Consider the following 46,255-nt stretch of genomic DNA (forward strand, 5'->3'; position numbering starts at 1 on the left):
GGGGTGTGGTAGATCGTCGAGTCCCACTTCCGGGCCTTCCAGCCGACGCTGAACGTTCCCTCGCGGGTCGGGGTGTTCTCGGAGCCGAAGCGCACGTCCATCGCCGAGACGACCTTGCCGTCGACCATCCATGCCAGGGTCCGGCTCTCCTTGCTGATGCACATCACCCGCCCCGTCATGCACCGCTGGTCCGGGGTGTCGAGCTCGTACGTGGTCGGCGGGCGCAGCTCACTCCCCGTCGGCTTCCTCGTCATGGCGACCAGTTGCTCCCACGTGGTCTCGTCGACCGTGCCGCTGGTCGCAAGGCTCCTCTGCTCCTGGAACCCCTTGACCGCGGCCGTGGTCATCGAGCCGTAGAAGGCGGTGGGGCTGCGCTTGAAGTGGTCGAGCTGCTTCAGCCGCGCCTGCAGCTCACGGACCTGCTCGTTCTCCGTCCCCTCTGCCATCAGCACCTTCCCCGGCGAGCCCGGGGACTCGGAAACCGTCGGGGAGGGGGACGTGGCGGGCTCGGAGGGCTTGCTGTCCGCGGAGGGAGACCCCGGGGCGCCCCCCGTCGGTGCCGAGGGCGGGGTGGCAATGCCGGTGGTCCCCGCGGCCTGGGCCGTACACCCGGCCGCGAAAGCCACGGCCACGGCCGCCATGAGTGCTCTTCTTATGACGGTCGTGCGGTACATGTATGCCCCCCGGTGATGGTGTGTGTACCTAATGGATGCTTCCCGCGGGTGCTTGGTTGCGAACTGCGGCGCATTCTGTGAGCAAGGTCCCAGCGAGCGGCTCTCCACCCGCAGCGTGGGCGCCACTACAGTCCGTCGCGAAGATGTCGTACCAGTCAGTAGCTTCAGCAGGTCGATGGAGGCACAGCAAATGGCGCGCGAGCCGGGCAATGGTCGATTCACTGAGAGCGGTCTCCCCATTGAGCCCGTGTACGGGCCGGATGTGCTCGGTGGCTGGGACCCGGCCGAGAAGCTGGGTGAGCCCGGTGCTTTTCCTTTCACGCGGGGTGTGTACCCGTCGATGTACACGGGGCGTCCCTGGACGATGCGTCAGTACGCCGGATTCGGTACTGCCGTTGAGTCCAATGCCCGCTACAAGCAGCTGATCGCGAACGGCACCATGGGGCTGTCCGTGGCGTTCGACCTGCCCACCCAGATGGGCCACGACAGCGACGCGCCGATCGCGAGCGGTGAGGTCGGCAAGGTCGGCGTGGCCATCGACTCGATCGACGACATGCGGGTGCTGTTCGGCGGGATCCCGCTGGACAAGGTCTCGACGTCGATGACGATCAACGCCCCGGCCGCGCTGCTGCTGCTGATGTACCAGCTGGTCGGCGAGGAGCAGGGGGTGCCTGCGGACCGGCTGACGGGCACCATCCAGAACGACGTGCTCAAGGAGTACATCGCGCGTGGCACATACATCTTCCCGCCGAAGCCCTCGCTGCGGCTGATCGCCGACATCTTCAAGTACTGCAAGGCCGAGATCCCGAAGTGGAACACCATCTCGATCTCCGGCTACCACATGGCCGAAGCCGGTGCCTCGCCCGCGCAGGAGATCGCCTTCACGCTCGCCGACGGCATCGAGTACGTCCGTACCGCCGTGGCGGCGGGGATGGACGTGGACGACTTCGCGCCCCGCCTCTCCTTCTTCTTCGTCTCGCGGACGACGATCCTCGAAGAGGTGGCCAAGTTCCGCGCGGCCCGGCGCATCTGGGCCCGTGTCATGCGGGACGAGTTCGGCGCGAAGAACCCCAAGTCGTGGATGCTGCGCTTCCACACCCAGACCGCGGGTGTGCAGCTGACCGCCCAGCAGCCCGAGGTCAACCTGGTACGCGTGGCCGTGCAGGGTCTGGCCGCGGTCCTCGGCGGCACCCAGTCGCTGCACACCAACTCCTTCGACGAGGCGATTGCGCTGCCGACCGACAAGTCGGCGCGTCTGGCCCTGCGCACCCAGCAGGTGCTGGCGTACGAGACGGACGTCACCGCGACCGTGGACCCGTTCGCCGGTTCGTACGTCGTGGAGAAGATGACGGACGACGTCGAGGCCGCCGCCGTCGAGCTGATGACCAAGGTCGAGGACATGGGAGGCGCGGTCAACGCCATCGAGCGCGGCTTCCAGAAGAGCGAGATCGAGCGCAGCGCGTACCGCATCGCACAGGAGACCGACAGCGGCGACCGCGTGGTCGTCGGCGTCAACCGCTTCCAGCTCGACGCCGAGGAGCCGTACGAACCGCTGCGCGTCGACCCGGCCATCGAGGCCCAGCAGGCGGAGCGCCTCGCCAAGCTGCGGGCCGAGCGGGACCAGGCGGCGGTGGACGCAGCCCTCGCCGCGCTGAAGAAGGCTGCGGAAGGCACGGACAACGTGCTGTACCCGATGAAGGACGCGCTGCGGTCGCGGGCCACCGTCGGCGAGGTGTGCAACGCGCTGCGCGAGGTGTGGGGGACGTACGTGCCGTCCGACGCGTTCTGACCCAGGCTCAGAAGATCAGAAGACATGTGCGTCCAGGCTGAGCCGTCTTACATGCAGGACACGAGAACGGAGTGTCGCACCCACGTGCGACACTCCGCTGCATGCTGGGTGTCACCGATCTTCCGACGTATCTCGTGGGCCTCGTCCTGATCATTCTGCTGCCGGGCCCGAACTCCTTGTACGTGCTCTCCGTCGCCGCCAGGCGCGGTGTGCGTACGGGCTATCGTGCGGCGGCCGGAGTCTGGTGCGGCGACGCGGTGCTGATGGTGCTCTCCGCCGCGGGAGTGGCCTCGCTGCTCCAGGCCAATACCCTGCTGTTCGGCATCGTGAAGTACGCGGGCGCCGGCTATCTCACCTGGCTCGCCATCGGCATGCTGCGCGCCGCCTGGTCGCTGTGGCGTTCGCGCCACGAGCGGAGCGCCGGGGCCGCAGCCGCTGAACCGGCCGCGCCCGGTGCCGAACGGCCGTTCCGCCGGGCCCTGGTGATCAGCCTGCTCAATCCGAAGGCGATCCTCTTCTTCATCTCGTTCTTCGTACAGTTCGTGGACCCCGGCTACGCCCATCCCGCGCTGTCCTTCGTGCTCCTCGGCGCGCTCGCCCAGGCGGCCAGCGTTCTCTACCTCTCGGCCCTGATCTTCGGCGGCACCCGACTGTCGGCCGCGTTCCGCCGCCGCAAGCGGCTTTCGGCGGGTGCGACGACCGCGGCGGGTGCGCTGTTCCTCGGCTTCGCGGCGAAGCTCTCCGTCAGCAGCGTGTGACCTGAGCACCAGCCCTGCTCAGGGACCGCTTCAGCAGCGGGGTGAGCGGCCGCTCCACCCAGCGGTGCAGCAGCCACGCCAGCAGCAGCATCAGCGCGATCGTGCCCACCAGGCTCGCGTACGAGGGCAGGCCGAGGTGGCGGTGCAGCAGCCCGACCGCCACCCAGCCCAGATGCTCGTGGACCAGGTAGAAGGGGTACGTCAGCGCGCCGGCGACCGTCAGCCACCGCCAGTTCACCCACGCCAGGCGGCCGGCGGCGATCAGCGCCACGGCGACGAAGCCCGCGGTGACGACGGCGACGATCACAGACGCGCTGCGGTACGAGAAGAACCGCGGGTCGGGGGCGTGCCACAGCGTGGCGACGGCGTAGTGCTGGCCGAGCAGCCAGCCGGCGCCGGTGACACCCCAGGCGAGTACGTCCCGCCGGTCGCGGTGGACCAGGTAGAGACCGATGCCGCCGACGAAGAACGGCGCGTACTCCGGCATCAGGACGAGGTCGAGCAGGTGGCTGTCCGCCGCGTCGGCGACCGCCGCGGCGAGCGTCCACACCGCGCAGAAGAGCAGGATCCGCTGCCGGCCACCGCCCGGCAGAACGACGAAGAGCGCGAAGAGGGCGTAGAAGCGCAGCTCCGCCCAGAGAGTCCAGCAGACACCGAGCACCCTCTCGGCGCCGAGTGGTTGCTGGAGCATGGTGAGGTTGAGCAGGAAATTTGAGGGCGACACCGTCCGGTACGCCACCCAGGGCAGCGCGAAAACGAGTGTCACCAGCGCGATCGCCGCCCAGTACGCGGGGAAGAGCCGGGCCACGCGTGACACGAAGAAGGCCCGCAGCGGCCGCCCCCAGGCGCTCATACAGATGACGAAGCCGCTGATCACGAAGAAGATCTGGACCCCGAGGCAGCCGTACGCGAACCAGGGGGAGGCGGTCGGGAACTGCAGGCCGGGCGAGGTGCCCCAGGCCTTGCTGATCTCTCCGCCCCGGCCGCCGAGGTGGTAGGCGGCGACCATCAGGGCGGCCAGCAGCCGCAGTCCGTCGAGGGCGCGTAGCCTGGGCGGGGGTCCGGCCCGTGCCACGCGGGCCGCCGGCCGCGGGAGCGGGTCCGCGTGGCGGGTGCCGGACGCGGCTGTGGGAGTCGAGGTCATCCGAGCGCGGCCCGCTTGAGGTGCCGGGCCCGGCGGACCACGCGCCGCACCGCCGGGCTGCGCGGGATGAACGCGAGCTGTGCGGGGACCGCGCCGGGCAGGCCGAGCGAGGTCAGCCGGCGCCGCTTGAAGTAACGCCAGGTGTGCGCGTCGAGATGGCGGGCGAGATAGTGCTCGGCAGCCGGCCTGAGCCCGGCCAGAATCTGCGGCTGCATGGCGAATCCGACGGCTGTGACCAGCCCGGTCAGAGATTCGCGCACCTGCTCCCCGGTCGGTGGCACCCAGCCGGAGAGGGCCGGCTCGTCGGAGAGGTCGGGCAGCAGCGCGTCCACGATGGTCAGCGGTACGCGGTTGCTGTTCTGGTACGGGGCGAGGCGGTCGAGCAGTGGTTCCGTACCCGTCCGGGCGACCGGGATGCCGTACAGCATGGCGGCCGTGAACAGCCCCGTGGAGAAGCAGCCGGCCACCAGGGCCGGGCGCAGCCGCTGGTAGAGCACCTCGGCGAGGACCGGGCTGTCGACCACGGTCAGTTCGGCACCGAGCCGCTCGGCCTCCTCCTCGACCAGGCGCGACCAACGGGCGGGCGCGCTGGGGTGGGGCTTGAAGACCAGGTGGTGGTGGCCGAGGGCGTGCGCGCCGCGGACCATCCGGACGTGCAGTTCCTCCTCTTCCTGCGGGGTGAGCAGGGAGAGGGCGGAGAGGTACTGCCCGAGGAGCAGGGCGGGGGGTTCCGCCGGGCCCGGCGCGGATGCCGCTTCGGTCCCGGCCAGCTCGGCGAGGACCTTGGTGAACGCGTCCGTGGGCACCAGCCGGGGCTCGACACCGAACTCGCTCAGCAGCAGGGGCCTCAGCCCCGGCACCAGGTCCAGGTGGAGGAGTCCGCGGACGCGGGTACCGATCAGCGGATCGAGCTTGTTACGGGTCGGGCCGTAGCTCATCAGGCCGTCGGCGTAGACCTCCACGGGCGCGCCCGGGAACAGCTGGACCACCGACAGCGCCGGGCTGACCTGCAACGACTCGACGATCAGCTCGACCCGGTCGTCACCCAGCTCCCACACCTGCCGCAACTGCCGCTCCCACAGCGGCGCGTCCTCCGGGCGCGGGGCCCAACTGCCCGGGTGGAAGGGGGCGATCGTCTCGTTCCACGACAGCACGCCGTCGAACCGGCCGCGCAGCAGCGCGAAGCCCGGCATCTCGTCGAGGCCGGGCGTCGTCTCGGGGGTGGCGGCGTTGTTGCTGACGAGCAGCAGCCGGCGGTCGGCGGGGCGGAAGCAGCCCGCGTCGATCGCCGCGGCGATCGTGGCCGTCCCGTACAGCGTGGAGGCCAGGAAGATCTGAGTGGTGCGGACGTGGCCCGGCATCAGGCGGCCACCCCCGCGGCGACCGGGCGCCGCCTGAGCCTTCGCAGCCGGGCGGCCCGGCGGACATCCATGGAATCGAGCGCGTCGTCCAGGACATTCTGCGGCATTCGCTTGAGAGCGGCCGCGCTCATGGAGCGCAGTTTTCGGGCCACGGCTGGTTCGAACCTTTCAGCGGATCCCACGTGGTGGGAAATGATCGCGCAGTACGTGCGCACGGCTTTCGGCAGGAGCGTTTCCGCATCCCGGTCCCGGGCGGTTTCCTCCAGGACCTGGTCGAATGCCCGGATGAAGTCGAGCTGACGCACATCGCCGATCTGTGTGAGTGAGGTCGCGACCCCCCGCCGGTAGAAGATCCCCGGCAGCCCCACGGCGGCGAATGTCTCGGCCTCCCGGTGCAGCCGCCAGATCCACGGCCGGTCCTCCGCGGTCCGCAGCCCGTCCGTGAAATGCAGCAGTCCGCGGTCGGCGAGCCGGCGGTGGTAGACCCCGGCCCAGGCGTACGGATAGTCGACCGACGTGGACCGGTCGGCGGGCAGGATCGCGTCGCGCGGCGAGGAGACCTCGCCCTGCAGACCGTGCGGGACGCGATGGACCGTACGGGCGCGAGCCGTGCACTGGACATGGTCGGTACGGACGAAGTCGCAGCCCAGCGCCTCGATGGCGGCGAGCACCCGGGCGTAGTGGCCGGGCGCCAGCCAGTCGTCGCCGTCCAGGAAGGTGAGGTACTCGCCGTGCGCCGCGTCGAGCCCGGTGTTGCGCGCGGTGGCCAGCCCGCCGTTCTGCTCATGTCTGAGCACGACCGCTCCCGGCAGCTCGCGGGCTGCGCGTTCGAGCAGCTCCGGCGTCCCGTCGGACGAACAGTCGTCGACGAGAATGAATTCGAAATCCTCTCGCGCATTCGCACGGAGGCTTCTGAGGGTGTCGGGAGCGTATGTCTGCACGTTGAAGAACGGCACGACGACGGAGAGCTTAACCACCCGGGTGACCTTAGGACTTGTCCCGGCATCCATTCTGGCCCGCACGCGGACAGTGGATGAACGAAGAATGGCGAGACCGTTAACCTGCCTCATTCCACGCCACATTCGCATTTCAGCGACAGGCTGTTAACCAGCTGTTGCGGACGAGTTGGGCCGTCAAGCGGAACGCCTGCATAGCGTCGGCGTCGTGCCAGTAAGTACCAAGAGGAACCTGCGGGTCGCCGTACTCGCGGATTCCGATACGCGATGGAAATGGGGCGCACTCACCGCGCACCGCCTCGCCCCCGAACTCCACCTCACCGGATTTCTGCTTCGCGGCCGGGCCACCCCCACCGCGCGCCAGCTCGGCGAAGTCGGTGTAAAAGCCGACCGGTTGAGCGAGGTGACCAGCGCGGAGTTCCTTCAGGAAATGAGGAACGAGCCGTACGACGTGGTCGTGCTCGCGCTCGTCGGCGGCGCCGTACAGGCGATGCTGCACGGCCTGCGCCGGCTCTGGCCGGCCGCCGCCGCCCGCCCCGTACTCGTCACCGGATACGTCGGAGTCGTATACGAAAAGCTCGCCGACGGGCTTCTGCTCCGCCACGGCGCCGACCTCGTCCTCGCCAACTCGCGTCACGACGCCGAGCGCTTCCGCACGGTGTACGAGGGGGTGGGCGCCGACGCCGCAAGCGTCGTCGAGACCGCCCTGCCGTTCCTCGGCGGCGCGCCGTACGAGGAGCGCCCCGACGGCGCGGAGACCGTCGTCTTCGCGGCCCAGCCGTCGGTGCCGGAGAGCCGCGCGGACCGCGGCTATCTGCTGCGCCGCGCCGTCCAGCACGCCAGGCTGCATTCGCGGCGGGAGGTCCTGGTCAAGCTGCGCAGCAAGCCGGGTGAGCACACCACGCATTTGGAGGAGCTGCCGTACCAGCGGCTCGCCGACCGGATCCAGGGCGGGCTGCCCGACAACTGCCGCCTGGTCTACGGGCACATGGGCGACGTCCTCGACCGCACCGACCTGCTGGTGACGGTGAGTTCGACGGCGGCGCTGGAATCCCTGCACCGGGGCATCCCCACCGCCGTGCTGACCGACCTCGGCGTGCGCGAGGCGCTCGGCAACCACCACTTCCTCGGTTCCGGCTGTCTCGCGTCCTGGGACCAGCTCGACGAGGGCCACCGTCCACAGGCCGACCCCGAGTGGCTCGCCCGTCATGGCGTCGCCGCCGACGGTCCCTGCGGCGACCTCTACGCGAGTGCCTTCGACGCGGCCCGCAAGCGCATCGCGGAGCTGACCGAACAGCCGCAACTCCCGTCGCCCGCCCCCTACTACACCCTGGCCACCGCGCCCGGATACCTCCCCGGCATCCTCGCCCGCCACCACCTCGGCCCCGACGGGGCCCCGCTGCCCGGTGCCGCGCCGGCAGCGTCACAAGCCTCCGGTGTACGCCGCTGGGTCCGCTCGGCGCTGCGTGACGCGGCCCGTGGCGCGTACCGGCACGGCGTCCAGCGCGTGGCCCCCGTCATCCGCCGGATGGGAGAACTGTGAGCACCACCGACGTACGCACGGTCCTCGCCGTGATCCCCGCCCGCGGCGGATCCAAGGGCGTCCCCGCCAAGAACCTCGCCCCCGTGGGCGGCGTCCCACTGGTGGCCCGCGCGGTGTACGCCTGCCGCGCGGCGCGCCTGGTCACCGCCGTCGCCGTCTCCACGGACGACGCCGCGATCGCGGCCGCCGCCCGGGACGCGGGGGCCGAAGTGGTACCTCGTCCCGGTGGCATCGCAGGCGACACCGCCACCAGCGAATCCGCCGTCCTGCACGCGATGGACGCGTACGAGGCGCTCCACGGGGTGCGGGTGGATGTCGTCCTGCTGGTGCAGTGCACAAGCCCGTTCCTGACCCCGGAGGACGTCGACGGAGTGGCGTCCGCAGTGACCGGGGGCGGAGCGGAAACGGCGGTGACGGCGGCGCCGTTCCACGGCTTCGTCTGGCGCGCGGGCGCCGCCGAGACGGGGGATCCCGTCACCACGGCTGCCGGTCGGGCATCCGCCGGCACGGACGCCGCACCCGGATCCGCACCGGACGCCTCCGGCACCGGCACCGCCCCTGCCGCCGAAGGCGGCTACGGCGTCAACCACGACCAGTCCTTCCGGCCGCGCCGGCAGGACCGGCCCCAGGACTTCCTGGAGACCGGCGCCGCGTACGCCATGGACGCGGCCGGGTTCCGCGAGGCACGTCACCGCTTCTTCGGCCGGACCGCCCTCGTACCGGCCGATCCGGCCCGCGTGCTGGAGATCGACGACCCGCACGACCTGGCGCGAGCCCGGGCGCTCGCGCCCCTCCTCGACACCCCGCCCCTCCTGGATCCCCCACGTCCCCCCGGCGGTGTCCCGCGTCCCCTCGACGACACCGCACACCACCGCTCCAACCCCTCAGGTCCCCTGCACACCCCACGCCCCCAGCGAAGGACAGCACCCTCCATGAGCACCTCCTCCCGCCTGCGCACGCTCGGTTCCCGCACCGCCGGCCCCGGCCACTCCGTCTACATCACGGGCGAGATCGGCATCAACCACAACGGCGACCTCGAGAACGCCTTCGCGCTCATCGACGCGGCCGCCGAAGCAGGCTGCGACGCGGTCAAGTTCCAGAAGCGGACGCCCGAGATCTGCACCCCCCGCGACCAGTGGGACATCGAGCGCGACACCCCCTGGGGCCGGATGACGTACATCGACTACCGCCACCGCGTCGAGTTCGGCGAGGACGAGTACCGCGCGATCGACGAGCACTGCGCCAAGCGCGGCATCGACTGGTTCGCGTCCCCGTGGGACACCGAGGCCGTCGCCTTCCTGGAGAAGTTCGACGTACCGGCGCACAAGGTCGCCTCCGCCTCGCTCACCGACGACGAGCTGCTGCGCGCCCTGCGCGCCACCGGCAAGACGGTCATCCTCTCCACCGGAATGTCCACGCCGAAGCAGATCCGGCACGCGGTGGAGGTGCTGGGCAGCGACAACATCCTGCTCTGCCACGCCACTTCGACCTACCCGGCGAAGGCCGAGGAGCTCAACCTCCGGGTGATCAACACCCTGCGAGAGGAGTACCCCAACGTCCCGATCGGCTACAGCGGCCACGAGACGGGTCTGCAGACCACGCTCGCCGCCGTCGCCCTCGGCGCGGTCTTCGTCGAGCGCCACATCACGCTCGACCGCGCGATGTGGGGATCGGACCAGGCGGCGTCCGTCGAGCCCGGCGGTCTGCAGCGCCTGGTGCGCGACATCCGCACGATCGAGACCGCGCTCGGTGACGGCGTCAAGAAGGTGTACGAGAGCGAGCTCGGCCCGATGAAGAAGCTGCGCCGGGTCGCCGGGACGGTCTCCGAGGGCGGCGACCGCATGCCCGCAGCGGTCTGACGGACGCCCCGGACCGGCCGGCCCCTGCCGACGACGAGGAGAACGCGGTGACCTCACCTGCCCCCACCCTGGCTCTCGTGGAGAGCCCGGTTCAGCTCCTCAACGTCCTGGAGTGGGCGTACGCGGGGGCTGCCGGGTGCCCGGGCCTGCTCAGCACGGTCCCGCCCCAGCCCACGCGCGGCACCCCGCGCCGCCCCGCCGGGGCCGGCCGGGCCGGGGGCGCCGCCGGGACCCGCGAGCCGGTCGGCGGGCCCGGGCCCGGGCTGCGGATCGTCGTGCTGCCGCCCGTCGACCCCATGTCGCGGGGGCAGCTGCGTCGGATGGCCGCGCTCGCCCTCGACGAGGGCTACCCCGTCGACTGGCAGGAGGCGCGCGGCGGCGCCGCCGCACCGCTGAAGGCGCTGGGCTCGCTGGCCGGCGCCTTGCGCAGGGCCCCGCGGATCGTCATCGGCGACCCGTTCTCCCGCTACGTGCAGCTGCTGCTGACACTCGCACGGGCCAGGGACATCGTGGTCGTCGACGACGGGACGGCCACCATGGAGTTCGTCGCCCAGCTGGCCCGCGGCGACCGCCTCGTGCGCTGGCACCGCAGCGGAGGGCGCGGACTGCGCGGGGCGCGCGACCTCGTGTACGCGCCGGTCGCCGCCTCTGCCCGCCGCCGGCTCACCCCGAAGGCGCGCCGCCGGGTCGAGGTGTTCACCGCCATGCCCGTCGACGCCCCGGACGGCATCACCATCCAGGTCAACGACTTCGCGTGGACGCGGTCCCGGTTCGGTCCGCCGCGGCTCACCAAGGGCACCGACCTGGTGGGAACGTCCCTGGTCGAGACGGGCGTGGTGGAACCCGCCCGCTATCTGGAGGCGGTACGGACGCTGGCGCGCACCCACGCCGCCACCCGCTACTTCGCGCACCGCAGGGAGAGCGCCGAGAAGCTTCGCAGGCTCAGTGCGGAGACGGGGCTGGAGATCGTCCGCCCCGACCTGCCGCTGGAGCTGATCGCCCGCCGTGGCCCGGTCGGCCGTACGATCCTGAGTTTCCCGTCCACGGTCGTCCACACCCTGCCGCACGCTCTCGCCGGTACCGGGGTGACCGTCGCCGTCTGTGACATCGACCCGGCGTGGCTTACCGAACGTGCGTCCCCGCGCGCGCAGAGTTTCCTCGCGGGAGTGACCGACACGGCCCGGGATGTCGAGCGGCTGGCCGCCGCGCCCGCGGGTTCCGTCTGAGGCCGGAAATAAGCGGGAGGTACGCTCAAAGGGCGGTGGAGCTTACCCACACGCTCAGTCGGTCATGCACCACGCGGCCTGCTTTCTTCGCCTAACGGGTTGAAGTTTTGTTGATCGCTGGCCAGTTGACCACTGAATGGGCCTACCCTTCAACAGGTGAACCAGTTGATGTACCGCGAGTCCGAAGCCGACCTGCCCGGTGAAGCGGCACTGCCCGGCACGCTCCCGGAAAGCCTGCGTGCCGAGCTGATCGCCTTCCGCCGTGACCTGCACATGCACCCGGAGCTGGGCAATCAGGAGTTCCGTACCACCGCGGCGATCAAGGCCCGGCTCGAACAGGCCGGCCTGAAGCCACGCGTCCTGGACGCCGGAACGGGCCTGATCTGCGACATCGGCACCTGGGACGGACTGCGGCCCATGCTGGCCATCCGCGCGGACATCGACGCACTCCCGATCCCCGACGCCAAGGTGGGCGTGCCCTACCGTTCCACCGTCCCGGACCGCGCCCACGCCTGCGGCCACGACGTGCACACCACCACCGTGCTCGGCGCCGGCCTGGTCCTGGCCGGGCTGGACCAGCAGGGACTCCTGCCCCGGCCCGTACGGCTGATCTTCCAGGCCGCCGAGGAGGTCCTTCCCGGCGGCGCCGCCGACGCCATCGCGTCCGGCGTCATGGAGGGTGTCGGCAAGATCATCGCGGTGCACTGCGACCCCAAGGTCGAGGTCGGCAAGGTCGGGCTCCGGCACGGTGCGATCACCTCCGCCTGCGACCGGCTCGAGGTCACCCTGAACGGCGCGGGGGGCCACACCGCGCGCCCCCACCTCACCACCGACCTGGTCACCGCCGCTGCCAAGGTGGTCTCCGAGGTCCCGGCGCTGCTGGGCCGCCGGGTGGACGCCCGTGCGGGCCTCTCGGTCACCTGGGGCCGGATCGAGGCCGGCCACGCGTGCAACGTCATCCCGATGCACGCCGAGCTGTCCGGCACGGTCCGCTGTCTGGATCTCCACGCCTGGCGCGACGCACCGGACCTGGTGCACGCGGCGATCGACGAGATCGCCACACTCCACCGGGCCAAGTCGGAGATCAACTACGTCCGGGGCGTCCCGCCCGTCGTCAACGACCCCGCGGTGTCCGATCTGCTGGGTGACGCGATGATCGCGCGCCGTGGACCGCATGCAATCGAGGACACCGAGCAGAGCCTGGGCGGCGAGGACTTCTCCTGGTACCTGGAGCTCGTTCCGGGCGCCATGGCCCGCCTCGGAGTGCGTACGCCGGGCGACCCGGTCCGACGGGACCTGCACCGCGGCGACTTCGACGCGGACGAGGGTGCTATCCAGGCCGGGGTGGAGCTCTTCACGGCGGCCGCGCTGCTCGACGGGGTACGCGGATAGTCGCGGTCGGTCGCGCACAGTCACAGGCGCCGTCCCGGACGGCGTGGCCTGTTCGCGACGATCCGGTAACGACTGATGAACAGGCCTTTAACTGACATCTACGCGCGTTACGATCGCCGCGAAACCAGCGCCGGCAGAGGCGCTTCGGTCAGGTTGAAGGAGCCTCCCAGTGCGCCGGGTATCCAAGATCAGCGCCGCGTGTGCCATCACCGCGGCTCTTGCGCTCACCGCCACCGCTTGTGGCGAGTCGTCCACCGAGTCCTCCGGCTCGGGTGACGAGAAGCAGCTCAAGATCGGCATGGCCTACGACGTCGGCGGCCGTGGCGACAACTCGTTCAACGACTCCGCGGCCCGCGGTCTGGACAAGGCCAAGGCCGAGTTCGACGCGGAGACCAAGGAGCTCACCGCCAAGACCGGTGAGACCCCGGCCGACCGTGAGACGCGCCTCGCGTCGCTCGCCGAGGGCGGCTACAACCCGGTCATCGCCGTCGGCTTCGCGTACAAGGACGCGGTCGACAAGGTCGCCGCCAAGTTCCCGGAGACCAACTTCGGTCTGGTCGACTCGGTGTCCGAGGCCAAGAACGTCGACAGCATCATCTTCACCGAGGAGCAGGGCTCCTACCTCGCCGGTGTCGCGGCCGCGCTGAAGTCGAAGGACGGCAAGATCGGCTTCATCGGCGGTGTCGACCTTCCGCTGATCAAGAAGTTCGCCGCGGGCTTCGAGCAGGGCGTGCTGGAGACCGACCCCAAGGCGTCCGTCCAGATCCAGTACCTGACCACCGGCTCCGACCTGTCCGGCTTCGGCAGCCCCGACAAGGGCAAGGCCGCCGCGAAGGGCATGCTCGACAAGGGCATCGACGTCATCTACGCGGCTGCCGGCGGTTCCGGCGCCGGTGTGATCGAGGCTGTGGCGGCCACCCCCGGCGCCTGGGCGATCGGCGTCGACTCCGACCAGGCCAAGGACCCCGCGCTGTCGAAGTACGCCGGCTCGATCCTGACCTCGGTCGTCAAGAACGTCGACACCGGTGTCTACGACCTGTCCAAGTCCGTCCACGACGGCAAGCCGCTGACCGGTGTGAACTCGTACTCCCTGGCCAAGGACGGCGTCAGCCTCACCACCACGGGCGGCCACCTCAAGGACATCCAGGCCAAGATCGACGAGGCCAAGAAGAAGATCGTCGACGGCGCCATCAAGGTGAAGACGACCACCTGAGCCGCCTGTTGACCGGGGCCCGTGGAAGTGGCTTCTGCCGCTTCCCGGGCCCCGCGTCACGTGCAGCCTCAGAGAGTTCAGTTTTTTTGGCGAAGCTACGCGCGTAGCGTGCCGCCGAACGCGGTAATTTTCGCCACCACCGCCCCCGCTCCCTCCGCCTCCTGCCTAGGAGAGTGCGCCATCAAAGCGTCAAGCAGTCCCCATGCCGTAGAGCTCCGCGGCATCACCAAGCGATTCCCCGGAGTCGTGGCCAACCACGACATCGACATCACCGTGCGCAGAGGCACCGTTCACGCGCTCGTGGGCGAGAACGGCGCCGGCAAGTCCACTCTGATGAAGATCCTTTACGGCATGCAGAAGCCGGACGAGGGCACCATCGCGGTGGACGGCGAACAGGTCTCCTTCCACAACCCCGGTGACGCGATCGCCCGTGGCATCGGCATGGTGCACCAGCACTTCATGCTCGCGGACAACCTCACCGTCCTCGAGAACGTGGTGCTCGGCTCGGAGAAGCTGTACGGCATCGGGGACAAGGCCCGCGTCAAGATCAAGGAGATCTCCGACGCGTACGGGCTCAGCATCCGGCCCGACGTCCTGGTGGAGGACCTGGGAGTGGCCGACCGCCAGCGCGTGGAGATCCTCAAGGTGCTCTACCGCGGTGCCCGCACGCTGATCCTCGACGAGCCGACCGCCGTCCTCGTCCCCCAAGAGGTCGACGCGCTCTTCGACAACCTCCGCGAGCTCAAGGCGGAGGGCCTGACCGTCATCTTCATCTCCCACAAGCTGGGCGAGGTGCTGTCGGTCGCCGACGAGATCACGGTGATCCGCCGCGGCACGACGGTGGGCAGCGCCGACCCGAAAACGGTCACCACCAAGCAGCTCGCCGAACTCATGGTCGGCAGCGAGCTTCCCTCGCCCGAGACCCGCGAGTCGACCGTCACCGACGTACCGATGCTTCAGGTCCAGGACCTCAAGCTGACGGCCACCGACCCCGACGGCGTCGTGCGCGCGGTGCTCGACGGCATCTCGTTCACCATCCACAAGGGCGAGGTGCTGGGCATCGCCGGTGTCGAGGGCAACGGCCAGTCGGAACTGGTCGAGGCCATCATGGGCATGCGGACCCTGGACAGTGGCGCTCTCACCCTGGACACCACCGACATCTCGCAGACGCCGACGCGCAAGCGCCGCGAAAGCGGCATGGGCGTCATTCCCGAGGACCGCCACCGGCACGGCCTGCTGCTCGAAGCGCCGCTGTGGGAGAACCGCATCCTCGGGCACGTCACCGAACCTCCCAACAGCAAGGGCGCGTTCCTGGATCTGAAGGGCGCGCGCGCCGACACCGAGCGGATCGTCCGCGAGTACGACGTCCGCACCCCCGGCATCGAGGTCACCGCGGCCTCGCTCTCCGGCGGCAACCAGCAGAAGCTGATCGTCGGCCGTGAGATGAGCCACAACCCCAAGCTGCTGATCGCGGCCCACCCGACCCGCGGTGTGGACGTCGGTGCGCAGGCGCAGATCTGGGACCAGATCCGTGAGGCGCGCCACGAAGGCCTGGCGGTGCTGCTGATCTCCGCGGACCTGGACGAACTGATCGGCCTCTCGGACAGTCTGCGCGTCATGTACCGCGGACGCCTGGTAGCCGACGCCGACCCGGCGACCATCACCCCGGAGGAGCTGGGCTCGGCCATGACCGGCGCGGCCACCGGCCATTTGGAGCACCCGCACGGCAACGGTGCCGGCGACCCCGCGAACGGGGGAGAGGACCGATGAAGAAGTTCGACAAGGAGCGGCTGCTCCTGGGGCTCGCGGCCCCCGTACTCGCGATCCTGGTCGCGTTCCTGGTGACAGCCCTGGTGCTGGCCGCCACGGGCAAGGAGCCGTTCCAGGCCTTCGGCATCATGTTCGACTACGGCATCAAGTCGGACAGCCAGGTCTACATCCTGAACAAGGCGACGACGTACTACCTGGCGGGTCTCGCGGTGGCCATCGGCTTCCGGATGAACCTGTTCAACATCGGAGTCGACGGCCAGTACCGCCTGGCGGCGTTCTTCGCCGCCGCGCTGGGTGGCGCTGTGACTCTGCCCGGCTTCCTGCAGATCCCGATGATCATCATTGCCGCGATGATCGTCGGCGCGATGTGGGCCGGTATCGCCGGTGTCCTGAAGGTCACCCGCGGCGTCAGCGAGGTCGTCTCGACGATCATGCTCAACGCGATCGCCACCGCGATCATCGGCTACCTGATCCAGGAGGGCCGTCTCGGACACCTGGACGAGGCCGGTACGGAGATCTCCACCAAGCCGCTCCCGGAGTCCGCGCACTTCTTCGAGTTCCCGACCACGCCGACGCCGATCTTCGGATTCATCGTCGTCGCGGTCGTCGCGGGCTTCGCCTACTGGTTCACCCTCTCCCGTACCCGGTTCGGCTTCGACCTGCGTACGGTCGGCCAGTCGGGCTCCGCGGCCGAGGCCAGCGGCGTGAACGTGAAGAAGATGGTCGTCACGTCCATGCTGATCTCCGGCGCCATGGCCGGTCTGATCGGTATGCCGACCCTTCTCAACGACACCTTCGAGTACGGCGGCGGATTCCCGCTCGGCATCGGATTCACCGGTATCGCCATCGCCCTGCTCGGCCGCAACCACCCGATCGGCATCGCGCTCGGCGCGATCCTCTGGGCGTTCCTGGAGCGCGGCAGCGGCAAGCTCGAGTTCGAGGGCTACGACAAGGAGATCGTCGGCGTCATCCAGGGCGTGATCGTCCTGTGCGTCGTCATCGCGTACGAAGTGGTGCGCCGCTACGGCCTCCAGCGCCAGCAGCGGCAGGTCGGCGAGAAGCTCGCCGCCCAGGCCCGTAACTCCGACCAGCAGGAGGTGTCGGCGTGACCGCCACGGCGACTTCCACCCCGCCGCCCGCCGCACCCAAGGCGGCCGGCAGCAAGGGCGGCCGGACCCGGCTGTCCTTCCCCGTCATCCTGCTGATCATCGCGGGTGCCCTCATCGCACTGTCCGCGGTGCGGGCCATCACGGGCGCCGAGGACCTCACCGGTGCCGGCCAGATCAGCGCGGCCCTCTCCATGGCCGTACCGATCGGCCTCGCCGGTCTCGGCGGACTCTGGTCCGAGCGGGCAGGTGTGGTCAACATCGGCCTCGAAGGCATGATGATCCTGGGCACGTTCTTCGGCGCCTGGGCCGGCTGGCAGACCAGCCCCTGGCTGGGTGTGCTCGCCGGTGTGCTGGGCGGTATGTTCGGCGGCCTCCTGCACGCGGTCGCCACCGTCACCTTCGGCGTCGACCACATCATCTCCGGTATCGCGGTCAACATCCTGGCGGTCGGTGTCACCACCTACTTCGCCAAGCTGTGGTTCAACTCCGGTGAGGCGGCCCAGCGCGGCGGCAGCCCCAAGCAGTCCCCGCCGGCCGAGGACATCACCTCGGTCACCGTGCCCGGTCTCTCGGACTGGCTGGCCTCCATCGAGAAGCACCACTGGTTCTTCGTGTCGGACCTGGCGGGCATCCTCGGCGGCCTGGTCACCAACCTGTCCCTGCTGACGATCGTCGCCGTGCTGCTCTTCTTCGCCACCTTCTGGGTGCTGTGGAAGACGTCCTTCGGTCTCCGGCTGCGCTCCTGTGGTGAGAACCCGATCGCCGCGGAGTCGCTGGGCGTCAACGTCTACACGTACAAGTACATCGCGGTGATCGTCTCCGGCGGTATGGCCGGCCTCGGCGGCGCCTTCCTCTCCCTGGTCACCTCGCACATCTACAACGAGGGCCAGACCGGTGGCCGCGGCTACATCGGCCTGGCGGCGATGATCTTCGGCAACTGGCGTCCCGGCGGACTCGCCATGGGCGCGGGTCTGTTCGGCTTCGCGGACGCACTGCAGCTGAGGGCGGGCGGCCAGTCCGTCCACGCGCTGCTCCTGCTGCTGGCGGTGCTGCTCGCGGGTCTCGCGCTGTGGAAGCTGTACCGCAAGAGCTACCTGGTGGCCGCCATCAGCGGAGTAATCGCCGCGGGTGTCCTGGTCTGGTACCTCGGTACGGACACGGTGCCCACGGAGTTCGTCAGCGCCACGCCGTACGTCGTCACGCTGCTCGTCCTCTCGCTGTCCGCCCAGCGGCTGCGGATGCCGAAGGCGGACGGTATGCGGTACCGGAAGGGCCAGGGGAAGTGACGCGGGCCGCGGCCGTCGACTGGGAAGCCCTCCGCAAGGCGGCCCGGGACGCGATGTCCCGTGCGTACGCGCCGTACTCGGGCTACCCGGTCGGCGTCGCCGCCCTCGTCGACGACGGCCGTACGGTGGTCGGCTGCAACGTCGAGAACGCCTCGTACGGCATCGGCCTGTGCGCCGAATGCGGACTGGTCTCCCAGCTCCATGCGACCGGCGGGGGCCGGCTGACCCACTTCACCTGCGTGGACGGCCAGGGCGAGATCCTGGTGCCGTGCGGGCGCTGCCGTCAGCTGCTGTACGAATTCGGCGGCGGAGAACTGCTGCTGGAGACGCCGGAGGGCATTCTTCCGCTCTCCGACATGCTTCCGCAGGCCTTCGGCCCGCACCACCTCTCGTAGATCCGCCTCAGTAACGCGGCCCTTCCGCTCCGGCGGAAGGGCCGCCCCGGAAGGAAGCCCAACCATGGACGTCATCTCCGTCATCCGCACCAAGCGGGACCGGGGCGAGCTGAGCCCCCAGCAGATCGACTGGGTCATCGACGCGTACACGCGCGGCGAGGTCGCCGACGAGCAGATGTCGGCGCTGGCGATGGCGATCCTGCTCAACGGAATGAACCGCGTCGAGATCGCCCGCTGGACCGCCGCGATGATCAACTCCGGGGAGCGGATGAACTTCTCGGCCCTCTCCCGCCCCACCGCCGACAAGCACTCCACCGGCGGCGTGGGGGACAAGATCACCCTCCCGCTGGCGCCGCTGGTCGCCGCCTGCGGCGCCGCCGTACCGCAGCTCAGCGGCCGGGGCCTCGGCCACACCGGCGGCACGCTGGACAAGCTGGAGTCCATCCCCGGCTGGCGCGCGCTGCTCTCCAACGCCGAGATGCTCGACGTACTGGAGTCCACCGGCGCGGTCATCTGCGCGGCGGGCGACGGCCTGGCCCCCGCGGACAAGAAGCTCTACGCCCTGCGCGACGTCACCGGCACCGTCGAAGCCATCCCGCTGATCGCCTCGTCCATCATGTCCAAGAAGATCGCCGAGGGGACCGGATCGCTCGTCCTGGACGTCAAGGTCGGCACCGGCGCCTTTATGAAGAACATCGAGGACGCCCGCGAACTCGCCGCCACCATGGTGGGCCTCGGCACGGACCACGGCGTGAAGACCGTCGCACTGCTCACCCACATGTCCACTCCGCTCGGCCTCACGGCGGGCAACGCCCTCGAAGTCCGGGAGTCCGTCGAGGTGCTGGCGGGCGGCGGGCCCGCCGACGTCGTCGAGCTGACCCTCGCCCTCGCCCGCGAAATGCTCGACGCGGCCGGCCTGAAGGACGCCGACCCCGCCAAGGCGCTCGCCGACGGCTCCGCCATGGATGTCTGGCGCCGGATGATCGCAGCCCAGGGCGGCGACCCGGACGCGACGCTGCCCGTCGCGCGCGAGCAGCACGTCGTCCACGCCTCGTCCAGCGGCGTGCTCACCACTCTCGACGCCTACGCCGTCGGCGTGGCGGCCTGGCGGCTCGGCGCGGGCCGGGCCCGCAAGGAGGACCGCGTACAGGCGGGCGCGGGCATCGAGCTGCACGTCAAGCCGGGTGCCACCGTCACGGCCGGCCAGCGTCTGATGACCCTGCACACGGACACCCCGGAGAAGTTCCAGTACGCCCTGGAAGCCCTGGACGGCGGCGTTCTCGTCGCGCCCGAGGGCACGGCCTTCACGCCGAACCCCGTTTTGCTGGAGCGCGTCTCCTGACACGCCGCGGGAAGCCCTCCGCTGCGCCGGAGGGCACCTCGCGGGCGGAACTCATCCCGTGCGATGAGTTCCGCCCGTCCCGCGGGTCTTCACTGATGTGGAGCCCACACCCCCGAGCGTCCTCGTCATCACCGGTCCCATCAGCCACGCCGATGTGCCGCGCCTGTGCGAGCAGCTGAGAGTGCTGCTCCACGACTCCGTGACGGCCGGTCCCGGCGGTGGGGCCGGCGGCGTCCCGGGCGGCAGCGTCCCGGCCCGGGTGGTGGACTGCGACGTCGGGGCGCTCACCGCGCCGGACCTCGCCGCGGTGGACGCCCTGGCCAGGCTGCAGCTCACCGCCCGGCGGACGGGCGGCCGGATCCGGCTCCTGCGGCCGAGCGGCAGGCTGCGGGCGCTGCTAGGACTGGTCGGGCTCGGCGTCGAGGTGCTCGGGGAGACCGAAGAGCGGGAACCACCGCTCGGTGTCCAGGAAGGCATTGAGCCCGACGATCTTCCCCCCTGAGATCTCGAGGACCTGGAGCGCCCACGGGTCGTGGCCGTCGCCCGGCTCGCTGATCCGGTACTGGCCGAAGGCCGGCAGGCCGTTCGCCACGGTCGGCACCAGCCGGGAACCCTTGCAGCCGATGCCCTGGTTGAGGTGCCAGGCACGGATGTCGGCGGGGCCGTGCAGCCACAGGTCGAACGGCGGCATGGACAGCGTGGCGTCCTCATGCAGCAGGGCCGTGAGCTGATCCATGTCGTATCCCTCGAAGGCGGCGACATAGCGCTCCAGCAGCTTCTGCTGGTCCGCGTCGAGCGGGTCGGCGGCGTCGCTCTCGCGGATCTCGTTCGCCGCGAGGGTGGCCCGGGCCCGCTGCAGTGCGCTGTTCACGGACGCGACCGAGGTGTCGAGCAGCTCGGCCACCTCGCTCGCCTTCCAGGCCAGCACTTCCCGCAGGATCAGCACCGCCCGCTGCTTCGACGGCAGGTGCTGCAGCGCCGCGACGAACGCGAGCCGGACCGACTCCTTCGCCACGGCCATGTCGGCCGGGTCCGCGGTGGCCGGCAGCACCCGGCCGTCCGGCACGGGCTCCAGCCAGGTGATCTCGGGCAGGGTGTTGAGGACGGCCGTGGCCTGGGTCTGCGGCGACGACAGGTCCATCGGACGGGCCCGGCGGTTCCCGGCGTTGAGCATGTCCAGGCAGACGTTGGTCGCGATGCGGTAGAGCCACGACCGCAGCGAGGAGCGGCCCTCGAAGCGGTCGTAACTCCGCCAGGCGCGGACGAGCGTGTCCTGGACGGCGTCCTCCGCCTCGAAGGCGGAGCCCAGCATCCGGTAGCAGTAGCCCGTCAACTCGACCCGGTGCTTCTCCAGGTTGGAGTCGAGGTCCGGTTTCGTTGCGAGATCACTCATGGAGATCCACCCCTGTAACCCGTCGGCACCAGCGATTCGGAACCTACACGAGGGGTCTGACAACGGCAGTCGGAACGGCCGCCGGACCGGTCTCCTGGGCGTCTCAGGTGCCGGGCTTGCGTCCGTACACGAAGACGTCGTCACCGTTCTTCAGCAGGTTCCAGTACGCCTTCGCGTCCGCCGGCCGCATGTTCACGCAGCCACCGGAGCCGGGCGGGTTCCACATGCTCTTGCTGGTGGCGTGGAAGGCCTGTCCGCCGTCGAAGAACTGCGAGTGCGGCATCCACACCTTGTAGATCGTCGACCAGTGGTTGAGGCTGCGGTAGTAGATCTTCTTCGCGCCCGTCCGGGTCTCCGTGCCGTTCTTCCCGGTCCGTACCGGCACCGGCCCGTACTTGAGCGTCTTGCCGTCCTGGATCCAGCTCAGTTGCCGGGTCAGGTCGACGCAGGCGATACGGCCCTTGTTGACGGGGCACGTGCCGGCCTTGTTGGGATTGGTGCCCGCCGCCTTCTGGGCGAGCATCGTGCTCATCGTGCGCCAGGTGACGGGACCCGCGTAGCCGATGGTCGGCGTGATCCCGTGCTTTGCCTGGAAGGAACGTATCGCCTGGCAGTCCGCGGCCGACTGCCTGCCGTCCACCGGCCGTCCCAGGAACTTCTCGACCTGCTTCTGGTACGGCCCGGTGCTCGTGGTGCACGACGCGGCCTGCGCCGGCGTACTGCCGATTGCCACCGTCACCGGTACCACCAGGGCGGCGATCCCGGCCGCCACCGTCCCTCTGCGTATGTGTCCCATCGCCCCGTCCCTCCCGCGCGTGACGTCCTGCGAGTGACGTCCTGCGAACTAGACATGCGAAGCGCCGGTGGAGTTGCGCGGAAGTGACGGGGAATTTCAGCGCTGCGCGGCGGCCGGCACCAGCTGTCGCCGAGCCCGGGCGCAGCGGGTGCCGTACAGGGTGATCGAGACGACGCCGAGGACGGCCAGCAGGCTGAGCACCACCGTGGCCTCCCAGCCGCCGGCGTGGAAGGCGACCGCGCCCAGCGTGCCGCCCGCGCTGGAGCCCAGGTAGTACGCCGACTGGTAGAGGGCGGAGGCCTGCGCGCGGCCGGTCTTCGCCGTACGGCTGACGGACGAGGAGGCGACCGCGTGGCCGGCGAAGAATCCGGCGGTGATCAGCACCAGGCCCAGCAGCACGGCGGCCAGCACATCGGCGAGCGAGAGCAGCAGACCGGCGGCGGTGGTGGCGACCGCGAGGTAAAGGGCGCCGCGGCGGCCGGCGCGGGCGACCAGCTTCCCGGCCGCGGCCGAGGAGGCCGTGCCGACCAGGTAGACCAGGAAGACCGAGCCCACGATGCCCTGCGGCAGCGAGAACGGCTCCTCCACGAGCCGGTAGCCGATCACCGTGTACACGGCGCCGAACACAGTCATGAACAGCGCGCCGATCGCGTACAGCCGGCACAGCAGCGGGTCGGCCAGATGACCGCGTACCGTCCAGGCCAGCGCGCGCGGGCTCAGCGACCCCGGCGTGAAGTGCCGGGCGCGGGGAAGCAGCAGCCGGAAGACCACCGCGCACAGCACGGCCAGCAGTCCGACCGCCGCCAGCGCGGCACGCCAGCCCCATGCCTGGGCCACCCACCCGGTCAGCACCCGCCCGCTCATGCCGCCGATGCTGTTGCCCGCCACGAACAGGCCGATCGCGGCGACCAGCGCCTTGGGCCGCACTTCCTCCGCGAGGTACGCCATCGCGGACGCCGGCAGTCCGGCGAGCGCCGCGCCCTGTACGGCGCGCAGCGCGACCAGCCAGCCGAGGTCCGGCGCGAACGGCACCAGCATCCCGACCACGACCGCGATCGTCAGTGACACCGTCATCATCCGGCTGCGCCCGAACCGCTCGGAGAGTGCGCTCAGCGGCAGGACGCACAGCGCCAGCGCGCCCGTCGCGGCGGACACGGTCCAGCTGGCCTGTCCGGCGGTCACCGCGAAGTCGGCGGAGACGGCGGGGAGCAGGGCCTGCGTGGAGTAGAGGAGGGCGAAGGCCGCGACCCCGGCGGCGAAGAGCGCGAAGCTCATCCGGCGGTAGCCGGTCACGCCCGGGGCGAGCAGCGGTGAGTCGGGGGACGGCGCGGCGGAGGCACCCACGGTGGTGGGTGCCTCGGTACTGGCAGGAGGCATACGTCGAAGGTAGGCCGCGCGGTTTTATGCGTCCAATGCATGGAACGGCGATAATCGTTCCCATGGTGCATGATCACAGCTCAGAGGCGCGCGTGTCACTGAGTAGTTACGAAGAAGACATTGTCGCGGTCCTTGCGCCGCGCCTGGCGTACTTCGCCGGAGTCGCCCGCCACGAGCACGTCACCCGGGCCGCGCAGGAGATGTCCGTACCGCAGTCGACGCTCTCCCGGGCGATGGTCAGGCTCGAACAGGACCTCGGCGTCGACCTGTTCGCCCGGCACGGCCGCACGGTCTCGCTGACGCCCGCCGGCCGGACCTTCCTGAAGTCCGTGCAGCGGGCGCTCGCCGAGGTGGAGAGAGCCGCCGAGACGGTACGCGCGGACGCCGACCCGGCGGCCGGCAAGGTCGCCTTCGGGTTTCTGCACACCATGGGCTCGGAGACCGTCCCGGGCCTGATCCGCGCGTTCCGCGTCGACCACCCGAGGGTCCGCTTCCAGCTCGTCCAGAACTACGGCGAGGCCATGCTCGAACGCCTCCGGGCAGGAGACCTCGACCTCTGTCTGACCTCACCCGTCCCGGACGCGCCCGACCTCGTGGCCCGCCGCCTGGACGAGCAGCGGCTGCGTCTGGTCGTCCCCGACGACCACCGGCTCGCCACGCGCAAGCGTGTCCGGCTGGCGGAGGCCGCCGACGAGACGTTCGTGACCCTGGAGCCGGGGTACGGCCTGCGGCGCATCACCGACGACCTGTGCGCCGAGGCCGGCTTCAAACCGCGGATCGCGTTCGAGGGCGAGGAGGCGGAGACCCTGCGCGGCCTGGTGGCGGCGGGCCTGGGCGTGGCGCTTCTGCCCCCGCCGGCGGTGGCCCGCCCGGGAGTCGTCGAGCTGACGGTGACGGCCCCCCGGGCGGTACGGGAGATCGGCGTGGCCTGGCTGGACGGCCATCCGGACACCGCCCCGGTGGCGGCCTTCAAACACTTCCTGCTCTCTCGCCGCGGCCACCTGCTGCCGGAATGACCGGGGCGGGCGGCACTCCCGTCCGTCAGCCCCGCAGCGAGCGGCCGAACCCGCCCGCCAGTGGCATCCGCAGCCCGAGCGGCGGCGGCGCGGCCAGCGCGTCCGCGACGGGACGCGAGTACGAGCGGGAGTAGACCGCGCCGAGCACGAAGTCGGCGGCCAGCGCGAGGACTTCGCTGCGGTGCTGGTACAGGCTGTGGCCGTCGGAGTGGACTTCGAAGCGGCAGATGTCCCGGTTGCTCTTCTTGGCGCGCTGGGCCAGCCGGTAGGAGAGTTCGGGGTCGGTACGGGCGTCGTTGGTGCCGTGCACGATGAGGACGTGACGGTCGGCGAGCTGTTTCACCGGTTCGGGGGAGGCGGCGACATCGTCCTCCGGCAGCCAAGGGGCGAGGGCCAGAACCGAGTTGACGGCCGGATGGCCGGCGGCGTGCAGCGCGGCCCGGCCGCCCATGTCGTATCCGGCGAGGCAGACGGGCACGTCCCCGTACCGCCGTACGACCTCGTCCGCCGCCCACTCCGCGTCCCGGGCGAGGTGCGCCGCGGGGCCGTTCCAGCCGCGCGAGCGGTAGCGCACGACGTGGGCGGCGAGGCCTTCGGAGCTGCCCGCGCGAGCCAGGGCGCGCGCCATCGGGCGTACGAAGGCGTGCGAGAGAGCGGAGGGACGGCGGGTCGATTCGGGCTCGCCACCCGGGAGCAGCAGGACCACGCCGGTGACAGTGGAGCCGGTGCCGGCCGCGCTGATCGTCCGCCCCAGACGGGCCCCGCGCGCCGACGGCGCAAGCTGTGCCATGACAGAACAGTCTCAGAATCAGAGGTGTACTCCACCCGTCCGAAGGGTCACCGTTACGTATCGACGACGGCGCTCTACGCGCGTAGGCGGTAGAGTGCCGAGATGACGAGCGAGACCCCGAACCTCCCCACCGCGGACCAGATCCGCCGTTCCCCCAAGGTGCTGCTGCACGACCACCTCGACGGCGGGCTGCGCCCCGGCACGATTGTCGACCTGGCCCGCGCGACGGGCTACGAAGGACTCCCCGAGACCGATGCCGACAAGCTCGGCATCTGGTTCCGCGAAGCCGCCGACTCCGGGTCGCTGGAGCGCTACCTGGAGACCTTCGCGCACACCTGCGCCGTCATGCAGACCCGCGACGCGCTCTTCCGGGTCGCGGCCGAGTGTGCCGAGGACCTCGCCGAGGACGGTGTCGTCTACGCCGAGGTGCGATACGCCCCCGAGCAGCACCTGGAAGCCGGCCTGAGTCTCGAAGAGGTCGTCGAGGCCGTCAACGAGGGCTTCCGCGAAGGCGAGCGCCGGGCCAAGGCGAACGGCCACCGCATCCGCGTCGGCGCGCTCCTGACCGCGATGCGGCACGCCGCCCGCGCGCTGGAGATCGCCGAACTCGCCAACGGCTACCGCGACAACGGCGTGGTCGGCTTCGACATCGCGGGTGCCGAGGCCGGCTTCCCGCCCACCCGGCACCTCGACGCGTTCGAGTACCTCAAGCGGGAGAACAACCACTTCACCATCCACGCGGGCGAGGCCTTCGGCCTGCCGTCGATCTGGCAGGCGCTGCAGTGGTGCGGCGCCGACCGCCTCGGGCACGGCGTGAAGATCATCGACGACATCGAGGTCGCCGCCGACGGCAGTGTCAAGCTCGGCCGCCTCGCCTCGTACGTACGCGACAAGCGCATCCCCCTGGAGATGTGCCCGAGTTCCAACCTGCAGACGGGTGCGGCGGCCTCGTACGCCGAGCACCCGATCGGCCTGCTGCGCAAGCTGCACTTCCGGGCCACCGTGAACACCGACAACCGGTTGATGAGCGGCACCAGCATGAGCCGCGAGTTCGAGCACCTGGTCGACGCCTTCGGCTACACGCTCGACGACATGCAGTGGTTCACCGTCAATGCGATGAAGTCCGCGTTCATTCCTTTCGACGAACGACTCGCGATGATCAATGACGTGATCAAGCCCGGCTACGCCGAGCTGAAGTCCGAATGGCTGTTCAGGCAGACCGCCTCGACCAGCGGTTCTGTCACCGCTCAGGGCTGAGCCTCACGCAGGACCAGCGGCCGGGAACGTCAATTCCCGGCCGCTTTCGCGTTTTGCGGGCCGTGCTCGCGGCTGGCTACGTTGCGGAGCCGCTCAAATTCCCCGTCGCAAGGACCAGATTCGATGAAGCAGTCAGCTGCCAAGACCCTCGGTGTCGCCGCTCTCGGTGCCGCCTTCGCCGCAGCCGCCGCCGGTACCGCCTCCGCCGCTCCCGCCCCGGCCCTGCCGGACGTGACCGGCCTCGTGGGCGGCGTCACCTCGACGCTGCCCGCGAAGACCGCCAACCTTCCCACCGATGAAGCCCTCGGCAAGGGCACCGACCCCGTGAAGAGCCTGCTGGGCGGTGTGCCGCTGGCCGGTGGCCTGACCGGCTGAGCTGTTCCGCGTTCGTACCAAGTGCGGTGGGGCGTGCACCTCGTCAAGGTGTACGCCCTGCCGCGTTGTGTGCCAGGATCGCCGCCTCGAGCAGGGGCAGACACACGGGGTGTGAGGTTTCCGACCATGCGCGTGAAGAGAACCGGAGTGGCCGCACTTCTCACCGTGCCCGCACTGCTGCTCACCGCCTGCAGCGGCGGCCCGAGCGGCAGAGCCGGCGAGAACAAAGGCGGCGCGAGCAGCGCCGCCGCCTTCGCTCCACTGGAGAAGGCGGCACTGGAGCGGTCCGATCTGCCCGGCTACCAGGTCTCCAAGGAGGGCAAGGACCCGTCCGCTCCTGACGGGCAGCCCCGGGCCGACAAGAAGGAGTGCCAGCCGCTCGCCGACATCATGGGCGACCAGCCGGACCCGGCCGCGCGTGCGACCGTCAACCGGGGGCTGGGCTCGCAGAAGCAGCTGGGCCTCGCCATCTCCGCCTCGCTCAGTTCGTACGACGAGCCCGCCGCGAAGAAAGTCATCTCCCGGCTCGAGTCGGCGGTGGCGGTGTGCGGTTCGGGCTTCACCGCCACGGTGCAGAAGCAGACCGGTACGTACACGGCCGTCAGGGCCACGGACTTCGACGTCGCGGGCGACGAGTCGGTCAGCTACACCCTCTCGGCCTCCGCCCAGGGTGTCTCGGCGCCCCTGCACCTGGTCATCGTCCGTCAGAAGTCGACCATCGTGCGGCTGATGGCCATCGACGTGGCGGCCAAGCAGAAGCCGCGAGTGCCGCACGAGGTCGCGGACAAGCAGCTCGCGAAGGTCTCCAGGACCCTCGGCTGACTACCACGCGGCGGTGGCGGTCTTCTCGGACGGCAGCAGCGCCCACAGGGCGATGTAGACCAGGAACTGTGGCCCCGGCAGCAGGCACGAGACCAGGAAGATCACGCGCATCGTGGTCGCGGAGGTGCCGAAGCGCCTGGCCAGCGCTGCGCACACTCCGCCGATCACGCGTCCGTCGCGGGGGCGAACAAGGGCGGTCATGGTGGGCTCCTCACAGGCTTCGCGAGAGCCGCTCGGTGTGCTCCCGATGCCTCAATACTGGCGTCGCGAAGCGGGCAAAGCATCGCTCCACGGGGCGATCCCGACCCTGGGAATCGTCGGGGTGGCCCCCTGAGACGACTCCCCCCGTGGGACGGCGGCCGCCGGGTGCCGGTGCTGCCTGCGGCGGAGCCTGACCCGCATCGCGGGTACGACGGCCACATGGGCCAGAGCCACTCCGGCGGTGTTCAGCAGCAGCGAGTCCACGTCGACGACCTGCCCCGGCACCCCGGTCTGCAGCAGTTCGATGCCGAGCGAGATCAGAGCGCCTGCGGCGACGGTTCGGGCCAGCGAAGCCAGCGGAGAGACGTTGAGCCTCCCTCCCGCCAGCGGGAGCAGCACCCCGAGCGGGGCCAGCAGCAGCAGCCCTTCACCGATGCGGCGCGCGGCCTCCAGCGGCCCGTAGGCGAGGTCGGCCTTGATCCCGGCCAGCGGCGTCAGATTCGCCGCGGTCATCCACGGCACATCCAGGGGGCGCAGCGTCAGCCACCCGACCATCACCAGATGCGCGAGGAGGAGTACGACTCCCGCCGCACGGAAGCGGATGACGGCATTGCCGTCCGAAGCACGCTGCACGCACCCCAAGACGCCTCCACCGGCACGATCGGTTCCGCCTCTTGGGCCGCGGGGGTGGTGTGATGCGTGCCGCTCGGGTGAGCGTCAGGACGGGGTGGGGCGGACCACTTCGCCCAGAGTGGGGACGGCCTCGGGACGTGCGCGGAGGGACTCCGTACACTCCCACTCCCGCGGCGGGTCCTCGTCCGGGCCGCCCAGCACCACCGGGCCGCCGGCGCCGACGGCCTCGCTGCCCGCCAGGGTGCAGACGATCTGCGCCAGGGCGAGGGGCGGCAGGTCCTCGGGGTGGCGGCTGAGCCGCAGCGTCTCCTTCGGGTCGCCGGGCCGGCGGGCCGGGGCGACCGTCAGACCGTCCGGTACCTCGGTGGTGAACCCCGCGTCCCGCTCGGCGGAGGACGGTGCCCGCTTCAGCTCGCCCAGGAGCACCTGCGCGACCGCCGCCGGCCTGTTGCCGGGCTTGTTCTCGGCGAGCGGTACTACCCGCCGCACCGCCACCAGCTGTGAGCCGCAGACCAGTTGCACCTCGACCCGGACGCCGTCCACGGCCTGTGCGCCGCTGTCCTCCGGCGGGCTGTCGCAGGACACGCGGGAGGGCGCCGGCCCGGCGTCGACGGGTACCGACGTGGCCCGGATCCCGCAGCCCGTGAGCCCGCTGCCGGCCAACAGCAGCAGGCATGCCAGCCTCAGCCGCGTCCTCATCGCACACCGCCTTCCCCGGTCAGGCCCGACGTGTCCATGGGCAGCCGCAGAACGAACACCGCGCCGCCCTCGGGCGAGTTCGACGCCGTGATGTCGCCGCCGTGGATGTGCGCGTTCTCCATGGCGATCGACAGACCGAGTCCGCTGCCGTCGGACCTCGGCCGGGACGCGCTCGCCTTGTAGAAGCGGTCGAAGACGTGCGGCAGGACGTCCTCGGGGATACCCGGACCGTGGTCCCGTACCTCGATGACCAACTCGTTCTCCAGTGTCCGTACGGACACCCGGACCGGTGAGCCGCCGTGCTTGAGGGCGTTGCCGATCAGGTTCGCCAGGATCACGTCGAGCCGGCGCGGATCGAGAGGCGCCACGATCCCGCGCTCCGCGTCCAGTTCGACCGCGTCCAGCCACGCGCGCGCGTCGATACAGGCGGTCACCTGGTCGGCGACGTCGACCTCGTCGAGCACCAGCCGGGCCGTACCCGCGTCGAAGCGGGTGACCTCCATCAGGTTCTCCACCAGGTCGTTCAGCCTGCGGGTCTCGCTCACCACCAGGTTCACCGCGGGGGCGATCATCGGGTCGAGACCCTCGACCTCCTCCTCCAGCACCTCCGTCACGGCGGTCAGCGCGGTGAGCGGAGTGCGCAGCTCGTGCGACATGTCGGCGACGAAGCGGCGGCTCGACTCCTCCCGCGCGCTCATGTCCGCGACCTTCTTCTCCAGCGCTTCCGCGGTCCGGTTGAACGTGCGCGAGAGATCGGCGAGTTCGTCCGTCCCGGACACATGCAGCCTGGTGTCCAGCTGCCCCTCGCCGAGCCGCCGGGCCGCGTCGCCGAGCCGCTGCACCGGCTTCAGCACGGTCGTGGCGGCGGCCTGCGCGAGCAGCGCCGACCCCAGCAGCGCGAGTGCGGTGGCGATCCCGAGGGACCAGGCGAGCGAGTTGAGGTCGTCGCGCTCCTGGGCCAGCGACTTGAGCATGTAGCCCGTCGGGCCGCCGCCGATGATCCGCGTGCCGGCCACCAGGTACGGGTCGCCCCTCGGCTTCGTCCGCTGCCAGTACACGTGGTACTCGACATCGTTGCCCGCGGTGACCTCCTGCCGGTCGTCCACGGCCTCCCGCAGGGACGCGGGCACGTCTTCGAGGGTGAACGAATCCAGGTCGGACGAGCCGATGACGGTCCGCCCGCCGGCCTGCTCGTCCACCAGCAGCACACTGTAGCCGGGGCTGCTGTTCGCCATCAGCTCGGCGGTCCGCTTGAGCTCCTCAGGCGTCGGGTCCTTCGGCAGCGCGGCGGCCCGGTTCTGCATCTCCTGCTTGAAGTCGCCCAGCGCGGCGTCCTGGGTACGGGTCAGGACCGCTTCGCGGTTGAGCCAGTACGCGATGCCGGACGCGGAGACCGCGGCGGTGAGCGCCACCAGAGCGAAGACGACGACGAGACGGAGCCGCAGGCTCGTCCAGCGCAGTCCGGCGATCGCTTTCCTCACTTCGTCGGTCCGTTCGCCCCGCCGCGCCCGCGGCCGCTGTCACAGCCGCCCGCGCGGTGCGGAGGTGCGGCCGTCGCCGCCGTCCGCCCGCCCGCGGCCGCCCGTGCGTCGCTCACGAGGGCGAATCCAGCCGGTAGCCCACCCCGCGCACCGTACGGATCAGCGTCGGGGACGACGGTACGTCCTCCACCTTCGCCCGCAGACGCTGGACACAGGCGTCCACCAGACGCGAGTCGCCCAAGTAGTCGTGCTCCCACACCAGTCGCAGCAACTGCTGCCGTGACAGCGCCTGTCCGGGCCTGCGGCTGAGTTCCAGCAGCAGCCGCAGCTCGGTCGGCGTGAGCTGCAGGTCCTCCCCGTTCTTCGTGACGGTCATCGCCGAGCGGTCGATCACCAGGGAACCGAAGCTCGCCGAGTCGCTGGCCTCGCGCTCACCGCGCCGGAGTACGGCACGGATCCGGGCGTCGAGGACACGTCCCTGCACAGGTTTGACCACGTAGTCGTCGGCACCGGACTCCAGTCCGACCACCACGTCGATGTCGTCGTTGCGCGCGGTGAGCAGGATGATCGGCAGCTGATCCGTGCGCCTGATGCGCCGGCACACCTCGAAACCGTCGATCCCGGGCAGCATCACATCCAGCACGATCAGGTCCGGCCGCTGCTCGCGCAGCAGCTGCAGGCCGTCCTCGCCCGTCGCCGCGGTGGCCACACGGTGGCCCTGGCGGGACAGGGAGAGTTCGAGGGCCGTGCGGATGGCGTCGTCGTCCTCGATCAGCAACAGGAAAGGCACGGAGGTCATTCTGTCCCATGGGGGCGGCGGAGTTCGACAAGTCGCACCGCTCCCCTCGCTCCGTACCCGGAGCGGAACGGCCTGTGACCCTCCCCGACCGGAACGGCCTGTGCCTCCCGGCTGTGCGCCTCGCCCGTCGCGCCGAAGTCCCTGTGACGCGCCTGTGACAGTCGGCGGACACCGTCATGAAACTGCCCGGGCAGTCTTTCTGGCACAAGGACCGAAGCAGACTCCACGACGGGGGGCGCGAGATGAACACACTGCAAGGCACCACCACCAGCGCAGTTGTCACGCGGCTCCACGACGTCACGCGGAGCGCCGAGAAGTCCGGTGCCGTGAGCGGGCGGGGGTGCGCTCGCGGCATCGGGCGTCAGCGGCAGGCCTACATGGTCGCCGTTGACGCACCTGTGGGGCCCGCGGCGGTGGCCGAGGGGAACGGGGCCGAGGGGAACGCGTACCGGGAGGCAGAGGGGGAGCGGCCGTCCCCGTCCGTGGCGTCGGACGCCGAAGCGGCGTTCACCGCCTACGTACAGGAACGCCGTGCCTCCCTGTACGCGACCGCCTACCACCTGACCGGCGACCGCTTCGAGGCGGAGGACCTGCTGCAGAGCGCGCTCTTCTCGACGTACCGGGCCTGGGACCGGATCAGCGACAAGGCCGCGGTCGGCGGCTATCTGCGCCGCACGATGACGAACCTGCACATCAGCGCCTGGCGCCGGCGCAAGCTCAACGAGTACCCGACCGAGGAACTGCCGGAGACGGCGGGCGACACCGACGCGATGCGCGGCACCGAACTGCGCGCTGTGCTCTGGCAGGCGCTCGCCCGACTGCCGGAACTGCAGCGCACGATGCTGGTTCTGCGCTACTACGAGGGCCGTACGGACCCGGAGATCGCGGAAATCCTGGACATCAGTGTCGGCACGGTGAAGTCGAGCATCTGGCGGTCGCTCCGCCGGCTGCGCGAGGACGACGTCCTCAGCTTCGGCCGTGACGAGGAGGAGTCCTTCGGCGAGCTGGTGGCCTGAGGGAACGGGGGTCCTGCCTCTCGGGGGAGGGGCAGGAAGCACGGGGGCACGGGGGAGAGCGGGATCAGGCGGCCGGGGGGGCCGCCCGGTCCCGCTCTCATGTGTGCCCGCCTCACGTATGCACCGGGCCGGCGGCGCTGCCGCCGACGAGATCGCCCCGGCAGGCCTACAGGGCGGCCGTGCGCGCTGTGACGCGACGGCCCGCCGCTGCGGCCGCGAGCCTGCCCAGTGCCTCGTCCTTGCCGCACGGGTGCGCGCCGAGCGCCGTGTGCCGCTCCACGATGCCGCGCTCCGCGCGCATCAGCCGCCATCCTCGACGCAGCAGGAACGGTACGGACTTGCGGCCCTCGCGCAGATCGCGCAACAGCCGTCGGCGGAACGTGGTCGAAGGCCGGCCGCGCAGACAGATCGCGTCCGCGAGGACGCCGAGCTCCTGGCAGCGCCCCACGATGTCCGCCGCGAAGATCCCCTCCGCGATGAAGAGAGGCGTGCGGGCGATGTCCAGCGCCTCCCGGCTCACGCGCGCGCTGGTGGCGATGTCGTAGACGGGCACGGTCGTACGGCCCGTACGGCACAGCTCCTCGACCGCCGCGACGGCGGCGTCCGCGTCCCAGGACAGCGGAGAGTCCCAGTCGATGTCCGGGCTGCCCGCGACCTGCGGAAGGGTGCGGTCGTGCCCCTCCTTGTAGAAGTCGTCCAGGCGCAGCACCGGCAGGCCCGAGCGGGCGGCCAGCGACGATTTTCCGGATCCGGAGGGACCCGCGAGCAGCACGACTCGGGTGGGTGCAGGGGAAGAGCTCACGGGACACCAGTGTGAGGCATTGACCCGTGAAGGGGACCCCCTGGGCAGGACGTTGGTATTGAGCGTCACACCTCAACTACGCTGAGTGCGCAATTGATTACCCTCCAGGCAGGAATCCCATGGCACGTCACACAGCTCCCAAGTCCCGGCGGCTCGTTCTGCTGCGCGCAGGTCTGACCGTGGCGGCGGCCGCCGCGGCTCTCGGTACGAGCGGGGCCGCCCACGCGGCGCCGGCCGCCCCGGTGGGTCAGGACCTGCTCGACGACGGCCGGGGCCACGCCCTTACCGGTGTGGTCGCGAAGTCGGTCGCCGGCGTCGGCGAGCTCAAGAGCCTCCAGCTCAACCCGCTGGCCAATACCGGGGTCGACCCGCTCGCCAACGGTGTCGGAACGCAGGTGGCCGACTTCAAGCCGGTCTCCACGGAAGCGGCCACCGGACCGCTGGCCGCCGGCGCCTCGCTCGAGGACCTCCCGGTGGCCGGCCCCGTCTCCGGGGCACTGCCGCTCTGAGCCCGGGCATGGTTGAGCCCCCGCCGCGTCGCGCGGCGGGGGCTCAACCATGAGCGTGTCAGTAAGCGGATCCGGACGCGCCCAGGGAGCCCGTCGGGTGCCACACCGTCTTCGTCTCCAGGAAGGCGGTCAGGCGGTGCGTGCCGGGGTCGGCCGACCAGTCCACAGGCTGTGGACGAAGAACCCGCTTCAGGTTGTCCGCTGCGGCGATCTCCAGCTCCTTGGCCAGCACGTCGTCCGCACCCGTGAGGTCGATCGCGTTGACGTCCTGGTGCGCGGCGAGCGGACCGGCGATCTCCGCGGTGCGGCCGGAGAGGACGTTGACGACGCCGCCGGGCAGGTCGGACGTGGCCAGCACCTCACCCAGCGACAGGGCCGGGAGCGGGGAGTTCTCCGACGCGATCACGACGACCGTGTTACCGGTGGCGATCACCGGGGCGATCACCGAGACCAGCCCGAGGAAGGACGACTCCTGCGGGGCGAGGACGGTCACCACACCGGTCGGCTCCGGGGTGGAGAGGTTGAAGTAAGGGCCCGCGACCGGGTTGGCCCCGCCTACGACCTGGGCGACCTTGTCGGTCCAGCCCGCGTACCAGACCCACCGGTCGATCGCCGCGTCGACGAGCGCGGCCGCCTTCGACCTGGACAGGCCTTCCGCCTCGGCCACTTCGCGGACGAACTGGTCCCGGCGGCCCTCCAGCATCTCCGCGATGCGGTAGAGGATCTGACCGCGGTTGTACGCGGTCGCGCCCGACCAGCCACCGAACGCCTTGCGGGCCGCCACGACCGCGTCACGCGCGTCCTTGCGGGACGAGAGCGGCGCGTTGGCCAGCCAGTTGCCCTTGGAGTCCGTCACCTCGTACACCCGGCCGCTCTCGCTCCGGGGGAACTTGCCCCCGACGTACAGCTTGTAGGTCTTGAAGACACTGAGACGCGTCGCGTCAGCCGTGCTCATGAGCGCTCCCCCTTCGGGGTCGACGGGGCGAGGTAGGCCTCCAGGCCGTGGCGGCCGCCTTCGCGGCCGAAGCCCGACTCCTTGTAGCCGCCGAAGGGCGAGGTCGGGTCGAACTTGTTGAACGTGTTGGCCCAGACGACGCCCGCCCGGAGCTTGCTCGCGACCGCGAGGATGCGGGAGCCCTTCTCTGTCCAGATGCCGGCGGAGAGGCCGTACTGGCTGTTGTTGGCCTTCGCGACGGCCTCGTCGGGTGTGCGGAAGGTCAGAACCGACAGCACCGGGCCGAAGATCTCGTCACGCGCGATCGTGTGCGCCTGGGTGACGTTCGTGAAGAGCGTCGGAGCGAACCAGTAGCCGGAGGACGGCAGCTCGCACGGCGCGGACCAGCGCTCGGCGCCCTCGGCCTCGCCGGTCGCGGTGAGTTCCGTGATCCGGGCCAGCTGCTCGGCGGAGTTGATCGCGCCGATGTCCGTGTTCTTGTCCAGCGGGTCGCCGAGGCGCAGCGTGGAGAGCCGACGCTTGAGCGAGTCCAGCAGTTCGTCCTGGATCGACTCCTGGACGAGAAGGCGGGAGCCCGCGCAGCAGACCTGGCCCTGGTTGAAGAAGATGCCGCCGACAACGCCCTCGACGGCCTGGTCGATGGGGGCGTCGTCGAACACGATGTTCGCGCCCTTGCCGCCCAGTTCGAGGGTGACCTTCTTGTCCGTACCGGCGATCTGGCGGGCGATGGCCTTGCCGACCGCGGTCGAGCCGGTGAAGGCGACCTTGTCGACGTCCGGGTGCTCGACGAGAGCCGCACCCGCGTCGCCGTACCCGGTGAGGATGTTGACGACGCCCTTGGGCAGACCGGCCTGTCGGCAGATGTCCGCGAAGAACAGGGCGGACAGAGGGGTCGTCTCGGCCGGCTTCAGCACGACGGTGTTGCCGGCGGCCAGCGCGGGAGCGATCTTCCACGCCAGCATCAGCAGCGGGAAGTTCCACGGGATGACCTGGCCGGCGACGCCGAGCGGCCGCGGGTTCGGGCCGTATCCGGCGTGGTCGAGCTTGTCCGCCCAGCCCGCGTAGTAGAAGAAGTGCGCCGCGACCAGCGGGAGGTCCGCGTCGCGGGTCTCCTTGATCGGCTTGCCGTTGTCGAGGGTCTCCAGGACGGCCAGCTCGCGCGAGCGCTCCTGGATGATCCGCGCGATGCGGAACAGGTACTTGCCGCGCTCGGAGCCGGGCAGCGCCGACCACTTCCCGAACGCCTTGCGGGCGGCCTGCACGGCCCGGTCCACGTCCGCGGCGCCCGCCTGGGCGACCTCGGAGAGGACCTCTTCGCTGGAGGGGGAGACGGTCTTGAAGACCTTGCCGTCGGCCGCCTCGGTGAACTCGCCGTCGATGAAGAGCCCGTAGGAGGGCGCGATGTCGACGATCGACCGCGACTCGGGAGCCGGTGCGTATTCGAACGTCTGCTTGTCCATGGTCATGGGTGTCAGTCCACCGTCACGTAGTCGGGACCGGAGTAACGGCCGGTGCTCAGCTTCTGGCGCTGCATCAGCAGGTCGTTGAGCAGGCTGGAGGCGCCGAAGCGGAACCACTCGTTGCTGAGCCAGTCCTGGCCCGCCGTCTCGTTGACGAGGACGAGGAACTTGACCGCGTCCTTGGTGTTCCGGATGCCGCCGGCCGGCTTCACACCCACCTGAATCCCAGTCTGCGCCCGGAAGTCGCGTACGGCCTCCAGCATCAGCAGAGTGTTCGCGGGGGTGGCGTTGACACCGACCTTGCCGGTCGAGGTCTTGATGAAGTCGGCGCCCGCCAGCATGCCGATCCAGGAGGCGCGGCGGATGTTGTCGTACGTCGACAGCTCCCCGGTCTCGAAGATCACCTTGAGCCGGGCCGCTGTGCCGTCGGGGCGGACGCACTCGGCCTTGACGGCCTGGATGAGCTCGAAGACCTCGAGGTAGCGGCCGGCCAGGAAAGCGCCACGGTCGATGACCATGTCGATCTCGTCGGCCCCGGCGGCAACGGCGTCACGGGTGTCCGCGAGCTTCACCGGCAGCGCCGCGCGGCCCGCCGGGAACGCGGTTGCGACCGAGGCGACCTTGATGTCCGTCCCGGTCAGGGCAGCCTTTGCGGTGGCCACCATGTCCGGGTAGACGCAGATGGCGGCCGTGCGCGGGGTCGTACGATCGGTCGGGTCGGGATTGGCGCCCTTGGCGCAGAGCGCCCGGACCTTGCCCGGGGTGTCCGCGCCTTCGAGCGTGGTCAGGTCGATCATCGAGATGGCCAGGTCGATGGCGTACGCCTTCGCCGTGGTCTTGATCGAGCGGGTGCCGAGGGACGCGGCGCGCGCTTCGAGGCCGACGGTGTCTACGCCGGGCAGCCCGTGGAGGAAGCGGCGCAGCGCACTGTCGGACGCGGTCACGTCAGCGATTGCGGGAACTGTGGTGGGCATGGTCACCACATGAGCATATCTACGCGCGTAGCAACTGTCACCCCCCGCCCTCGAATCCGGTGGCCGGGGCGCGGGCGGCGCGGCTCCCCGGCGCCGCCCCGGGCGGCTCCCGGCCCGATCCCGCGCGTGAGGCAGAATCGGGCTCATGACGAGCCCGAGCCCGAGCCCCCAGCAGCCCGAAGAACCGGCGGCAGGCTACGCCGACCGCGTGTACCGCTCCCCCGGGTCCCTCGCCGGAGGCGTCCTGCTGCTCGCGCTCGCCGCGTGGCTCGGCGGGGACGCGCTGCTCCGCGGCGAGGGCCGCACCCCGTGGCTCGCGCTGGCCGGGCTGCTGCTCGCCGTTCCGCTCGTGGTCGCCTTCACAGTGCGGCCGGCCGTCTTCGCCGGCGAGGACCGGCTCCGTATCCGCAACCCGTTCCGCACCATCACGCTCCCGTGGGCCTCGGTCGACGCGGTCCGGGCGGCCTACTCCAGCGAGGTGCTGGCCGGGGGGAAGAAGTACCAGCTGTGGGCGGTACCCGTCTCGCTGCGCGAGCGGAAGCGGGCCGCCCGGAAGCAGGCCCGGGCCGCGGGCGACGACCCGTACGGCAGGACGACCGCGACGGCCGACGTCGCCGACTCGGCGGCTCGCAGGGCGGCGGCGGACCGGACCGTGGAGGAGCTGAACGGGCTTGCCGAGCGCTGCGCCTCCCGCCCGACGGCGCAGGGCACCCCGGCGGTGCGCTGGGCGTACGAGATCATCGCGCCGAGCGTGGCCGGGGCGGTCCTGCTGGCGGTCCTGCTCGCCACCGGCTGAGGGCCCCTACGGCGCGCCCCGCCAGACCATGGCCATATAGCCCCCGAAGTACACCGAGGACAGCGCCGCCGCGCCCAGCACCACCAGTGCGACGTGACCCCGGGCCCGGGCGACGCCCAGGGCCAGCGGCATCAGCAGGGGGAAGCCGGGCATCAGGAAGCGGGCGCGGGGGAAGTAGACGCCACCGCTGCCGAGGACGATCAGCAGCAGCACGCCGGTGAAGACCAGCAGGGGCAGCGGCTGGCGATCGGCGAGGGAGAGCAGGAAGAGTGCGGCGGAGGCGATCAGCACCACCGTGACGACCACCAGGAACAGCTGCGGCATGGACTCGTACGCGAGGTGCCGCCGCATCGCGCGCAAGGTGTCCCTGCCGCCGTCCCACTCGTTGAACCAGAGCTTCTGTACGGCGAAGTAGCCGTCCCATCGGCCGACCCGCAAGCCCACCCAGCCGACGTAGCCGAGCCAGCCCAGCGGCGCGAGCAGCCCGCCCGCCACGATCGCGGCCGGTACCGAGCGCTCGGTACGCCAGCGGCGCCACACCACCACGGCCGCCGTCACGGACACCGCCGCCGCGACCGCGATCCCGGTGGGCCGGGTCAGTCCGGCCAGCGCGGCGAGGGCGCCGGCCCACAGCCAGCGGCCGGTCAGCACCGCGTACAGGGACCAGGCGGCCAGCGCGGTGAACAACGACTCGGTGTAGCCCATCCACTGGACCAGCGCCACGGGCAGCGAGCCCCACAGCAGCGCGAGCACGGTGCCGGCCCGGCGGCCGTAGAGCCGCTCGCCGACCGCGAAGACGCCCCACACGGCGAGCAGCGAGCAGCCGACGGCGACGAGCAGCCCGATCGTGGCACGCGAGCCCGGGGTGACACCGGCGACGGACTTCACCAGCACGGGGTAGAGCGGGAAGAAGGCCAGGTTGTTGGAGTTGTACGCGGTGCCCAGCGCATCGTCGTAGCCCTGCGCGGCGATGCCCAGGTACCAGTCGGAGTCCCAGGAGGTGGCCAGCGTCGTCCACAGGCCGTGGTTTTTGAGGTGGGCCCACTTGGCGACGACGAGCACCCCGAGGAGCCGGATCGTGACATAGCCGGCCAGCGCGGGCGCCGCGCTGCGCAGAGAGCGCAGCACCCGGCCCCTGGTACGTGATGCTCCCGCCCGCGGCAGGGAGGGGCGCCTCCTGGAGGCGGGGACCGTACGGCGGTCGCGGGCCGGCGCCTGGGGGGACACCCGGGAATCGGTCGGGGGCACTGAGGCAGCTCCTGGACTCGGCGGACTCGGCGGGCTGGGCGGACACGCGGGCTGGGCGTGGGATACCGGGACACCCTTTCTCGGATGATCGGGAAAGGGTGGGTGCCGCTGCGTCGACTGCCGTACTGGATTCATCCGTACGGGTAGTGGCCGACGCAGACGGGCCCCAGGACCGGTCGGTCCTGGGGCCCGTCTGCTGTGCCGGTGTGCGTCAGATGCCGGCCGCCGCCGACAGGTCCGCCTTGATCCGGTCGAGGACTTGCGCGGCCCGGGCACGGGCCGGCTCCAGGTCGCCCGCCTCGGCGACCGGAACCACGACCTCCAGGTAGCACTTCAGCTTCGGCTCGGTGCCGCTCGGGCGGACGATCACCCGGGCGTCGAACTCACCGTCCAGGTAGTAGCGCAGGCCGTCCGTCGGCGGCAGTTTCGCGGTGCCCCGGCTGAGGTCCTCGGCCGTGGCGACACGGAGCCCGGCCAGCATGGCCGGCGGTCGCTCGCGCAGCCGGCGCATCGCGTCGGCGATCAGCGAGAGGTCCTGGACGCGGACGGAGAGCTGGTCCGTGGCGTGCAGGCCGTGGGTCATCGCCAGATCGTCCAGCAGATCGGTCAAGGTGCGGCCCTGCTCCTTCAGCTCCGAGGCCAGCTCGGCGACGAGCAGGGCGGCCGTGATGCCGTCCTTGTCGCGTACGCCCTCGGGGTCCACGCAGTAGCCGAGCGCCTCCTCGTAGCCGTACCGAAGCCCCTCCACGCGGGCGATCCACTTGAAGCCGGTCAGCGTCTCCTCGTACCCGACTCCGGCCGCCTCGGCGATCCGGCCGAGCAGCGAGGACGACACGATCGACGCGGCGAACGTGTTGTCCTCGCCCGACACACCCTTGTGCACCAGGTGCTCGGCGAGGAGCGCGCCGACCTCGTCGCCGCGCAGCATCCGCCAGCCGCCCTCGGCCGCCTCGTCGGGCACGGCAACGGCACAGCGGTCCGCGTCCGGGTCGTTGGCGATGACGAGGTCCGGGCCGGCGCGACGCGCGGTCGCGAAGGCCAGGTCCATCGCGCCCGGCTCCTCCGGATTGGGGAACGCGACCGTCGGGAAGTCCGGGTCCGGCTCGGCCTGCTCGGCGACCAGCACCGGCTCGGGGAAGCCCGCCCGGGCGAAGGCCGCCGTCAGGACGTCCTTGCCGACACCGTGCATGGCGGTGTAGACGACCCGCGCGGTGCGGGGGGACCCGTTGGTCAGTACGACGTCCGTACGCGCCAGATAGGCCTCCAGGACCTCTTCCCCGAGGACCTCCCAGCCGTTATCGGGCCGCGGTACGCCGGCCAGTGCGGTGACCGCCGCGATCTCGCCGGCGATCTCCGCGTCCGCGGGCGGAACGATCTGCGAGCCGTCACCGAGGTAGACCTTGTAGCCGTTGTCGCGCGGCGGGTTGTGGCTGGCGGTGACTTCGACTCCGGCGACCGCGCCCAGGTGCCTTATGGCGTACGCGAGGACGGGCGTCGGCAGTGGCCGCGGCAGCAGGGCGGCGCGCAACCCGGCGCCGGTCATCACGGCGGCGGTGTCACGGGCGAAGTCGGCCGACTTGTGCCGCGCGTCATAGCCGATGACGACGAGGCCGTCGGGCCCGGCTCCCGGGGAGACCGGCTGGTTCTTCAGGTATGCCGCGAGTCCGGCCGCCGCCCTGATGACGACGGACCGGTTCATCCGCATGGGCCCGGCCCCGAGCTCACCGCGCAGTCCGGCCGTCCCGAACTGCAGCGTGCCGGCGAACCGCTCGGCGAGCGCTGCGAGGTCCTGCGAGTCGATGAGCTTGGCGAGCTCCTCGCGGGTCTCCTCGTCCGGGTCCTCGGCCAGCCAGGTCCTGGCCCGCGCGATCAGGTCGTCCTGCACGGTTCTCCGCCTCTCGGTGTGTCACGATTCGCCCGCCTCCGGCGGCGGGTCGCTCCCGGCCCTCGCAGCCAGGGCCGGCTTCGCGCCGAGCCGGAGACCGGCCTCCATCAAAGCCTGCGCCCGCGCCGGCCTCAGGGCATGCGCTGCTGCCGCGCCGGCAGGGGACGGGACCCGCTCGGGCCCGTCCCGTACCGGCACGTGGCCTGCGCCTGCGCCTCGGCCGGGCTCAGCGTCTGCTGGGGCCTGCCCTTCTCAGAGCTTGCCCAGTACCTGCGTCAGCAGCGCGCCCATCCGGGCGGCCGAGTCGCGGCCCGCCTGCAGTACCTCTTCGTGGTTCAGCGGCTCGCCCGACAGGCCCGCCGCCAGATTGGTGACCAGGGAGATGCCGAGGACCTCGGCTCCTGCCTCACGGGCCGCGATGGCCTCGAGGACGGTGGACATGCCGACCAGGTCGCCGCCCATCACGCGGACCATGTTGATCTCGGCCGGAGTCTCGTAGTGCGGGCCGGGGAACTGCACGTACACGCCCTCTTCGAGCGTCGCGTCGACCTCCTTGCACAGCGCCCGCAGTCGCGGGGAGTACAGGTCGGTCAGGTCCACGAAGTTCGCGCCCACGATCGGCGAGGCGGCCGTCAGGTTGATGTGGTCGCTGATCAGGACCGGCTGACCGGGGCGCATGCCCGGGCGCAGCCCGCCGCAGCCGTTGGTGAGCACGACGGTCTTGCAGCCCGCGGCCACGGCGGTGCGGACCCCGTGGGCTACGGCGGCGACGCCGCGGCCTTCGTAGAAGTGCGTACGGCCCAGGAACAGCAGGGCGCGCTTTTCGCCGATCCGGTACGAGCGGATCTTGCCGCCGTGGCCCTCCACGGCGGGCGGCGGGAAGCCGGGCAGCTCGGTGACGGGGAACTCGACCTCGGGCGCGCCGAGCGCGTCGGAGGCGGGCGCCCAGCCGGAGCCCATCACGAGGGCGACGTCGTGGGTCTCGGCGCCGGTGAGCTCGCGCAGACGCGCGGCGGCGGCATCGGCGGCGGCGTAGGGGTCGCCCTGGATGTTGTCCGGAATAACAGATGCGTTCACGCCGACGAGGGTAACCGCTCAAGTCCTACGCGCGTAGATGGCCAGCTCACGATCTTGCGATCGTTGTCTTGTCGTTTCCGACGAAGAGCCGGTTCGCTCCGGGCCCGCCGCTGTCAGCAGGGGCGCTTGCGCAGCTCCATGACGTAGTCGTGAGGAGCGCCCGCCGACTCCGCCGCGTCCGCGACCTCGCCCAGATAGCGAGCGGAGGGCAGGCCGCCCTCGTAGCCGTTGAGGACGTACACCCAGGCGGCCTCCTCGCCGTCCAGGGTGTGGACCCGGACCCGCATCCGGCGGTAGATGTCGAGGCCGACACCCTCCCAGCGGTCCATGGAGTCCTCGTCCATCGGGGCGATGTCGTACAGCGCCACGAAGACCTGCGAGCGCGGCGCCTCCACGATCGTGGCGAGCGCGCCCTCCCAGCCCATCTGCTCTCCGCCGAAGGTCAGCCGCCAGTCGTTGAGCCACCCGGTGCCGCGCAACGGGGAGTGCGGGGCGCGGCGCGTCATCAGCCGCGCGTCGAGGTTGCCGGCGTACGCGGCGTAGAGCGACATGGTGACGAGGGTACGACAGTGACATTTGCGGCTCGGCCGCACGAGGCCACCGGGCCTGTCTCGCCCGGGTCGGGGTACCCGGGGCGAAGCACGTTGAAAGGTGCGGGACAATGGAGCACGTGACTCGGATCGTGATCATCGGTGGCGGACCCGGCGGATACGAGGCGGCCCTGGTTGGCGCCCAGCTCGGCGCGGAGGTGACCGTCGTCGACTGCGACGGTCTGGGCGGGGCGTCGGTGCTCACCGACTGCGTACCGTCGAAGACTCTTATCGCGACGGCCGAGGTGATGACGACCTTCGACTCTTCGTACGAGGAGTTGGGGATCGTCGTCGCCGACGACACGCCGCACATCGACCAGGCCGCGCGCGTCGTCGGCGTCGACCTGGGCAAAGTCAACCGAAGGGTCAAGCGCCTCGCGCTCGCCCAGTCCCACGACATCACCGCGTCCGTGACCCGCTCCGGTGCCCGGGTCATGCGCGGCCGTGGCCGGCTCGACGGCCGCCAGGCCGTGGACGGCTCCCGTACGGTCGTCGTCACCGCCGCCGACGGCACGGAGGAGCGGCTCACCGCCGACGCCGTGCTGATCGCGACCGGTGGACACCCGCGCGAGATCCCCGACGCGCAGCCGGACGGCGAGCGGATCCTGAACTGGACCCAGGTGTACGACCTCACCGAGCTCCCCGGGGAGCTCATCGTGGTCGGTTCGGGTGTCACCGGCGCCGAGTTCGCGGGCGCCTACCAGGCGCTGGGCTCCCGAGTGACCCTGGTCTCGTCGCGCGACCGGGTTCTGCCGGGTGAGGACCCGGACGCCGCCGCCGTCCTGGAGGACGTGTTCCGCCGCCGCGGGATGAACGTCATGTCCCGCTCCCGCGCCGAGTCCGCCAAGCGCGTGGGCGACCGGGTCGAGGTCACGCTCTCCGACGGCCGGGTCATCTCCGGTACGCACTGCCTGATGGCCGTCGGCGCGATCCCCAACTCGGCCGGCATGGGTCTGGAGGAGGCCGGCGTCCGGCTGAAGGACTCGGGCCACATCTGGACCGACAGGGTTTCGCGGACGTCCGCCCCCGGTGTGTACGCGGCCGGCGACGTCACCGGCATCTTCGCGCTCGCGTCGGTCGCGGCCATGCAGGGCCGGATCGCGATGTACCACTTCCTGGGTGACGCGGTCACGCCGCTCAACCTGAAGACCGTCTCGTCGAACGTCTTCACCGACCCCGAGATCGCCACGGTCGGCTACAGCCAGGCCGACGTGGACGCGGGCAAGATCGACGCCCGGGTGGTGAAGCTGCCTCTGCTGCGCAACCCGCGGGCCAAGATGCAGGGCATCCGGGACGGCTTCGTCAAGCTCTTCTGCCGGCCCGGCACCGGCATCGTGGTGGGCGGTGTGGTCGTCTCCCCGCGCGCCAGTGAACTCATCCACCCCATCTCGATCGCGGTGGACAACAACCTGACAGTGGAACAGATCGCCAACGCGTTCACCGTGTACCCGTCCCTGTCGGGCTCGATCGCCGAGGTGGCACGGCAGTTGCAGACCCGGAAGGCGGCGGGCGAGGCGTAGTCGTACGGCATAGGCGCCCGGCGTACGCCGCGTATACCACTCGTCACCCTTGCCTGCGAACAACTTCTGTAATTCGGCGCAAACTGCTGAAAGCAGACGGTCGTTGGGGTTACTGTCAGTTTCGTGTTCGCTGCAGAACGTCGCCAATTGATCCTCGAAATGGTGCGAGCCAACGGGGCTGTATCGCTCCGTGAGCTCGCCCGCGTCGTCCAGACCTCCGAAGTGACCGTCCGGCGGGACGTTCGGGCACTTGAGGCCGAAGGACTCCTCGACCGCCGGCACGGCGGTGCGGTACTGCCGGGCGGTTTCACGCGGGAGTCCGGCTTTCCGCAAAAGTCCCATCTCGCAACCGCGGAGAAGACCGCCATCGCCGACCTCGCGGCCGGACTCGTCGAAGAGGGCGAGGCCGTCGTCGTCGGCGCGGGTACCACCACGCAGGAGCTGGCCCGCCGGCTCGCGCGGGTGCCGGGTCTGACCGTCGTCACCAACTCCCTGCTGGTGGCGCAGGCATTGGCCCACGCCAACCGCGTCGAGGTCGTGATGACCGGCGGCACCCTGCGCGGCTCCAACTACGCGCTCGTGGGCAGCGGGGCCGAGCAGTCCCTCCAGGGGCTTCGGGTCTCCCGCGCCTTCCTCTCCGGGAGCGGCCTGACCGCCGAGCGCGGGCTGTCCACCTCCAACATGCTCTCGGCGAGTGTCGACCGGGCGCTGGTGCAGGCGGCGGCGGAGGTGGTGGTCCTCGCGGACCACACCAAGCTCGGTACCGACACCATGTTCCAGACGGTGCCGACGGATGTGATCACCCGGCTGGTCACCGACGAGCCTCCGCCCCACGACGAACGTGCGGCCACCGAACTGCAGGCCCTTGCCGATCAAGGGGTGCAGATCGCTGTCGCGGGCTCGGGTGGGGCGGGCACGGGCAGTGACACCGCCCCGACGGGAGGCCGGCCCCGCCGGGACATGCCGCTTCCGGGCCAGCGCCGCAGCCATGTAGCGGGCCCGGGCCCTCAACTGCGAAGCGCCGCCGCACTGGCGGAGCCTCCGCCGGGCGAGCGTGAACGCGCACGGGTGGCCGACCTCCGCCGCCGTTAGAGCGGCGAGGCCGCCGCCACGGCCCTTGCCCAACAGGTTCTACGCGACGTCCCGTCGCAGGCCTTTGAGGGTGAGCGTGAGCAGGCGGTCGGCCAGGTCCGGGTCGGCCGGGGTCTCCTCCACCGCCAAGGCGATCGCGTTGGTCAGCTGCATCAGGTCAGCGATGGACACGTCGGGCCGTACGGACCCCGACTCCTGGGCACGTACAAGGAGTTGGCGGCCCGCCTCGCGCATCGGCACGCTGCACGAGGACAGGGCCGAACTGTCATCGTTCGAGGCCGACATGAGGGCCCTCGCCAGCCCGCGGTACTCGCCCGCATGGGTGACGATGGCCCGCAGCCACTCCACGAGCGCCCGGCACGGCTCGGGGTCCTCCAGCAACTCGCGCGAGCGGGCGAGCAGAGCGGCCACCGCGTCCTCGAAGACCGCGCTCATCAGCGCGTGCCGGTTCGGGAAGTGCCGGTAGAGAGTGCCGATACCGACGCCCGCGCGGCGCGCGACATGTTCTAGCGAGGCATCCGTGCCGTGCTCCGCGAAGGCCGCGCGGGCCTCCTTGAGCAGTCGCGCGTAGTTGCGGCGCGCGTCGGCGCGCATCGGCCGTGCTGTGGTGCCGGTGGTCATCGCCGCTGCCGTCCTTCCCGTGGCTTCCCCGCGTGTGCCGTGCTTTCAGGATGCCACCGGCACGTGGTCGGGCCCGGGCCTGCCGGCCCCCGTACGACGAAAAGCCCCGCCCGGTACGGAACCGGGCGGGGCCTGCGCCTGACGTATGGCTGGGAGCCGTCAGTCCTTGATTTCGCAGATGGTGGCGCCGGAGGTGACGGAGGCGCCGACCTCGGCGGCCAGGCCCTTGATGGTGCCGGAGCGGTGGGCGTTGA

The 46,255-nt window shown here is 70.8% G+C and carries 44 protein-coding genes and 1 pseudogene (1 of these 45 running past the window's edge); 23 read left to right on the forward strand and 22 right to left on the reverse strand.

Annotation, left to right across the window (positions count from 1 at the left end):
• Positions 1-674, reverse strand: the 5' portion of a protein-coding gene (locus AB0M62_RS08040; protein ID WP_366073252.1) for a L,D-transpeptidase family protein. Its footprint begins 175 nt before the window's first position; only the first 674 of its 849 coding nucleotides appear in the window; its start codon is at positions 672-674; its stop codon lies off the left edge, out of view.
• A gap of 190 nt (positions 675-864) precedes the next feature.
• Between AB0M62_RS08040 and AB0M62_RS08045 the strand changes: the two genes are divergently transcribed.
• Together AB0M62_RS08045 and leuE are read left to right on the forward strand one after the other, a co-directional pair.
• A complete protein-coding gene (locus AB0M62_RS08045) occupies positions 865-2,463 on the forward strand; it encodes a methylmalonyl-CoA mutase family protein (protein ID WP_366073253.1) in 1,599 nt (532 codons plus the stop codon).
• Between the two features lie 101 nt (positions 2,464-2,564).
• Positions 2,565-3,221, forward strand: coding sequence for a leucine efflux protein LeuE (gene leuE, locus AB0M62_RS08050; RefSeq protein WP_366073254.1), 657 nt, complete (start codon positions 2,565-2,567; stop codon positions 3,219-3,221).
• Here the strand turns inward: leuE and AB0M62_RS08055 are convergent.
• From AB0M62_RS08055 to AB0M62_RS08065, 3 genes are read right to left on the reverse strand one after another with little or no spacing between them, the layout of a single operon-like run.
• Complete coding sequence (locus AB0M62_RS08055; RefSeq protein ID WP_366073255.1) at positions 3,208-4,365, reverse strand: acyltransferase; 1,158 nt, start codon at positions 4,363-4,365, stop codon at positions 3,208-3,210. The two genes, leuE and AB0M62_RS08055, sit on opposite strands and share 14 nt — an antisense overlap.
• Positions 4,362-5,726 (reverse strand): polysialyltransferase family glycosyltransferase, encoded by a 1,365-nt coding sequence (locus tag AB0M62_RS08060; protein WP_366073256.1) that lies wholly within the window; start codon positions 5,724-5,726, stop codon positions 4,362-4,364. The genes AB0M62_RS08055 and AB0M62_RS08060 overlap by 4 nt, the downstream gene beginning before the upstream one ends.
• Positions 5,726-6,703: a glycosyltransferase family 2 protein gene (locus tag AB0M62_RS08065; RefSeq protein ID WP_366073257.1), complete on the reverse strand. Its 978-nt coding sequence runs from the start codon at positions 6,701-6,703 to the stop codon at positions 5,726-5,728. Before AB0M62_RS08065 ends, AB0M62_RS08060 begins: the two co-directional genes overlap by 1 nt.
• Before the next feature lie 187 nt (positions 6,704-6,890).
• Between AB0M62_RS08065 and AB0M62_RS08070 the strand changes: the two genes are divergently transcribed.
• From AB0M62_RS08070 to AB0M62_RS08125, 12 genes and pseudogenes are all read left to right on the forward strand, one after another.
• A complete protein-coding gene (locus tag AB0M62_RS08070; protein ID WP_366073258.1) occupies positions 6,891-8,225 on the forward strand; it encodes a DUF6716 putative glycosyltransferase in 1,335 nt (444 codons plus the stop codon).
• 29 nt (positions 8,226-8,254) lie between these two features.
• A pseudogene (locus tag AB0M62_RS08075) lies at positions 8,255-8,638 on the forward strand (NTP transferase domain-containing protein); the annotation flags it as partial.
• Between the two features lie 519 nt (positions 8,639-9,157).
• On the forward strand, positions 9,158-10,084 hold the full coding sequence (locus tag AB0M62_RS08080) for an N-acetylneuraminate synthase family protein (RefSeq protein ID WP_366073308.1): 927 nt from the start codon (positions 9,158-9,160) through the stop codon (positions 10,082-10,084).
• A 47-nt stretch (positions 10,085-10,131) separates the two neighbouring features.
• Positions 10,132-11,310: a hypothetical protein gene (locus AB0M62_RS08085; RefSeq protein WP_366073259.1), complete on the forward strand. Its 1,179-nt coding sequence runs from the start codon at positions 10,132-10,134 to the stop codon at positions 11,308-11,310.
• A 168-nt stretch (positions 11,311-11,478) separates the two neighbouring features.
• Positions 11,479-12,702, forward strand: coding sequence for an amidohydrolase (locus AB0M62_RS08090; RefSeq protein ID WP_366073309.1), 1,224 nt, complete (start codon positions 11,479-11,481; stop codon positions 12,700-12,702).
• A 169-nt stretch (positions 12,703-12,871) separates the two neighbouring features.
• Entirely contained in the window at positions 12,872-13,915 is a 1,044-nt protein-coding gene (locus AB0M62_RS08095; protein ID WP_366073260.1) for a BMP family ABC transporter substrate-binding protein, read from the forward strand.
• 180 nt (positions 13,916-14,095) lie between these two features.
• Complete coding sequence (locus tag AB0M62_RS08100) at positions 14,096-15,685, forward strand: ABC transporter ATP-binding protein (protein ID WP_366073310.1); 1,590 nt, start codon at positions 14,096-14,098, stop codon at positions 15,683-15,685.
• Entirely contained in the window at positions 15,682-16,794 is a 1,113-nt protein-coding gene (locus AB0M62_RS08105; protein WP_366073261.1) for an ABC transporter permease, read from the forward strand. The genes AB0M62_RS08100 and AB0M62_RS08105 overlap by 4 nt, the downstream gene beginning before the upstream one ends.
• Positions 16,791-18,080, forward strand: coding sequence for an ABC transporter permease (locus AB0M62_RS08110; protein WP_366073262.1), 1,290 nt, complete (start codon positions 16,791-16,793; stop codon positions 18,078-18,080). The genes AB0M62_RS08105 and AB0M62_RS08110 overlap by 4 nt, the downstream gene beginning before the upstream one ends.
• Positions 18,077-18,475 (forward strand): cytidine deaminase, encoded by a 399-nt coding sequence (locus AB0M62_RS08115; protein ID WP_366073263.1) that lies wholly within the window; start codon positions 18,077-18,079, stop codon positions 18,473-18,475. The genes AB0M62_RS08110 and AB0M62_RS08115 overlap by 4 nt, the downstream gene beginning before the upstream one ends.
• Positions 18,476-18,539: 64 nt before the next feature.
• Positions 18,540-19,817: a thymidine phosphorylase gene (locus AB0M62_RS08120; RefSeq protein ID WP_366073264.1), complete on the forward strand. Its 1,278-nt coding sequence runs from the start codon at positions 18,540-18,542 to the stop codon at positions 19,815-19,817.
• Positions 19,818-19,914: 97 nt separating this feature from the next.
• Positions 19,915-20,319: an STAS domain-containing protein gene (locus AB0M62_RS08125; RefSeq protein ID WP_366073265.1), complete on the forward strand. Its 405-nt coding sequence runs from the start codon at positions 19,915-19,917 to the stop codon at positions 20,317-20,319.
• On the opposite strand, the gene AB0M62_RS08130 is transcribed toward AB0M62_RS08125, so the two are convergent.
• The 3 genes from AB0M62_RS08130 to AB0M62_RS08140 all read right to left on the reverse strand — a co-directional run bounded on the left by AB0M62_RS08130 (position 20,215) and on the right by AB0M62_RS08140 (position 23,383).
• On the reverse strand, positions 20,215-21,210 hold the full coding sequence (locus AB0M62_RS08130; protein WP_366073266.1) for a sigma-70 family RNA polymerase sigma factor: 996 nt from the start codon (positions 21,208-21,210) through the stop codon (positions 20,215-20,217). The two genes, AB0M62_RS08125 and AB0M62_RS08130, sit on opposite strands and share 105 nt — an antisense overlap.
• 103 nt (positions 21,211-21,313) lie before the next feature.
• On the reverse strand, positions 21,314-22,006 hold the full coding sequence (locus AB0M62_RS08135; protein ID WP_366073267.1) for a L,D-transpeptidase family protein: 693 nt from the start codon (positions 22,004-22,006) through the stop codon (positions 21,314-21,316).
• 96 nt (positions 22,007-22,102) lie between these two features.
• Positions 22,103-23,383, reverse strand: coding sequence for an MFS transporter (locus tag AB0M62_RS08140; protein WP_366073268.1), 1,281 nt, complete (start codon positions 23,381-23,383; stop codon positions 22,103-22,105).
• 62 nt (positions 23,384-23,445) lie between these two features.
• Between AB0M62_RS08140 and AB0M62_RS08145 the strand changes: the two genes are divergently transcribed.
• The gene (locus tag AB0M62_RS08145; RefSeq protein ID WP_366073269.1) at positions 23,446-24,399 is read left to right on the forward strand and encodes a LysR family transcriptional regulator; all 954 of its coding nucleotides are present in this window, start codon (positions 23,446-23,448) and stop codon (positions 24,397-24,399) included.
• 25 nt (positions 24,400-24,424) lie between these two features.
• Here the strand turns inward: AB0M62_RS08145 and AB0M62_RS08150 are convergent, their stop codons facing one another.
• Positions 24,425-25,189: an alpha/beta hydrolase gene (locus tag AB0M62_RS08150; protein ID WP_366073270.1), complete on the reverse strand. Its 765-nt coding sequence runs from the start codon at positions 25,187-25,189 to the stop codon at positions 24,425-24,427.
• Between the two features lie 102 nt (positions 25,190-25,291).
• Here AB0M62_RS08150 and AB0M62_RS08155 point away from each other — a divergent pair, with 102 nt between their 5' ends.
• From AB0M62_RS08155 to AB0M62_RS08165, 3 genes are all read left to right on the forward strand, one after another.
• The gene (locus AB0M62_RS08155) at positions 25,292-26,446 is read left to right on the forward strand and encodes an adenosine deaminase (protein ID WP_366073271.1); all 1,155 of its coding nucleotides are present in this window, start codon (positions 25,292-25,294) and stop codon (positions 26,444-26,446) included.
• Between the two features lie 123 nt (positions 26,447-26,569).
• The gene (locus AB0M62_RS08160) at positions 26,570-26,821 is read left to right on the forward strand and encodes a hypothetical protein (RefSeq protein ID WP_366073272.1); all 252 of its coding nucleotides are present in this window, start codon (positions 26,570-26,572) and stop codon (positions 26,819-26,821) included.
• A gap of 126 nt (positions 26,822-26,947) precedes the next feature.
• Entirely contained in the window at positions 26,948-27,643 is a 696-nt protein-coding gene (locus AB0M62_RS08165) for a hypothetical protein (RefSeq protein ID WP_366073273.1), read from the forward strand.
• Here AB0M62_RS08165 and AB0M62_RS08170 read toward each other — a convergent pair whose 3' ends face one another.
• The 5 genes from AB0M62_RS08170 to afsQ1 form a co-directional block, all read right to left on the reverse strand.
• Positions 27,644-27,844 (reverse strand): PspC domain-containing protein, encoded by a 201-nt coding sequence (locus AB0M62_RS08170; RefSeq protein ID WP_366073274.1) that lies wholly within the window; start codon positions 27,842-27,844, stop codon positions 27,644-27,646.
• 51 nt (positions 27,845-27,895) lie between these two features.
• On the reverse strand, positions 27,896-28,477 hold the full coding sequence (locus tag AB0M62_RS08175; RefSeq protein WP_366073275.1) for a VanZ family protein: 582 nt from the start codon (positions 28,475-28,477) through the stop codon (positions 27,896-27,898).
• A gap of 84 nt (positions 28,478-28,561) precedes the next feature.
• The gene (locus AB0M62_RS08180; protein WP_366073276.1) at positions 28,562-29,176 is read right to left on the reverse strand and encodes a hypothetical protein; all 615 of its coding nucleotides are present in this window, start codon (positions 29,174-29,176) and stop codon (positions 28,562-28,564) included.
• Entirely contained in the window at positions 29,173-30,657 is a 1,485-nt protein-coding gene (locus AB0M62_RS08185) for an ATP-binding protein (protein WP_366073278.1), read from the reverse strand. Before AB0M62_RS08185 ends, AB0M62_RS08180 begins: the two co-directional genes overlap by 4 nt.
• Positions 30,658-30,769: 112 nt before the next feature.
• On the reverse strand, positions 30,770-31,447 hold the full coding sequence (gene afsQ1 / locus AB0M62_RS08190; RefSeq protein WP_366073279.1) for a two-component system response regulator AfsQ1: 678 nt from the start codon (positions 31,445-31,447) through the stop codon (positions 30,770-30,772).
• Between the two features lie 251 nt (positions 31,448-31,698).
• Between afsQ1 and AB0M62_RS08195 the strand changes: the two genes are divergently transcribed.
• A complete protein-coding gene (locus AB0M62_RS08195; protein ID WP_366073280.1) occupies positions 31,699-32,472 on the forward strand; it encodes a SigE family RNA polymerase sigma factor in 774 nt (257 codons plus the stop codon).
• 166 nt (positions 32,473-32,638) lie between these two features.
• Here AB0M62_RS08195 and AB0M62_RS08200 read toward each other — a convergent pair whose 3' ends face one another.
• On the reverse strand, positions 32,639-33,343 hold the full coding sequence (locus AB0M62_RS08200; RefSeq protein ID WP_366073281.1) for a uridine kinase: 705 nt from the start codon (positions 33,341-33,343) through the stop codon (positions 32,639-32,641).
• Positions 33,344-33,393: 50 nt separating this feature from the next.
• Here AB0M62_RS08200 and AB0M62_RS08205 point away from each other — a divergent pair, with 50 nt between their 5' ends.
• Positions 33,394-33,783 (forward strand): hypothetical protein, encoded by a 390-nt coding sequence (locus tag AB0M62_RS08205; protein WP_366073282.1) that lies wholly within the window; start codon positions 33,394-33,396, stop codon positions 33,781-33,783.
• Between the two features lie 58 nt (positions 33,784-33,841).
• Here the strand turns inward: AB0M62_RS08205 and AB0M62_RS08210 are convergent, their stop codons facing one another.
• The 3 genes from AB0M62_RS08210 to deoC are packed head-to-tail and all read right to left on the reverse strand — an operon-like array spanning position 33,842 to position 37,172.
• Positions 33,842-34,738, reverse strand: a complete 897-nt coding sequence (locus AB0M62_RS08210; RefSeq protein ID WP_366073283.1) for an aldehyde dehydrogenase family protein — start codon at positions 34,736-34,738, stop codon at positions 33,842-33,844.
• The gene (locus AB0M62_RS08215; protein ID WP_366073284.1) at positions 34,735-36,204 is read right to left on the reverse strand and encodes an aldehyde dehydrogenase family protein; all 1,470 of its coding nucleotides are present in this window, start codon (positions 36,202-36,204) and stop codon (positions 34,735-34,737) included. Before AB0M62_RS08215 ends, AB0M62_RS08210 begins: the two co-directional genes overlap by 4 nt.
• A gap of 5 nt (positions 36,205-36,209) precedes the next feature.
• Positions 36,210-37,172, reverse strand: a complete 963-nt coding sequence (gene deoC / locus AB0M62_RS08220; RefSeq protein ID WP_366073311.1) for a deoxyribose-phosphate aldolase — start codon at positions 37,170-37,172, stop codon at positions 36,210-36,212.
• 145 nt (positions 37,173-37,317) lie between these two features.
• On the opposite strand from deoC, the gene AB0M62_RS08225 reads away from it, so the two are divergent.
• A complete protein-coding gene (locus AB0M62_RS08225) occupies positions 37,318-37,968 on the forward strand; it encodes a PH domain-containing protein (protein ID WP_366073285.1) in 651 nt (216 codons plus the stop codon).
• 6 nt (positions 37,969-37,974) lie between these two features.
• On the opposite strand, the gene AB0M62_RS08230 is transcribed toward AB0M62_RS08225, so the two are convergent.
• From AB0M62_RS08230 to AB0M62_RS08245, 4 genes are all read right to left on the reverse strand, one after another.
• The gene (locus tag AB0M62_RS08230) at positions 37,975-39,132 is read right to left on the reverse strand and encodes a glycosyltransferase family 39 protein (protein WP_366073312.1); all 1,158 of its coding nucleotides are present in this window, start codon (positions 39,130-39,132) and stop codon (positions 37,975-37,977) included.
• Positions 39,133-39,427: 295 nt separating this feature from the next.
• Positions 39,428-41,101: a phospho-sugar mutase gene (locus AB0M62_RS08235; protein ID WP_366073286.1), complete on the reverse strand. Its 1,674-nt coding sequence runs from the start codon at positions 41,099-41,101 to the stop codon at positions 39,428-39,430.
• A gap of 252 nt (positions 41,102-41,353) precedes the next feature.
• Positions 41,354-42,178, reverse strand: a complete 825-nt coding sequence (locus tag AB0M62_RS08240) for a purine-nucleoside phosphorylase (RefSeq protein WP_366073287.1) — start codon at positions 42,176-42,178, stop codon at positions 41,354-41,356.
• Positions 42,179-42,291: 113 nt separating this feature from the next.
• The gene (locus AB0M62_RS08245; RefSeq protein WP_366073288.1) at positions 42,292-42,729 is read right to left on the reverse strand and encodes a gamma-glutamylcyclotransferase; all 438 of its coding nucleotides are present in this window, start codon (positions 42,727-42,729) and stop codon (positions 42,292-42,294) included.
• A gap of 119 nt (positions 42,730-42,848) precedes the next feature.
• Here AB0M62_RS08245 and AB0M62_RS08250 point away from each other — a divergent pair, with 119 nt between their 5' ends.
• Complete coding sequence (locus AB0M62_RS08250) at positions 42,849-44,288, forward strand: NAD(P)H-quinone dehydrogenase (RefSeq protein WP_366073313.1); 1,440 nt, start codon at positions 42,849-42,851, stop codon at positions 44,286-44,288.
• Between the two features lie 123 nt (positions 44,289-44,411).
• Complete coding sequence (locus AB0M62_RS08255) at positions 44,412-45,380, forward strand: DeoR/GlpR family DNA-binding transcription regulator (protein WP_366073289.1); 969 nt, start codon at positions 44,412-44,414, stop codon at positions 45,378-45,380.
• Between the two features lie 39 nt (positions 45,381-45,419).
• On the opposite strand, the gene AB0M62_RS08260 is transcribed toward AB0M62_RS08255, so the two are convergent.
• Positions 45,420-46,001: a TetR/AcrR family transcriptional regulator gene (locus AB0M62_RS08260; RefSeq protein WP_366073290.1), complete on the reverse strand. Its 582-nt coding sequence runs from the start codon at positions 45,999-46,001 to the stop codon at positions 45,420-45,422.
• Positions 46,002-46,255 lie beyond the last annotated feature (254 nt).

Origin of the sequence: Streptomyces sp. NPDC051219 (assembly GCF_040682335.1) — a bacterium.
Taxonomy (GTDB): domain Bacteria; phylum Actinomycetota; class Actinomycetes; order Streptomycetales; family Streptomycetaceae; genus Streptomyces.

What these genes read in the sequence shown, in the direction of transcription:
- AB0M62_RS08045 (WP_366073253.1), top strand. Translation starts at nt 865, where the DNA reads ATGGCGCGCGAGCCGGGCAATGGTCGATTCACTGAGAGCGGTCTCCCC.
- leuE (WP_366073254.1), top strand. Translation starts at nt 2,565, where the DNA reads ATGCTGGGTGTCACCGATCTTCCGACGTATCTCGTGGGCCTCGTCCTG.
- AB0M62_RS08055 (WP_366073255.1), bottom strand. Translation starts at nt 4,365, where the DNA reads ATGACCTCGACTCCCACAGCCGCGTCCGGCACCCGCCACGCGGACCCG.
- AB0M62_RS08060 (WP_366073256.1), bottom strand. Translation starts at nt 5,726, where the DNA reads ATGCCGGGCCACGTCCGCACCACTCAGATCTTCCTGGCCTCCACGCTG.
- AB0M62_RS08080 (WP_366073308.1), top strand. Translation starts at nt 9,158, where the DNA reads ATGAGCACCTCCTCCCGCCTGCGCACGCTCGGTTCCCGCACCGCCGGC.
- AB0M62_RS08090 (WP_366073309.1), top strand. Translation starts at nt 11,479, where the DNA reads ATGTACCGCGAGTCCGAAGCCGACCTGCCCGGTGAAGCGGCACTGCCC.
- AB0M62_RS08105 (WP_366073261.1), top strand. Translation starts at nt 15,682, where the DNA reads ATGAAGAAGTTCGACAAGGAGCGGCTGCTCCTGGGGCTCGCGGCCCCC.
- AB0M62_RS08120 (WP_366073264.1), top strand. Translation starts at nt 18,540, where the DNA reads ATGGACGTCATCTCCGTCATCCGCACCAAGCGGGACCGGGGCGAGCTG.
- AB0M62_RS08130 (WP_366073266.1), bottom strand. Translation starts at nt 21,210, where the DNA reads ATGAGTGATCTCGCAACGAAACCGGACCTCGACTCCAACCTGGAGAAG.
- AB0M62_RS08135 (WP_366073267.1), bottom strand. Translation starts at nt 22,006, where the DNA reads ATGGGACACATACGCAGAGGGACGGTGGCGGCCGGGATCGCCGCCCTG.
- AB0M62_RS08140 (WP_366073268.1), bottom strand. Translation starts at nt 23,383, where the DNA reads ATGCCTCCTGCCAGTACCGAGGCACCCACCACCGTGGGTGCCTCCGCC.
- AB0M62_RS08145 (WP_366073269.1), top strand. Translation starts at nt 23,446, where the DNA reads ATGGTGCATGATCACAGCTCAGAGGCGCGCGTGTCACTGAGTAGTTAC.
- AB0M62_RS08150 (WP_366073270.1), bottom strand. Translation starts at nt 25,189, where the DNA reads ATGGCACAGCTTGCGCCGTCGGCGCGCGGGGCCCGTCTGGGGCGGACG.
- AB0M62_RS08155 (WP_366073271.1), top strand. Translation starts at nt 25,292, where the DNA reads ATGACGAGCGAGACCCCGAACCTCCCCACCGCGGACCAGATCCGCCGT.
- AB0M62_RS08160 (WP_366073272.1), top strand. Translation starts at nt 26,570, where the DNA reads ATGAAGCAGTCAGCTGCCAAGACCCTCGGTGTCGCCGCTCTCGGTGCC.
- AB0M62_RS08165 (WP_366073273.1), top strand. Translation starts at nt 26,948, where the DNA reads ATGCGCGTGAAGAGAACCGGAGTGGCCGCACTTCTCACCGTGCCCGCA.
- AB0M62_RS08170 (WP_366073274.1), bottom strand. Translation starts at nt 27,844, where the DNA reads ATGACCGCCCTTGTTCGCCCCCGCGACGGACGCGTGATCGGCGGAGTG.
- AB0M62_RS08180 (WP_366073276.1), bottom strand. Translation starts at nt 29,176, where the DNA reads ATGAGGACGCGGCTGAGGCTGGCATGCCTGCTGCTGTTGGCCGGCAGC.
- AB0M62_RS08195 (WP_366073280.1), top strand. Translation starts at nt 31,699, where the DNA reads ATGAACACACTGCAAGGCACCACCACCAGCGCAGTTGTCACGCGGCTC.
- AB0M62_RS08205 (WP_366073282.1), top strand. Translation starts at nt 33,394, where the DNA reads ATGGCACGTCACACAGCTCCCAAGTCCCGGCGGCTCGTTCTGCTGCGC.
- AB0M62_RS08210 (WP_366073283.1), bottom strand. Translation starts at nt 34,738, where the DNA reads ATGAGCACGGCTGACGCGACGCGTCTCAGTGTCTTCAAGACCTACAAG.
- AB0M62_RS08215 (WP_366073284.1), bottom strand. Translation starts at nt 36,204, where the DNA reads ATGACCATGGACAAGCAGACGTTCGAATACGCACCGGCTCCCGAGTCG.
- deoC (WP_366073311.1), bottom strand. Translation starts at nt 37,172, where the DNA reads ATGCCCACCACAGTTCCCGCAATCGCTGACGTGACCGCGTCCGACAGT.
- AB0M62_RS08225 (WP_366073285.1), top strand. Translation starts at nt 37,318, where the DNA reads ATGACGAGCCCGAGCCCGAGCCCCCAGCAGCCCGAAGAACCGGCGGCA.
- AB0M62_RS08245 (WP_366073288.1), bottom strand. Translation starts at nt 42,729, where the DNA reads ATGTCGCTCTACGCCGCGTACGCCGGCAACCTCGACGCGCGGCTGATG.
- AB0M62_RS08260 (WP_366073290.1), bottom strand. Translation starts at nt 46,001, where the DNA reads ATGACCACCGGCACCACAGCACGGCCGATGCGCGCCGACGCGCGCCGC.